We start from the raw sequence: 57671 nt of genomic DNA on the forward strand, positions 1-57671 counted from the left end.
ACGAAAAAAAGAAGAAAGTATATCTGAATGAAAAATTTGCATTAATAGACATTATTGATTCTAAGGAAGTAATTGATGATGAAGGGAACTCACTAGTAGAACTAACATGTAAATACAGTATATATTTAGATGAAAAATACTACTGTAAATCTCTTGATGATTATACTGGACAAGTCTTTCCCTTTTTAAGTGCTAAAATAGGAAAAGGGCTTCTCAGAAACTTAAATTATTACTTTTCTTACGTTGATGCCTATGATAAAAAACCACCCGTTAAAGAAATTAGACCACTTATGAAACAAGTAACGAACAGATAGTGAAAATACTAAAAAGAAAGCATCTCACTTCAGATGCTTTCTTTTTTATCTAGAACTCTTTAAATTCTATCCTTCTTCTAAAAATATGTATTAAGGCATACTTTAAATTAAAAACATTGGAGGATTAAAGTGAATGAAATACTCAGAAACGATAGTTAGTAAACGCCTTCGAACACTTAAAATATGTAGTATGTTTATCATGCTAGTTTTAATCGCATGGATTGGATATACAAAATTACTTTATGAAAACGGATTTCTTCAAGAAAAAAAGAATTCAATAGAAGTAATGAATACTAGCATTACAGGAGAAATAGAGCAGCTTTTTCATATAAACTTGCAAGGTTATCGAAAAACAAGCCTTGATGCTGTTATAGAAGCCAGTAAAACAGATCCAAGCGAACTATCCCTAATTGAACTAGTCAACAAATCCTGCTCGCGAGATTGCATAGGCGAACCAGTCACATATGTAAACTCAAACAATGGATATATCTTTTATAAGGAATCTAATGGAACTAATGTAGCTATAACGATTAAAAAGAAAGACACATGGTTAATTGTAAAGAAATCTGTTCAAGATGGAATATAATCACCCCAAAAAAGAGTACGTATCGTACTCCTTTTTATTATTAATACCTTTCCTCTTCATGCCTACAATGGCATTTCGCTTTTGTTTTACATAGAGTTAAAAGATTACATAAAAATAAAAAACCGTCACATGACGGCTTTTTATTTAGCAAACTACTCTTTTGTATAAAAATATTTAAGTCCTTTAGCATCTAACCACGCTGTCGCTCGATCTAATTCATTCCCTTGGCGATATGCTGTTTCAAATCTAACTAATCCTTGTTTATCTCCATATGAGATAATACGAGATTCATACCCCAGAGCATCCATCATTCCTAACATTTCTACTACTAACGCTGTACCAAATTCATACGTAACAACTTTACTAAATTTATTCACTATAATTCCAACTCCTTCTTGTTTTGTCGATTGTTCAACAGTTTGATTAGTAAACCAAACTAACGGCTTATTTCCCATTAACTTATTTAAATCACATTTTCCTATGCCAGCTACATTCCCTGTTTCTGTGTATTGCCAAATATCACATGGGTAGGCTGGTTTGTTACCACCATAACGAGGAATCCATACAAAATCACAATTGACATTTGCCATTCCAAATGGATCATACATATGATGAGCAATATATAAACCAACCTTCTTAGCTCCTAATCTGCGTAATTCATCAATAAAAGCTTGTGCACCCGCTCTCATATCGTTCATTGTTTTTACTTCTACGTCAGCTACCCAAACTGTTGCATTTTTATCACCACGGTTCCAAAAGTCTCTCGCCTCTATCCGTGCATCCTCTACTGAAACGAAACGACAGAACGCATAATTACCAAACGGAATATTTCTTGCTTTCATTGCTTGCACATAATTTTTATATAAAGGATCTACATAATTTGAACCATCTTGCACACGTGCAATTACAAAATCTAATTGTGGTGCTGCGATATCCCAGTTAATGTCGCCATTCCATTTCGAAATATCTACAATATAACCCATTATTTCACATCTCCTTTTTCATTATTATATTCAAAGCTTGTTTTTTTGCTATTATCAACTAATAAATAGTATGAAAGGTAGTGTATTATTGCGTAATATTTTAAAATTCGGCTTATGTATTGAGAAAATAAAATATTATTACAGGTTTAATAAGTAAAGACTTACAAAGCTCTAAACTATAATCAGTAGGAGGCCACAAGCAGTGCAATTCCCAGCTAATTTCTTAGCTTCATCCGAATTTTGAGGTATGAATTTTACTGCCATTAAAGCGTGATACACAAAACCACCTTTCTGACAGGTGGTTTTGTGTACTAATTTACATATACATTGTTCATATTTTTATAGTTACATAATTATTAGTTACTTAATATACTTGTTAACTAAAAATAAGACAATTTTTCGTTTTATCTCACGTACTCATAGTACCATTTACGTGCATCTAACCAAGCTGTAAATTTATCGATATTTCCGGACGGATAGCCATTCGTTATAGCATAACCAATGCCATCTTTCTGAACGACAATTTGTCCATCAATACCCGCATCTACCATAGCTTGAGCCAAATCTTGTAAATTACTAAATGCTACACCGCCAGTTTTTACTTTTAGCAAGTCCGTTGCACCTCCTCCAGTTTGTCCTGTAAGAGCAAATACAATAGAATTAGCGATTTTATCAACATTCCATTTTGCCATGTCGGATTCATTATCAATAAATCCTAATTCAATAAGAATAGCCGGTGCTTTCGTTCCATTTAATACTGCTAAATCTGTACGTTGTTTCGCACCTCGATCACGCCATCCAATATCTTTTGCTAGTTGAGCTGAGATTTTAGCCGCCAAATCTTTCTGATCATAATACAAAACCTCAACACCCTGTCCATTTCCATCACTTGCATTAAGATGAAAAGAAATAACTAAATCCACAGCATGGGAATTGCTATTCCGAATGATATTATTTAAATTTTGTGATTGAGTTGTCCCTACCTCGTCCGTATCGTCATAAACCGTGTGTCCTAGGGACCTTAACTTAGTCGCCACAGCATCTTTAACTTGCCTATCTAGAACATGTTCTTTCCGATTCCCGAAATTAGCACCTTGAACAATACTATTGTGTCCTCCGTGCAAACTATATCTGGCCATTATTTATCAACATCTCCTTTCTTAATATCATATTCAAAACTTGTCTTATTGCTATTCCCACTTACAATCTTAACTGTACCCATACATCCTACATTTTCTAAAAGTGAAGGCAATTCGTTTTCGTTATAAAAAGTGGTGACACGAACAAAAAGCATCACCTTTTTGGCGATGCTTAAAAACTCTATTTTACGTTTTAATTCCCTAAAAACAGTTTAAGCTCATAGTGACCGAAACTATACTTATATTTCCTCCTCTTCCTTCACTGCCTCTTTCAACCTCTGCAACATATATCCAATTCCTTTACATCCTTCTAACGGATATGTAATCATTTCTTCTGGATATAGCTTTGTTACTACTTTTTTATGCTTTTTCCCTGCAAGTAAGACGATTTCGTCAAACTGTAGTAAACTTTTATCTACCATCTGTTTTTGTAATTGCTCTATACTTATTACCTTATCGCTCTTTGAATCAAACGCAAGATCATAGTTTTCTAGTACAATATCATTTGGCCTTAAAAATCCATGCTTCGCTGATAATATAACCCAATTCTCGAAAAACATAGTTGCATACGATTGACATGCTTTTCCGAACGGGCTAATATATACATCTTTTGCTTCCATTGGTCCATAACCTGGATACTTATCCCAAATTTTCTTCTTTCCGCATGGAATTATGCATAACCTTCTCATATATTTCTTACCTCTTCTCCTGCATAAGTAAAGTTAATTATTTTATACATTTTGCCCTCAACATGCTATATAATGATATTAAATATAAAAATTACATCTTTTACCATATAGCCATCTTTTTTACTAATAATTCACTTTTTTAAGATTTGAACCCCCATTACCCTATTTAAACATAGTACCCCTTGTAAATATTATAATACTATAAACAATAGTATATTTACTTTTCAAAGCCCTTAATAATAATTAAAGTATATAAATAACCAAATAGGATATCTTTAGAAGGAGGTGAACAAATGAAAAATATACTCCCTGCACTAGTACTCTATATTATTGTTTGCGTAATCGCTATGATTGCTCCAGCATCTCAAAGTTATAATCATGCGGGCTGGAAGTTGTTTGTTGGGCAAGCGTATGCTATACCTATTTTTCTCATTACAGCTATTATTACATTTTATATAAACAAGAAAAAATCTACGAATAAACAGTTATAAGGATAGCGAATGCTATTCTTATTTTAATTCATTGATCACATCCAAAATAACACTTGCAGTACTTTCTATCCTTTCTTCCGAAAAATCAAACGTGACACCTGTTTTTTCATATATTTCTTGTATAGATAAATTCCAATCTGCACTCGCACCTTCTTTAAAGAAAGCAATCGCTTTTTCTGGGTCTTCCCAGTAAATTTGAAACAATTGCATTGCTCCTATTTGTGCAATTGCATATTCAATTTTATAAAAAGGAAACTGAACATAGTGAAATGACTCTATCCAGCTTGCACCGATTTCATCCTCTAATCCTGCAAGGTCGACTGTTGAATATTGATATCTTTTGCATAGTTCGGCGTGTTTCTTATCACGTTCTTCTGGTGTATGGTTTGGATTCGCATAGATCCAGTGCTGGAATACATCTCCTGCAATTGACGACATTAATAAAGACAAAGCACGATATATTTGTAGGCGTTGCACTTCTTTATATTCATCCTCTTGCTTATAAAAAACATTCAGCTTATCCATTACTAATAACTCAAGACTGAGGGAATAAAGTTCAGCCACCTCTTCGCGCAGATATCTTTCCTGCATACTACTATCGTTTTTAAATTGTTTATAAAAATGAAATGCATGCCCCACTTCATGTATAAGTGCATTAATTGCATAAAATGAAGGACTAAAATTAGAATACACAAAAACCTCTTTACTATGAGGCAAGGTAAAACAAATAGCTCCTGGTGCTTTATTTTCACGTTCTTCTACGTCAATGCATCCAGCTTTCCTTATATGAATAAATTTCTCATAAAAATATAAATCTGTCTTTCGAAATATTTCTTCCACACCATTTAATAAATCAATCACATTTTGGAATGGGACTTTTGGTAAATTACATGGAGAAAGATCCCAAGGGCGATACGTTTTTACACCGAGATTCTTTTTAGAAATACTTCCCAACTGTTTCCAAATTGGTACAACATACTTTTCTATAGATTCATGGAGCTTATAGCAATCATCAATACTGTAATCTCTGTTTTTTTGTTTAAAAGCATATTCACTATAATTATTAAACCCTGCATTTAAAGCTATCTCATTCCGCAATTGTATAAGTGCATTCATAATACGATCCACTTCTGGTTTCACTGCACTCCTTGCTTCACATAAAGCGTACCAAGCTTTTTCGCGAATAGCTCTATTTGGGTTATCTAGCTTTGCTTTAACGTGTGCATACGTCTTTTGCTCGCCTTCCCAATTAATTGTTATGTTAGACATTATTTCTCTATACTTCGTAATGCACTCTTGCTCTTTAATAGAAAGAGCAATGTTTTTTTCATTAAACATTTTACTCTTTACAAATCTTGCTTTTTTCATAAATGCATATTTTCGCTCGTCTAATAAGTTAGAAAACGGACACTCTATAAATTTTTGGTCAAACTTTGCATTGTATCTTTTTAAAAGTGGTTGAATTGTATTTTGATTATACATATGTAAATCATGCATATTTCTGTTACCTGTATCTCTATACGTGGCGATTAAACTACTTGTTATCTTCTCTTCTATTTCAGCGTTTACACGCAATTCATCGAAAAGCCAATTTTCTAATTCTAAAACAAAAGTAATATTTCGCTCTAAAAGTGACTGTAATTTACTCTCCAAATCATTAAACATACACAACTCTCCTTTTAAAAATCTAATTTTCTGTTTTTTAGAGAAAGAAAAAGACAAGTAGCCAATCTGACTACTTGTCTTTTTGTTAAATCATACTCAATAATATTACACTTGGAATGCTTCTGTTAATACTGGTACGATTTGTTTTTTACGAGATACTACACCTTTTAATGTAGCAGTATTGTTTTCTAGGGATACGTTGTATGCTTTCTCAACAACGTTTGCTGCTTTACCGATCGCAAGACCGACAGAATCGTTAGTTAAGATATCAGTTACAACGAATAAGAATAGGTCTAAACCTTTTTCTTCTACTACTGCAGAGATAACTTTTTCAAGTTCAGCTTGGTGTACAAGAACGTCATTTGTATCAACAGCGTTTACTTGTGCGATTTCAACTTTCGCATTACCCATTTGGAATTCTTTAGCGTCAAGAGAGATTAATTGCTCCATTGTTTTTCCGCTTAAGTCAGCACCAGCTTTTAACATTTCTAAGCCGTATTTGTCAGCATCTACACCAGCGATTTCCGCTAATTCACGAGCTGCTGCTACGTCTTGCTCTGTGCAAGTTGGAGATTTGAATAGTAAAGAATCTGAAATGATTGCAGATAACATTAAACCTGCAACTTCTTTACGAATTGTAATGCCGTTTTCTTTGTACATCTTGTTTAAAATTGTAGCTGTACAACCAACTGGCTCACAACGGTAGTAAATAGGATCGCTTGTTTCAAAGTTAGCAATACGGTGATGGTCAATAACTTCTAACACACGAACAGATTCGATATCGTTAGCACTTTGTTGACGCTCGTTATGGTCAACTAAAATAACGTTGTCCACTTCGTTTGCTACTGTCTCAACAAAACGCGGTCCTTCTACTTTAAAATAGTCTAACGCAAATTGAGTTTCACCGCTGATTTCGCCTAAACGTACAGGCTCAGCATTCATTCCTAATTCTTTTTTCAATTCTGCATAAGCAATTGCAGAACAAATTGCATCTGTATCTGGGTTTTTATGCCCGAAAACTAGTACTTTTTCCATGTTTTCCACCTCTTCATGAAAAGGATATCTTAAAGAAGCAAATATGACAATATTTAAAGCATAATTTTTTATAAATAATTGCACTTTCTTCTATATTTTTCATCGTTTTTCGTAAAAAAGATCATCTAAAATGAATTAGATGATCGAAATGTATACTTTATTTAAAATAAAGTAGGAACTTGCACTACATGATTTAGCACGTTATTTGATGCTAAACCGTTATTTACAAGGTTAACATCTATAACTTGATAAAATGCATTTCCAGTATCTGCGATTTCCCACACAGCTAAAATAAGGTGATATCCATTTCTATCAGTTGGCACATTTGCTTCATGTGTTACGGAAGTTCCAGGTCTAGCTCCTCCATCATTTTTTACATAGAAAGGCACTAAATCTAAATCAGACCTCGTTAAAGGCTTATTCGGATTCCAATCTTTCTTCGTAATATAATATTTCCACTCTTTCGTACTATGAGGAGCCGTTAGTTTCCACTTGAATGTATTCGTCCCACCGTTTAACGTAACTTTCTTCCACCTATCTACAGTCTGTACATCTAAAGCAGGGAAATGGCCAGCTCCTGCGATTTGACCATCCGAAGGTCCTAATTGCGGGAATCCACCTATTCCTTCTACACTTTGCGGCTCATATTGAATCGGACCGCAGTTTACATTTACCCCTTGCTTACATAAATAAGAACGGCTCGCTGGTGATTCTACGTATCCATGAGCTGAAGCTTTTTCTGAAAAACCGAAAGTTAACAATCCTGTAAGTAATATCCCACCACTTAATATAACTTTCTTCACCTTCTGTAAACCTTTCGTTTTCATCTCGTCATCCCCTTTCCCATAATAAAGCGAAAATAACTATAGTTGCCTAGTCATCTTCTCTACATCCATTATAAGTCGAGGAACATTACGAAAAGAACCCTCTAAAAACTTTCTCAAATTCAATTAGCACATTAATTAAATTCAAATAACACCGCTAGAGAAATATAGACGGTGTTAAAAATCAAACTTTATTATTTTAAGCATGACAGCATTTTAATCATCACTTATAAAAATTTATAATAAATAACTGTTGCATCTAAATTACCATTTGGAGAAATTGCGTATTCTGGTATTTTTCCAGCTTCTTGATAATCTAATGATTTATACAATTTATTCGAAGGATCTCCTTCTCTAGTATCTAGCACTAAAAGAGTCCTGTTTTCTTGCTTCGCTCGTTCCTCTGCTTTGCGCATAAGTGAACGTCCAATGCCATTACGTCTAAAGTTTGGATGAGTCATTAACTTACAAATTTCAGCTCTATGAATCCCATTAGGCTTTGTAACGAAATGTAATTGAATACTCCCTGCCACTTCATTATTTATTTTAGCAACATATAAGATCACTTCTGGTGCTAAAACAGTTTCCCAATACTTCGCTGATTCTTTTTGATCCAGTGGAGGTAAAAAACCAATTGACGCCCCATCATTTACAACCGTTTTCAAAAGTTCAGAAAGCTCTTCCATATCATCATTTATTTTCTTAATCTCTTCAATTACTAAATTTTGCATTACTAATCCCCCTTTTGTTTCATTGTACCAATTTTTAAAGGAGGAATAATGATATACTAAGATGAAATTCTTTAAAACATGATTTTTTAGGGAAAGGATAACGATATGAAATATATAGTAGATAGATCATATGCAAAAGAATTACTCGAATGGGCATATGAACAAAACCCCGGTCCTTGGTTTGAACATTCAATAAATGTTGCTCAGGCAACTGAAAACATAATTATAGAACTTATTAAAAATGGGTATAACCTAGATGCTGATATAGCATATAATGCTGCCCTTTTGCATGATATCGGAAGATACAAAGGTTTTACCAAATCGGTCATTCATTCCTACGATGGTTATATGTATATGAATGATTTAGGGTATACAGGAAACGCTGTTATTTGTGTTACACACTCATTCCCATGCAAAAATGAACATATAGATATCGCAGCGGAGTGGAGTCTCGTTCCTGATCATATGAGAATCCAGTTAGTTGAAATATTGAATGAACATTGTAACTACGATTTATACAATAAAGCAATTACTCTTTGTGATGCTCTTGCTGACGCGGATGGTTTTACTACGCTGGAAAGAAGATTGATTTCCGTTGGTTTACGTCACGGTACAACGTCTCATACATCATTACATTGGAAAGGGTTTTATGCAATTAAGAAAGAATTAGAAGCTTTAATCGGTAAAAGCATATACACAGTTCTTCCTGATGTAGAGAATTCGATTTATGAAGATATAAAATATTAAAGTGAATACAAATGTAATTTCACATAAAAAACGTTTTAAACATAAAGTTTAAAACGTTTTTTTCTATTCAATGCTTATGATTTTTCAGTTCTGTTAAACACTCTTGCACTAAAGTTACCGCTTGACTCATTGCAGCTCCACCAGCAAATGCTGCTGATACACCACACGCTTCCAGAATTTCTTTATCTGAACACCCTTGATCAAGACACCCTTTTGTATGATAAACGGTACAATATTCATCTTGCGTTGCTAGACTAATTCCTAATGCAATAAGTTGTTTTTCTCTTTTTGTTAAAGAACCCTCTTGAAAACAAGCTTGCGTGAATGCATTATATGTTTCAGCAATTTCAGGAATTTGGTTTGTAAAACTACCGATTCCTTCTTTATAATGATGTAGAACGTCATTTACTGAACTATGATGTTGTTCGTGTTCCATCTTATTATTACCCCCATTCAAATTATCTGTACCTACTGTAGTATGTGATGAAAAGAAGGCAATATACCTCGTTCAATAGAGTGAATGTTCAGTTTATTTAAACTACAGTTTCAGACTATCATCCACTACCTCTTGTTCTTTAACATTTTTTCTTTGAACCTCTTTACTTCTTTCTTCCCAAAATGTTAAACCTTCAATTCCTACATTTTTAGGATCAAATACTGGATCTTTCCCTTCTTTTTTCTGCGCTTCATAATCTTTTAACACTTTTAACGCGATTTTACTTAATAGTAGAATCGCAATTAAGTTTAACCATGCCATACTACCAATTCCTAAATCCCCAAGATTCCATAAAAGCGACGCTGATTCTATGCTACCGATGTAAACCATAATTAAAAATCCAATTTTCAAAACTGGTTTTAACCAGCTATATTTAAGCTCACGATCTAAATAAGTAAGTGTCGTTTCAGCGATATAGTAGTATGCGAGTAAAGTTGTAAATGCGAAGAAGAAGATTGCGATTGAAATGAATAATGGACCAAACCCAGTCATAACAGTTTCAACTGCTTGTTGTGTATAGATTGGACCAGCATCAACATTCCCTATATTTTTTACAATAGCGCTTTTCCCTTCCGGTATAACATTATACATACCTGTTATTAAAATCATAAGAGCTGTCGCTGTACATACGATAATTGTATCAATGTATACAGAAAAGGCTTGAACTAACCCTTGTTTTGCTGGGTGAGATACTTCAGCCGCAGCAGAGCTATACGTCGCTTCTCCAACGCCAGCTACATTTGAAAATACAGCGCGCTTTACGCCCCATGCAATTGCTGCACCGACGATTCCACCAAACATTTCATTTATACCGAAAGCACTAGAGAAAATTAAAGCGAACATACTTGGAATTTCCGTTATATTCGCAATTAATACGATACATGTAACAATTACATATCCAATTGCCATAAATGGAACGAGCATTTGTGAAACGCCTGCAATTCTCTTTACGCCACCAAAAATGATTGCCGCTAATAATATGACTAACAATATACCAGTTATATATTTGCTAATCCCATTAGAGTTTTCGAATCCAACTGCGATACTACTAGATTGAATACCTGGTAATAACACACCATATGAAAGTGTTACAACGACTGCTACAATGATTGCAAACCATTTCATGTTTAAGCCTTTTTCAATGAAATACGGTGTACCACCGCGATATTCATTTCCAACTTTACTTTTATATACTTGAGATAATGTTGATTCAACAAATGCACTAGCTGCTCCTAATAGAGCCATTACCCACATCCAAAATACAGCTCCCGGTCCGCCAAAAGCGATAGCTGTCGCGACCCCTGCAATATTACCTATTCCGACCCTACCTGATAAAGCTAAACAAAATGCTTGAAAGGATGATATTCCCGTTTCTGAGCTCTTCCCTTCAAATAATAGTTTAATCATCTCTTTAAAATAACGAATTTGAAGAAAACGAGTTGCAATTGTAAAATACACACCTGCTCCTAACGCGAAAACAACTAAACCAATACTCCACACTTGCCCTACTAACCACTCTACTAATTGCTCCATCCATATCCCCCTTATCATTCTTTAGAACACTATTTTATATATAAGAAAACGGACAACTATTATTAAAACTTCCAGTTGTCCGTCTATCTCATTATTTCATCTCTCTATTACTTTATATTTACCCAAACACTTTTCACTTCTGTGTAATTATCAAGCGCATATGAACCTAACTCACGGCCGATACCAGATTGTTTAAACCCACCAAATGGTGCCGCTGCATTTTCTAAGTTATAATCATTAATCCATACCGTTCCTGCCTTTAATTTATTGGCAACTTGATGTCCTGTTTTAATATTTTGTGTCCATACGCCTGCAGCGAGTCCGTAAGAAGAGCGATTTGCTCTTTCGATTACTTCTTCCGTTGAATCAAATGGAAGTACAACGACAACTGGACCGAAGATTTCTTCCTTAACTATCGTCATATCGTCAGTAACATCTATGAATACTGTTGGCTGTACAAAATAACCTTTTTCAAATGCACGTTCACCACCAGCAGCAACAGTCGCGCCTTCAGCTTTTCCTTGTTCAATGTAATGTAGTACACGCTCTTGTTGCTTTTTAGATACGAGAGGACCCATTTCCGTTTCCTTCTCCATACCTGCTCCAAGTTTCACGTTATTCGCCATTTTTACTAGTTCATTTACGACTGTTTCGTAATGTTTTCGGTGAACGAACACGCGAGATCCAGCACTACAATTTTGGCCGTGATTATACATAATACCTTGGAATGCACCGTTAATCGCTTCTTCTAAATCAGCATCTTCTAAAATGATATTTGGTGATTTACCACCAAGTTCTAACGTTACATGTTTAATTGTTTCTGCAGATTGACGCATAATATATTTTCCTGTAACTGTTGAACCTGTGAAGGCTACTTTATCAATATCATGATGGTTTACAATTGCAGCTCCCGCTTCAGGGCCGAAACCTGGCACAAAGTTTACAACACCATCTGGAAAACCTGCTTCTTTAAAAAGTTTCGCTGTATATAATAACGATAAAGGAGTTTGTTCTGCTGGTTTTAATACGATCGTACAACCTGTTGCTAGTGCAGCTCCCATTTTCCAAGAAGACATAACGAGCGGAAAATTCCAAGGAATAATTTGACCTACAACGCCAACAGGTTCATGGCGTGTGTAATTTAAATAATCTTTTGAAATCGGAATGGTTTGCCCGATAATTTTCGTAGCCCATCCCGCATAATAGCGATAATTTTCTACAGTCGCTGCAATATCATCATCCAGTGCTACTTGATATGGCTTCCCATTATCTAAAGCTTCTAACTGTGCTAATTCTTCTCCATGCTCTTCTATTAAGTCTGCTAATTTATAAATAAGATGTGCTCTTTCAGCAGTAGTCATTTCTGCCCAAGGTCCTGATTCAAATGCAGATCGTGCCGCTTTTACTGCGACATCGATATCCTCTTCTTGTGCTTCGTATACGACCGCTAAAACATCTTCTGTTGCTGGATTGTATGTTTCAAACGTCTTCCCGCTAATTGAAGGAACAAATTCACCATTAATAAACATTTTAATTTCTTCATTTAAAAACGCTTTCACTTTTGGTTTTAGTTCAATGTTTTTCGTTAACATTTATGCTCTCCTCCTTATTTAAACAGCTGCATGAGCTGCAATTTTTGAAATAATCGTTTGAAGTTTTTGATCTTCTTCTTCAGTTAATCCGAGTCTCGGATAACGTGAAGGTCCTCCAGCTTGCCCGTGTAATTCCATTGATCGTTTCACAATTTGCACATACTTTCCTGATCCTTCAAGAAACTCGCAAAGGGGTAAAATAGCGTCGTTTATTTCCCAAGCTTTTTCTAATTCACCATTTTGGAAATGCTCATACATTTTTGTAACAAGTCCCGGTACGATATTACCTGCTACTGAAACCCAGCCCGTCGCACCAACTAAATAAGATTCCATAACTAAATCTTCAGATCCACAGAACACTTGAAAAGCACCTTCGCCTTGTCTTACTAAATCTCTCGCTTTTCGAATATCTCCGCTAGATTCTTTAATATGTGTAACATTTTCACAGTCTTTTCCAATACGTAGCATGAGTTCTGTACTCATATCAACACCAGATGTAAACGGGTTATTGTATAACATAATTGGAATATTTACAGCGTTTGAGATTTCTTTAAAATGAAAATATATTTCCTCTTCTTTCGGTTTACAATAATACGAATTTATAATTAATGCACAATCCGCTCCATGCGCTTCTGCATGTTTCGTGTATTCAATCGTCTCTTTCGTCGTCTCCGCAGCAGTTCCAACAATAACTGGTATACGACCATCAACTTCTTTTAATACTGTTTCTACCATTTTAAATCGTTCTTCTTTTGATAAACTAACAAACTCTCCTGTGCTTCCATTAATAATAATGCCAGCCACTTTTTGCTCAATAAAGTAGTTTACGTTTTGTTTTACACCGTTCCAATTAATCTCTTGAAACTCATCCATCGGTGTGATTAATACTGGAAATGCCCCTTTAATATTTTTCATATTTATCTCTCCCTTTACTATTTTATTTTAATAAAAATCCTGTCGGAAACGGATCTGTAGGATCTAATAGAAACGTCTGCATCCCTGTAATAAATCCTCTACTTTCAAAACGGAAAATGTAACCTATTTCTTCCTTCTTCACTTTTTCAACAGTTATAAAGCTATTACATATACTTTCATTTATAAAAGGTTTATCCGCTATATAATTATTTTTAAATAACGCGTGAACATAAGACACAATAGTAGAAACAAAACCTGGCGATCGTACGATAAAGTTATCTTCATGAAATGTAATTGACTTTATATGGTTCTTTTCTTTTTGCGTGGAATCTACTAAAATAAGTCTTTTTATAAGTGACTGTTTTTGTATAGCTTGTAGTGTACTTTCTCCCCATTTTTTCAATTCAGAAATGTTTTCAATATGAATTTCTGGTGAATACGCATCTTTTTCTACAACTGCGTATACTTTATCTGCCTGTATGAGAGAGTAACTTATATGTTCAACTTGTAAATTTTTCTCAATCATATAACATACTTTACTTTCAAACGAAACAGATACAACTTCATCATGCTCTACATACGCATGAACTAAAAATATGCCAGATAACGTTTCGATTTTGTATTGATTCGTCTCTCTCTTTTTTAAATATCCGCTTTCTAGTAACATCGTTATGACTGCGACAATACCTCCGTAATGAAGAGGTATTGACCCTTCATGATTAAAAAATAATACAGCTGCATCGATTTCCGGATGAATAGAAGGAACGACGATACATCCATTTAAACCGATAAAACCACGCGGTTCATTTAATAAAAGCTGCATTTCTTCCGCTAATTCACCTGAAAATTGTTCGTTTAATTGTTCTAAATTGTAGTAGTACTTGCATGGTACATCTTTGATTACACGGAATACCTCGCCATTTACGTGTACGTCTACTGCTGTATACATTTTTTGAATGTTCATTTTACATCCTCCGTTTCATGTTCCATCGGCGGAATTAGCAAAAAGCCTTCTTTCAGTGGATCCTTTTCATTGTAAAAAAATCTATGCATCCCCATAAGCCAAGCTGAACCTGTAATTTTCGTTACGACAGCTTCCATATTTTCAACATTTGTCGTATTTATGACACAACCTTTAAATAAAGAGCCAACGATACTCTCGTGAACAAACTCTTCATCAATCTCAATTTTTTGGTTAGCATATAATACCGCTAACTTTGCTGATGTTCCTGTACCACATGGAGAACGATCAATTCCTCCAGGCGGAACGACAACTGTATTTTTCACATGCGCACTTTCATGTGTAGGATCTGTATAAAACTCCACATGGGTTAATCCTCTAATAAACGAATGCTCTGGATGAATGATTTCAAATTTCTCATTAATGATATTTCTTATATGAATTGCCTTATCTATGATTACAGATGCGTTTTCTGGTACTAACTCTAACCCTACTGATTTCGCATCGATAATGGCATAAAAATTCCCTCCATACGCAATATCCGCCTCTACAGTTCCAATGTCTTCGACGTCTACAGTAATGTGTTTCAGTAAAAAAGCTGGTATGTTACAAAAGGAGACTTCTTTCGCTTTTCCATCTTGAACAAAGATATCCACTTCAACTAACCCGGCTGGCGTGTCTAACTTTAACGAGGTAATCGGTTCAACTACCGGAATTAAACCTGATTCAATTAAAGCTGTACATACACCAATTGTATCGTGACCACACATCGGTAAATATCCACCTGTCTCTATGTAAATAACACCAATATCTGCTTCAGGATGACACGGATCTGTTAATAGTGCTCCTGACATTACATCATGACCACGCGGTTCATTCATTAACAATTTGCGAATCCAGTCATACTCCTTTTTCATATGTAACATCTTCTCTGCCATCGTCTCGCCTATTAACTTAGGCAGGCCGCTAATCAATGTTCTCGTTGGATTCCCGCCCGTATGTGTATCAATCGTCGTAAAGACTCTTTGTGACCTCATCCGTTTAACACCCTTTCTGTAAAACGACTCAAACGAAGTGGTTCAATAGGAATGATTGTTTCTTTTTCATTTAATAACTCTTCAATCACTTTTCCTGTAACTGCGGCAAGACTAATGCCATCCCCCTCATGCCCTGCTGCTATAAAGTAATTTGGGATATGTTCCACACGTGAAATAATCGGCAAATGATCTTCTGTCCACGGGCGTAATCCAGCATAGGAACGAATCACCATCATATCCGCCATTTTCGGATAAAAACGTATTGCTCTGTTCGCAATACATTTAATAACCTCGTTATTTATCCTCGTATGAAACCCTACAAACTCTCTACTACTACCAATTAAAAAATTTTGGCTTTCTGTCGGCTCAAACACAAGAGCTACCCCATATTTTTCAGTTAAAGCATCCACTTTTCGTTTTCCGCCAAATTTAGAAATTAAATAACCAAATTCCATTACTTTACGGCAACCAACGTGTTGTTGCCTTGAAGCTACAATAATATGCCCTTTTCTCGGTTCAATTGGGATATTTATATCCAACATTTGTCCGATTTTCGGAGCCCACACACCCGCTGCGTTCACCACTTGCTTCGCAGTAAACGTCCCATTTGTCGTTTCTACAATAAAGGAACCTTCTTTATCTCTTTTCATTTCTTTTACTTCCGTATGATTAAAAGCCTTCGTACCATATTTCTTCGATTCTGCAAGAAGTGAAAAAGCAAGAAGATATGGATTTACAGTCGAATCTGTTGCGCATTCTAACCCGCCTAATAAATCATCTGCAAAAAATGGCGATTCTGCTCTTATATCTTGCCTATCAAGCATTCGAAACGGTAAACCCGCTTCTTTTTGACGATTCACCCATTGCTGCGCTGCTTCCATCTCTTCATCCGACTCACATACAAGAATACTTCCTGGTGCCCTATATTCAAATGAGTGCTCTAACTCTTCACTTAAATCCGTTACTAATTTTTGACTTACTAACGACATTTGACTATCAAATCCTGGGTCTTTATCAATAGCCAAAATATTTCCGTCACACCGTGAAGACGTCCCGCTGACAAATTCTCCTTTTTCAATGATTGTTACGTCTCTTCCGTATTTTGAAGTGTAATAAGCGATCGAGCAGCCAATAATACCGCCGCCAATTATTAAAACGTCGCAGTGCCTCACAAAATACTCCTCCTTCCCCTAAAGCTCTCACTTTCTTTTATGCAATTGACGTGCCAACTGTACATATATACAATTTTTATAAATAATATTTTTATTTGTAAAAATATTTTAAATTCATCGCAAATAAGTGTATTATTTTTTTATCACTGTCAAAATTTTTATACATAATAGGAGGACAATATGGCATTCTCATTTCCCACAATAAAAGAATTTCTAAAAATTTTATCCATTAATCATACATACTGCTTGCAACATATTGAGCAAATTAACGGAAAGTATTATTACCGCCCTTCTACTACAGAAAAATATAACTGTGCAGTAATATATGAAGATGAATCATTCACCGCTTTAATTGACGCGTTTTCCAATGAAATAGTCGTTATCATAATGAACGAAAATAAAGAGCCTATATGCTGTATAACAGCTCAGCAAATCATCCCGTTTCTTGTTAAGTCATACAATGAACTCCATTCTTTTTATAACACCGTAATACAAACAACGGATTCTTCCGTTACAGTCATCGATGATAAAGAACGCGTTTGCACCTGGACAGATGGCGCCGAGAAGATCTTTTCAGTCAAGCATAATGAGATTATTGGGCAACCTATCACTCGTTTTTTTGACTATAAAGATTTGGAAATTTTGCAATCATTACATGACGGAAAAAGTATAATCGCTCAGTTCCATCAACCTCGTCCAGATTTGTTCGTATTAATTAACTCAAATCCAGTTTATTGTAACGATGAAATTATAGGAGCAGTCGTTTCAGAAACTGACGTTACAAATCAAGTCGCATTAAATGAAAAACTATTCAATATGTCACATGAAATGCACCGTTTAGAACAAGAAGTAGCAAAGTATAAAGATGAATCCGACCCTTTCCTTACGATGAATGGAAAGAGCCCCGTTATACAAAGAACGATACAATTAGCTAGAAAGGTTTGTTCGGTGAAATCAACTGTTTTAATACTCGGTGAAAGTGGTGTTGGAAAAGAAGTATTTGCGAAAGCAATTCATGATGCAAGTGAAGCAGCTAAAGCTCCATTCATTTCAATTAACTGCGGCGCAATTCCAGAAGCATTATTTGAAAGTGAATTATTCGGCTATGAGCGCGGGGCGTTTTCTGGTGCAAATAGTAAAGGTAAGAAAGGTAAAATAGAGCTCGCCCAAGGTGGCACATTATTTCTTGATGAAATAGGAGAAATGCCGCTCGATATGCAAGTGAAACTTTTACGTGTACTACAAGAACGAAAATATTACCGAGTTGGTGGAGAAAAAGAGATTCATATTGATTTCCGTATTATCGCTGCTACCAATCGTGATTTACAAGAAGAAATGAGAAAAGGCACGTTCCGAGAAGATTTATACTATCGTCTAAATGTAGTTAGTTTGCATATTCCACCGCTGCGCGAAAGACGCGAAGATATCATTGAATTAACCTACTCTTTCTTAAACGATTTTTCAATCAACTATAACAGACCCATTCGCGACTTACCGTCCAGCATTATGCATGAACTGCTTCATTACAATTGGCCAGGTAATATTCGCGAGCTCCGTAACGTTGTCGAAAGACTTGTCGTATTTGCGACTGACGGTATTATAAAACAAGAATATTTACCATTTCATACAACCGAAACTTTAGATAATCATGCGGCTCATTCCTTATTACTCAGCAACAATAATACAATCCTCTCTTTACAAGAAGAGATGGAGGAACATGAGAAAAAGGTCATTGAGAGGGCTTTACGCATTTTGAATGGAAATAAATTAGAATGTGCGAAACAACTTGGTGTTACGAGAGCCACTTTATATAACCGTTTAAAAAAGCTCGGGTTACAATAAACCTTACCTCCTCTATATTGGCATAGTTTTTGCATTATATAATTTGTGCAAACCGAACTAGAGGAGGAATACATATGACGAATAAAGACCACTTAATTGTTTGTCGATGTGAAGAAGTTACATACGGTCAACTTCAATCGACAATTGCTGAATATAAATGCTCGGCAAGAGAATTAAAACTAAGAACACGTGCTGGCATGGGATTTTGCGGTGGCCGCACATGTAGAATGATGATAGATCGAATGATTGAACATGCAAATCCAGGCGTAACTACAAATGATATTCCATTGAAATATCAACCACCGGTACGAGCAGTTACTTTTGGATCGGTAGGTGAAAGTAAATGAGTAGAATTACACATCACCCTATTTTAGGGAGTTTACATAATAGTAATCGCATTACTTTTCAATTTAACGGTCAACAATATGAAGCATATGAACATGAAACGATTGCGGCCGCTTTACTTGCAAACGGAATAAGAACATTAAGAGTGCACGAAGATAACGGGACGCCGCGAGGTATTTACTGTAATATCGGACATTGTTCTGAATGCCGCGTCACAGTAAACAATCAAGCAGACGTACGAGCATGCTTAACTGTCGTTGAAAAAGATATGGTTGTTGCTAGTGGTAAACAGCATCCAAATATCGTGAGAGAGATGGTGAAAAAGCGATGAATGATGTCATAATTATCGGAGCTGGCCCAGCGGGTTTATCAGCCTCTATCTCTTGCGCTCGATTTGGACTGAATGTACTTGTTATTGATGAATTTATGAAGCCTGGCGGAAGATTGTTAGGACAATTACATCAAGAACCTACTGGAGAATGGTGGAACGGGATAAAAGAATCAAAACGCCTTCACGAAGAAGCACAATCTCTTTCAGTTAATATTCAATGTGGCATTTCCGTCTATAATTTAGATAAAGATGAAAGTTCTTGGTACGTACATACGAATATCGGTACGTTAGAAGCACCGTTCGTTTTACTTGCTACTGGCGCTGCTGAGTACTCCATTCCCCTTCCCGGTTGGACACTTCCAGGAGTCATGTCAATCGGGGCAGCCCAAGTAATGACAAATGTTCATCGCGTTCAAGTTGGGGAAAAAGGAATCATTATTGGTGCTAACATTTTGTCATTCGCTATTTTGAATGAATTACAATTAGCAGGCATCAAAGTTGAACATATCGTACTTCCTGAAAAAAGTGAATTAAGTCAACAGGCTGGAGAACCAGAAGAAGTTTTAAACTCTCTTTTAAATGCGGCTCATCTCGCTCCTTCTGCTTTTCTACGCATAGGTAGCCATTTTATGAAATATGACTGGATTCGAAAAGCCGGATTAACCTTCTATCCAAACAGCGGAATGAAAATAAACGGTACACCTCTTCACCTTCGAAAAGCAGCTCTTGAAATTATCGGAACAAATCAAGTTGAAGGTGTACGCATTGCTAATATTGATACGAAAGGAAATATCGTAACCGGATCGGAACAAATATATGAAGCAGACTTCGTTTGTATTGCCGGTGGCTTATATCCTCTCGCTGAACTAGCCGCTGTAGCTGGCTGTCCGTTCCGTTACATTCCGGAATTAGGCGGGCATGTTCCTCTCCATTCCGAAGCAATGGAAACCCCTCTTTCTGGTTTATTTGTAGCCGGCAATATAACTGGCATTGAAAGCGGGAAAATTGCAATGGCACAAGGGACTGTTGCTGGATATTCAATTGTAAAACAGGCAAATAAAAAATCCCATTCTGTGGAACAACAATTGCAACAAGCAATCCAACATGTACATGCGGTACGTCAACAAGCTGCCATTCAATTTAACCAAGGTGTTGATGTCGGTAGACGGAAAATGAATGAAATTTGGCGTGATTATTCCCTTGCATATGCACATACTAAAAAGAGCTGCTGAGAATACTCTCAACAGCTCTTTTTCCTACTCATCTGAGTTATTAAATTTCGCTAACGCGTAAATACCTTCTTCATCATCTAATTCAAGTTGTAATCTCGCCGCAAATGAATTGACATTATATTCTCTGTCAAGTAATAAGCGTAGTGCTTCGATTAAGTTCGCTTGAATTAAAATTTGCTGGCGACCATTTACCTCTACTTCAGCAGAAAAACCATAGTCATCGTCGTACATAAGTTCAACTAAAACTTCTTCTGGACCAACTTGTCTTTTTTCAGCGATATATACGCAAAGGGCATTGATCAGTTCTTGTTCAGAAATTTTTATCGTTTCCATGCTACTTCATCTTCCTTTTTCTTACGTTGATCTTTGAAGTATTTAAATGCACGAATTGCTAACATTACGATACCAGCCATTACTAACATATTTACCATAAATGCTAATACAGAACCAAGAGCTCCCATATTTGCAAATAAGCTACCCATTAGTAAACCACCGAGACCACCTAGTAATAAACCTTTCATAAAGCTTCCTTTATTACTTTTTGGTGCTGTATTTGTTGCTTTTGTTTTTGAATCAGGAGTCGTTTTTTGAGAATTTACATTTGAGTCTTTTTTGTTTAAATCAACTTTTGACTTTTGACCTGAACTTGGTGTAAACGACTTTTTACCAGATTTGTAACTCTTCGCTGCTGCGTGATCTACAAACATGAAGCTACTAGCTCCAAAGATAACCATGAATGCTGTCATGACTGCTACAAGTTTTTTCAACATATTATATCCATTCTCCTTTTATATAGATATATGTGAAATCTACCTTTCTAGTAAATTCAGAATGATAGATTTATTTTTAAAAACATTTTAAAGGTTCTTATGAACTTATTATATGAACTTTTGTCGAAATATGCAAGTGTTATTTACTTCCGACAGTTTAGTGACAAAGGAAAAATTAAGCAAAACAGAATTGACTTTAAATGAAACAAAACATATTATAGGTTCATAAGAACTTTTTATTATTTATGGAGGTGAAAAGATGGAAACATTTCATCTCACACGAAACGAAATGGCTACCCTTCTTCTATCATTAAGAGGATGGAATACGAAAAAGCCTCTCGGTATTTTACAAGAAGCTTGGGCAAAGTCACATAAAAAAGATATTGAAAGCGGACAAAGCGTAACTGCTTTTATCACTACCGCACTTTCACCTATTTTTGAAAAACTGATAAAAATTGACGATACAGACGTCGGTTTCTCTTTAAATGAAATAGTCGCGCTTGGCAATCAGATCGAAAACACAAGTTTCTCTGTAACTGCCATGCAAAACTGGGTGAAACGAGATATAAAAGAAATGATTGGCTCTCCTCAAAAAGGAAAAAAATATTCAATTGAACAAGCAGCCTTACTATTCATTGTTGAAGATTTAAAAACAGCACTTGATTTTGAATCCATTCGTAAGCTATTACGCCTTATCGTAAACGACCCAGCCGATCGAAGTGATGACTTAATCAATCCTGTTCATTTATATGGAGCATACTCTTCTCTATTTGAAGAACTCAATCAAGGGAATTGCTTACAATTAAATGCAACAGATACAATCCATACAATTGAAAACATCGTAAAAGAAAGAGCTGATAAAATTGCAAGCAAGTTCGATCAGGTTAATAACGAACAACGTGAAGCAATCCGTAACGCCATTATTATCGCCACACTTTCTGTACATACCGCATATGTACAAATGTTAGCGAAACGTTACGTAACAGCAACTTTATTTTTACAGAACTTAGATGTGAAACCGTAAAAAAATAGAAGCAGAAATGCTTCTATTTTTTTATGAGAAATTTTTAATAATCTTTTCATTCTCTCTTCATAAAAATTGAACTTATATACTTTACTATAATACTTATAAAGGACATAAAAGAATTGAAATAGCAATCCCCTATACAAATAAGGTGTAATCTACACATAGTGAATCTTTTATATTATTAACTATAAGGTTCACCTATTCAAAAATACATAAACTAGAAGGTGCAACAATGGTAAGTAGTTTTATTCACTCAGTATTAGCATTTTTTGAAGGGCTAGGTTATTGGGGCATTATGCTTGGACTTATGATTGAGATTATTCTAAGTGAGATTGTCCTTGCTTATGCGGGATTCCTAGTATTCAATGGTAGTATCTCATTTTTAGGCGCAGTTGTGTTTGGTACAATTGGTGGTGTTATTGCTCAAATCTTTATTTATTGGATTGGCCGATACGGCGGACGCCCTATATTAGAACGTTATGGAAAATATATTTTCATACATAAAAAACAAATAGATGCTGCAGAAGATTGGTTTAATCGTTACGGAACTGGCGTCATTTTTACAGCACGCTTCATTCCAGTAGTGCGTCATGCGATTTCAATTCCTGCTGGTATTACAAAAATGTCATTCCTACGTTTCACTACGTTAACAGCACTCGCAATCATCCCTTGGTCTATCATTTTCATTTACTTAGGTGAAAAACTAGGTGAAAATTGGGAGAATATTAATGATATCGCCGGACCATATGTGAAATCATTCGCAATTGGTGGCGTCATACTTATTTTTTTATACTTCGTTATAAAAAAATGGACAAAAAAACGTAAAATTTTGCGTAAAAATATATAATAAAAACCGCTATACATTCATTACGAATGTTAGCGGTTTTTATTATAGGCTTGATTTTGTATTAGAAATTGTATTATTTCTTCTTTATGCTTTAAGTCATGTTGAATGAGTGATGAAAAGTAATGATTTAATTTCACTTTTTTAGTGCCAAATTGGTAGACATTATAAAAATATTTGGTGGGAATTCGCTCAATTTCATCCACTAACTGTTTACGAGTAACACTGAATTGATTTAATAGTCCTTCTTTTGAAATACCAGATCTCGCATATTTAATTGCTCCCTTATTCATTTCCTCAACATCTATTGGAACATTTGGTACAGATTGTCCACTTATAAAGTATGCAATTCTATCCTTTATTAAAAACACGTCCCAAACTATAAAATGTGAAATCACATCCGCAATTGCCCATGAACCTTCTCTTAATGCCTGAAACCATATATCATCAGGTACTTGCTGTAATGTTTGACACCATTCTATTATATTTAACTTTTCTTCTAAAATATTTTCTTTCTTCATTATGCATTCCTTTCTCGCACTTGTAATTCATTCATATGAATATCTTCTAGGAATTATATAAAAAGCCTCCATAATTATGTGGATAAGCAACAATTCACTCATTCATTTCGTATATTATCTCAAAAAGGAGTGATTCCCCTATGCATTGGCAACAAAAAATACAATACTTAATCGGACGCCCTATCGGTATTTCCTTCATAAATGGGCAAGGAACCTCTGGTGTATTATGTTCAGCACATGATGGTCAATTATATGTGTATGAATACCTTTATCAAGCGCAGTTCGCAATGAAGCATTATGATTTTAGCCAAATTCAAGATATACATGCCTTTCCGAATTGCCCACATCAAAATCCTCTATACTAAAAAAAGGAACAGCTTATAGCCGTTCCTTTTTCTCCACACTTATTTCTCAGTATAAAAGTTTTGCACTGCTTCATCAAAGTAAATCCAGCCTTTCCAACCTAAATGAATTGTATCTTTTAAGAAATACTTATCATATTCATGGCCAGAGAAATCGACTACTGGATACCCAGCTTTCTCAACTTGTTCCCTAACTTTTTTATAATACACTTCACGGCGCTCTTTAGGGAAACCAGCGTAATCATACCACGGTCCATTTACAGGTACAGAAATAAAGAGCGGCTTGACATTTTTCTCTTTAAAAATATTTAAAACAATTTGTAAGTCATCATATTCTGGTGATTCGTCATATGATTCATTTGCTCTAAAGTTTTTTAAACCTTTTAACTTTTTCTTCAAATTATGTTTATAGTAATATGGATTTTCAATTCCGAATGTGTTTGTAGTAGATTCCGCTTTCCCTTCTTCTTCCGCATGTTTACGTGCATCTACCCAAGAAATTGAACGTAGTCCCACATTTGTTTTTTCTTTCATCGGCTCAATCTTAAATATGGAGTTAAATAAATCTCTATGATCTAAAATATTTCGATGCATATAAGCAAGTGGTTTAACTAAACCCGCTTTTACGTTATGTTTCGTATCATTAAATACAATACCTTCTAAGGAATTTTTTAATATATCATCTTCTTGAACAACTTTATAATCTAAAAGTCGTTTCGCAATTTGCTTCTTCATTTCTACATTTATTTTATCATTAAAAATAAAATGATATGCTTGTTGTTTAGAGAAATTGTTCGTAAAATCCCCCTGCGATACACCAGTCTTTGTAAACCATTGTGGTGATAAAACAAAGACTACTTTTTTACCTTCTAACTCATCCATTGTAGATGTCATATTTAATATATGAGCTAAACTTTGTGTACCGCCAATCCCAATTAAATATGGCGTAAAACCAGCGGGATTTACTTTGAAATAATTAGACGGATGATATGCATCCATTCGTAAAAATTCAGATGAACCGTACATCGGTAAATACTGCGAATTCTCTAACATTTTCTGTTGCAAGAATACACTTTGTAATTTTTCTTTTTGTAAGGAAGTTGCCGCATCTGCTACCTTCTTATCACTAATCAGTGATACTAAACTTTTCGATGGGATGAGTATGATAATAAAAAAAAGCACACACGCTAAAATTATGGGACCAAAGGCATGCTTCATTTTCATTTTTTATTCCTCTTCCTATCGCAATTAAATTGTAACCCTTGTCTTTGACACGTCATCATTTCTCTCCTTTTTCTCTATACATGTTCCATTCTATTTATCTATTATATACATGTATGTATTTCTTTCCTTGTTCTATTAAGACCTATATATAGCGCAAGAAAATGTTTCCATAGAAACACGTTAATTATACAAGATTCTACATACATTTCACACTGAAATTTTAGTAATAATTTTATTTTTTAACAATGAAAAAACATATGAAATGTCTAGAATTCTTCGGATGATGTATTGAGTTCAAAATATGATAATAAGCGCCCGCTATAATCAACTTCATGAGTATATATAAACCCTAGATTTCGTAAAAGTTTTTTCGAGTTCTCATTTGCTACTTTTACTCTAGCAATTATTCTTTTTACATTCATCATCTCTTTTGCATATTGAATGGAAGCCTTTGCTGCTTCTGACGCATATCCATTTCCCCAATATTCCGGATCAAGTAAATACATAATTTCTATTTCACCTGTTTCATCTATTTTTCTTAAACCACAATGTCCTAAAAGCTCTCCTGTATTTCTATTAACTAACAACCATACCCCGAAACCATACTGTTCCCAATGTGATATTAGTTGCATAATATAGTCCTTTGCTTCTTCCTTTGACATTCCCTTTGATTTAGCAAGCCATTTGCCAACAGCCTCTTCTTTTACTATGCTATAAAATTGATCAACATCTTCTATAATGGGCTTTCTCATGAATAACCTTTTTGTATGTATTACTTTCTTTTCTTCAAACATAAAACTTCATTCCCCTCCAAAATTTTATACAGACTAGTAAATTATACCATGTACTATTTACCCGACTTTAACTAAAAAACAGACTACCACAAACGTGGAGTCTGTTTTCTCATCCTTTATTTTTGTACATCTGCCCACTTTAAACTTGTTGCTGGTCCAAATTGATGTACGTATAAATCTTTCACATACGGCTTTTGTAAGTAAGATAATCCGCGCTGGAATACTGGAGCAATAACTGCATCATCAAGTAGCATTTTTTCAGCATCTTGTAGTGCTTTCCAGCGAGCCTTTTCATCATTACCTAATTCTGTTTTAATCTTCTTAATTAACGCATCATATTCTGGATTCGCATATTCAGTATTGTTCACACTACTTCCAGAAAGGAATACTTCTAAGTATGTCATTGGATCTGGATAATCTGGTAGCCAACGTGATAATGACATTTCATATTCTTTCTTCTTCTCTAGCGCTAGCTTTTGCGTATGTGGTTGTAATTTTACATTTACCTTTAAGCCTGGTAAGTTTTTCTCTAGCTGTTCTTTAATGTATTCTCCTACTTTCTTAAAGTTTTCTAAATCATAGTTTAATAACTCAAGCGTTACTTCATTTGTACCAGTCTCTTGCTTCGCCTTTTCCCAATATTCTTTCGCCTGTTTTACATCCGTTTTATTAAACTCACCTGCTGTACTTCTAAAATCTTTTTTATCTGGACCTTTTAAAAATCCTTTTGGCACGTAATAGTTTGCAGCAACCGATCCATCATTTAAAAATGAAGTCGCAAGTCCTTTCTTATCAAACACTGTACTTAGTGCAAGACGTGCATTTTTATTTTTAAGAATCGGCACATTTTCATTAAATCGGAAGAAGTACATAACCGGATCTGTATATTGTTTAAGCTCTTTATTATTTTTATATTTATCTACGAATTCAGTTGAAATGACAGCTCGATCAACTTTATCTGTTTCATATAAATTTACCGCAGTTGAAATTTCTTTAACAATTTGATAGTTTACTTCATCTAACTTCACTGCTTTTTTATCCCAATACTTTTCGTTTTTCTTCATCGTAAAGCTCGCTTCATGCTTCCAATCAGATAGTGTAAAAGGCCCATTATATACCGCTTTATTTGCTTCTAATCCATATTTATCACCTTGTTCTTTCGCATATTTTTCGTTAATTGGATAGAACGATGGTAAAATAAGTAATTTCGTAAAATACGGTACAGGATGTTCTAACTCTACAACGAATGTTTTATCATCCGTCGCTTTTACTCCTAATTCCTCTAACCCTAGTTGTTTCTTATTTATTTTCTCCGCATTTTTCACATCGTATGCAATGTATGCATATTGAGAAGCAGTATCCGGATTGATAAGCTGTTTCCAAGCATATACGTAATCTTGCGCTGTTACTGGATCTCCGTTAGACCACTTCGCATCACGCAAGTGGAATGTATATGTTTTCCCATCTTTACTCACTTCATATTTTTGTGCTCCAGCCTCAATCACTTCATCGTTTTTCGATAAGCGGAATAATCCTTCCATGACGTTATTTAAAACGTTAAATGATACTGCATCTGTTACTTTCCCTGAATTTAATGACGGAATTTCACCCGTTTCTAGTAACTGTAATACTTTCTTCTCATCTTTCGGCTTTGTCGTTGTTTTTTCTTTTCCGCAGCCAACTAAAATTGAAGAAACGAATAAAGTACTAACTAATGAGTAACGAACAACTTTTTTCATTTGAAAACCCCCTCTATTTTTTAAGGTAAGTAACGACGGGCGCCAGCGTATTCTTCTATATATCCTGGTGTATTTAGCGGTATAATCTCTACCGATCTTTCAGCTCTCGGTGAGTGAATCATATTTCCATCACCAATGTACATCCCCACATGATGAACACTGCCTTTCCCTTGATCATGTGCAAAGAAGATTAAATCTCCTTTTTGTAAATGTTCTTTATCCACTGCAACTCCATTTCTCGATTGCGGACCAGAATCTCGTGGAATTGTAATACCGTGCGATTTATAAATCGTATGTGTAAATCCAGAGCAATCAAATCCGAAGCCACTTGTACCAGCCCAAATGTACGGTAATCCTAAAAACATTTTCCCTGTGTTTATTAAATCATCGGCCGTCGGGGTTGGAATATCATTTTGAGAACGGTAAACCGTTCCATCATGTTTTCGTAGCCAAGCTTTCTGCCCATTTGGTAGCAACACGCGGTATGAAATTGTATCTTCACTTAGGAGGGGCAGCCGCGTATTATAGCTCACTTCAAGCGATTTATGTTTTTCAGAAGGATTTATATATAAAATGGCTGTCGGTTTTGTTACTAATACGAAAGGTTCATTTGTTTTATCTGCAAATTCTTGATTATATGTTAACTGTTTTTCAGGCATCCATCCTGGGTAGCCTTCTTCATTTCGAGGTGTTGGCTGACCATGGACTAACACTTTCACCCAATCCCCTTTTTTATCTACAACTGTTACTTCTTGGCCTAATAACGCTTGCGTTTCTAATTTATTTGCACTTGTTAACCAAAGTTTCTCATCCAGCGTCATCGACTTCGTCCACTTCCACAAATCAACTGGATTTGTAGCACTTGGTGCATCAATTGGCCGTAATGAATCAGGCGTGGTCCAAAGTGTTGCGGCAGATATATCGATAAACGCCTTACTATCTTTCTTTTCTTCAGCATTTGCTGATGTAAACGATGAAAATATAAATAAAGTTGTTAAAAATGCAGTTCCTACTTTTTTCATACATATCCCCCTTAAAAGATAATTTACTAGTCTCTTCTCCTAAGATTTACTATTCACTGTCGATTGAAGGTTTACCTTTGATCCAAAATAAGTCATTCCTTCCGGTTCTTCCATTAACCAAAGTGGCGCATCAAGATCGAAGTAATGAATATTAGGATGTGCAGCAGCTAAATGTGCAACAGCGCTAACAGAAAGAGAAGATTCCATCATGCTTCCTACCATACATTTCACACCAGCTGCTTCTGCGATATCAGCAATACGCCACGCTTCACGTATGCCTCCACATTTCATTAATTTAATATTGATTAAGTCTGCATATCTTCCTTGCACAATTTTTAATGCATCACTCGCTGAAAATATACTTTCATCTGCCATAATAGGTGTTTGTACATGATCTTTGACGTACTTTAATCCATCCCAATCTTTCGCATGAACAGGTTGTTCAATAAATTCAATATTTAAATTGCGATTTTCCATCTCTTTAATGATAGAAACTGCCTCTTTTGGATTCCACCCTTGATTTGCATCTAATCGTAACGTCGTATTTTTTGGTACGCTATTTCGAATCGCTTCAATACGTTCTAAGTCTAAGTGTGCAGATTTCCCCACTTTAATTTTTAAAGTTTGAAATCCTTTTTCTACATGTTGCTTTGCCTCTTTCGCCATAATGAACGGTTCATCTACACTTACAGTAATATCTGTGTGAATTTCTTTTTTTCCACCTAATAATGCGTAAAGTGGAATGTTATGATATTGACAATACACATCATATAATGCGATATCTACCGCGGCTTTCGCACTTGGATTTCCAATGCAACTCATTTGGATGTGCTGTAGTAACTGCTGAAATTGAATGATATCTTGACCAATTAAATTGGAACGCATCGGCCCTAAAATTGCTTCTTCAATCCCATTAGCGAAATCCCCCGTAATAACTGGTGTTGCAGCTGCTGCACCCTTGCCAACAATTCCTTCATCTGTATGAATATATACATCTATACTTTCTATTTCGGTTACGGTACGAAGCGCGGTTTTAAACGGTGTATGAAGATTTACACGTCTACGATTTACTTTTACATCGGTAATTTTCATTTTGTTCATCCTTTCGTTGTCTGGCAAAACGGATCCTTAATTCTCAACTTTTTTGGAGCAAAAGATCTCCGTTTTCGCTTACTTTTCATATAGAAGGTAAATGTGAAATAAAAAAATCCAGCCATAAGAAGATTCTTACGGCTGGATTTTGTCTATGAATGGGTAGACAAAGCAGCGATTTGATTATATTTTTTCTGTGCATCTTTTAATGCTACAAGTAATGCTTTTTGAGACGAACCGAAATAACGATCTTTTATTTCCATTACTAATTCTGGGTCATTAATATTTTTATGTAGAAATAAATATTTAACGAATTGAGATGTTAATGCAATTGTCGCTGAGCAATCTGCATCTACAATTTCCCCAGTCTCCTTAACAAGTACAAACGCTACAAAATAGCTTTTAAACTTTTCGGTAATGGGATTATTTTGAGGTGCTTTCGCATCCCCTACGACATAAATTGTATTTGAAGCGTACACAGCTCTCTTCCTTTCTAATACGGGATAACGGTTTTCTTAATAGTCGTATGAGTGATAAACTCAACATGGATTAAAAAATGTATCCGCTTACCTTGTATTATAATACAATTGACAGAATTTTAACAACATTTATTTTCGTATATATTCCATAAGTATAAAAACAGCTCCAGCTCTTCATTTTTACAATATGTAATTGTTTCTTGTACCATGACATTCCTACATGAAAAAACAGCTAGCTATCGCTAACTGTTCTATTACACTATTTCGGCAACACAAATATAGTTTCATTTGACTTAGAAAATTGATATTCTTTTCTCGCAAACTTCAAAATTTCTTCATCATCATCTGTTAAATTTTCTATGTTAGTCTTTAAAGAAGCCTCATCTTTCTTTAAAGAAACCAATTGTTTTTTTTGATTCGTAATTGTATCTTTTTTTTCTACAATTATTTCTTGTTGTTTCGTTAAAATAAATTGAACGTACAAAGTAGCCGCCGCAATAAATATAAACATGAATATAAATCGTCTTAGTTTTTTCTTATTAATTGCTCGATTTTCATTAGACTGTGATAGTTGTTCTTGTATATTAGGAACATTTATTCGCTTGAGTTTCCTCATTATGAAATCCCCCTAACACATATATTTTCACTACCATCGGCATGATTTCTTATTAACTTTAATTCTATTCTTATAAAATAAGCTCCTTCACAAAAATATCTCACTAATTAACCAATTAAAGATAGCATTCGACGACATTTCCATATTTACATTGCATTTTTTTATGTATGCTGGCATAAAATAGTAGTTTCTGTTATTCTTTTTCTACTATTGTAGAAGAGTTTTTTTACATACAAAGTTCTCCTTGTTTTAACATGGTTACAAGGAGAAAAGAGATGCATTTTCGTACATTCGATAAACTAGAATGACTGTTTAAGAGCTTAAGTTTAGAGCATAGATCATACCTATATACACTCAAAATAAGAAAAAAGCCCAATTTGGGCTTTTTTAATTTTGTAAATCAATATCATATTCCATATTTTTGGCCGTTTCTTCAGCGATCTCCACACCTAGCAAATTTTTCACAATATGAAATGACATGTTAATACCAGCTGAAATACCTGCCGATGTAATAATATGTCCTTCATCTACAAATTTCACATTCTCCATTACTTCTACATTCGGAAAATCTTTTTTGAAAGTTTGAATACTAGCCCAATGTGTTGTTGCTTTTAACCCTTCCAGTAAACCAGCTTTCGCGAGTAATAACGCTCCGGTACAAACTGAAGTCATTAGCTTTACTTCTTTCATTTGCTGACGAACCCAATTTATTACAATATCATTTTTCACTTCATTTTCCCGTGCGCCTTTACCACCTGGAATGATTAATATATCAACTGGTGGTAAATCTTCAATACTATAATCAGGCTTTACCTTTAATCCGTTCCTTGCTGTAATCATTTCTCCATTTTGGCTAACTGTATAAACAGTAAATGGTTTCTCTTCATGTACTTTAGTGATAGAAAAAACTTCAAATGGCCCTGCAAAATCTAACACTTCCACCTCATTAAATAAAAATATCCCTACACTCCATTTATTCATCACACGTTCACTCCCTGTTGCAAATAATGTAAAAGGTGAGTATGACCTTTTTCTAAGGCTATATCATAGGCTGTTTTCTCATCATCACACTCTTCTATATGTTCTGTTGATTATTATATATTCCTTTTTTAATTATAGTTTACATAATAATATTATCTATTTAATATTTATCTTTTATTTTAAATATTAAAATTTTCTGCTAAAATAATGCTAATCATGTTTAGTATGGAGGAGAAATTATGTTACACGTAATACCTTTAAATAGTGAAGACTATGATTTAATTAAAGCTGCTGAAAAAGTAATCGAAAAAAACTATAAATATGGTCGTCATCATATCGGTTCAGCTGTACGAACTAAAACGGGTAATATTTATGCAGCAGTGCATGTTGAAGCGAATATTGGAAGAATAACAGTATGTGGTGAAGCTATGGCAATAGGAAAATCTATTTCCGAAGGTGATCATGAATTTGATACCATTGTAGCAGTTGCACACCCACACCCTCATGAAGATATAGAAAAATGTTGGGTTGTTGCTCCATGTGGGATGTGTCGAGAATTAATAAGTGATTACGGAAAAAATACGAATGTTATACTCTCTTATAATGGTGAACTTGTAAAATGTAACGTAATGGAATTATTACCTGAAAAGTATACAAGTGAAGTAGAATAATTATTCCTGTGTTCCATTCATCTTATAATATTATTCCAATAAAAAACAATCCGTTTTAAAAACGGATTGTTTTTTTATTTCTGTTTTATGCAGTTTATTTTATTTTTCTATTTTTTAAATAATTAAATTATCATTAACAAAAATGAAATTAAAAATATTTAAGTTTATTACATTTTTTCATTTAAAAACAAAAATGCGTTTTCTCCTTACATTCGATAAATATTAATATAAAATCTCTAAAATCAGCAGTCTTATCATACCAATCTATAACAATTCTGTCTTCTTCCCTTACCTGTTTCCTTTAACACATATGATTTTAATACAAGCGACGTTAATGAATCTGTTAATGTTTTATATGATAAATTAGATAATGCCAATAGATCGTTCGTATATAACATTCTATGCTTCTCTAATAATAATAGTACTAATCGTTCAGACGGTTTTAATGCCTCATCACTTTCTAGTATAAAGTCTATATTTTTCATTTCTCTAATTATTACTCCTTATATAAAAAAATACTTACGCAACTAATTTAATATAAAAATAATACATAACAAAATTTGAAATATATTAAAATAACATTGTTTTAAAACACTATTATACTATAACATAGAAAAAGCATTTCCCGAAATAGGAAATGCTTTTTTATTGCTTATAGAATTCTTTAAACCATACATTATATTTCAAATATTGATCCGTACAATTCCCTACAAACTTCTCTGATCATTCAAAAGTATTTGTAGTACATCAAGTTCTACTAAAATGAGTTAACCATTTTCCGGCATTTTGTTCTACCTTAAATATTTCTTGCGATATGCGGCTTACTGTAATGACTTGTTCCACCACCGCCTACTACTACTTTACCGCCTTGTTCGAAAATTAATAATTTACTTGAACCATCTGCAAGAAGTACTATTACTTCAGCATTATTACTTGTTGCTACATAAATTATATAACCACTTTTTGATATACAAGTTTCCCAATTCGCATCAAATTCTGATCTTACTACACGATTTGAATACACTTGATTTTCAATTCTATCTTGTTCTTCGTTTGCCAAATTTATCCCCTACCTCTCTAAAATATCATTTATAGAAACCTTACAGTTCTATTTAAAATAGTGACTGTCTTTAATATAAATAGTATATGTAGTTAGTAGAAGGATGCTTGGACAATGAAAACGTAATAGCATGTAAATAATATACAATTAAAACAAGACAATCGATATTGTATCAATTGCCTTGTTTTCTTACATACTTCTTTATTTTTCTTTTCGCACGGCTTCAAAAGTAAACATTTGATTAGCATTTGACGGTTCTTTTTCATAAACATAATCAGCAGAGCAAGTAATATTAGAGAAACCAATACTTTCTAAAAGAAGTTTAAACTCTTCTATTCCATACCAACACACCGCAAAGCGTTGCAATTCCGTTTGTACTAACTGCCCTTTACTCCATTTTTCATATTTTAAATAGGATAGAGTAACTTGGTTCAGCCAATCTATTTCAATTGATTTATTTTCTAATGTAATTCCGTCACCATTTGGTAAAGAAAAAGTCGATGTATGAATCTCCCCCGTCTTCCAGTCATACGGAAGCATAATATCTACGATTAATCGTCCACCTGGATTAAGGTGTTCATAAAAACATTTTAATGCATTTATAGAATCCTCTCGATTTTCAATTAAGCAAAAAGAACCAGTAGGAATAATAATTGCCTCATATTTATGCGGAAGTGAAAATTGTTGTAAGCTTCCTTCATATAAATTAGGGTGTAAGCCTCTCTCTTTGCATCTTATACGGCACGATTCTAGCATCTCAGGTGAATAGTCAATCCCATCTACTGTAAAACCAGCCTCAAGAAGCGGGATGATGACACGCCCTGATCCTACTGCTGCTTCGAGAATTCTACCTCTACAATTTTTCAAACGTTCTTCATAATACTCAATATCACCATTTAAAGAATAACCGACAGGCTTTGTGTAATCATAAAGTTCCGTGCAAAGTGTACTATAAAAACTAAACATTTATTTTCTCCCCCGTTTTTTACGTACGGAAGATTTAAATTCAATTAATCTCCCTGTACCTGTATTTTTAATGAAAATTCGAAAGAGCTGACTGTCATACTATATCACTCACTTTCCATAGAATATAATCATATTGTATAAGATTTCCTTTGAAATGCCAATGTAAATAATGAAAATTCAAACTCTTTACCAAAAGGAGGATATGATGAATTCATTCATTATATTTCTTTTACTTCTTATTGCTTTTAATGCTCTAATTTTCTTTATAGCAAAGAAATATAGGGGAATATGGAAAATTACCAGTTGCATTTTCATTCTTTCTTCCCCCATCGTTTTCTTCGCCACTTTGCACATAATTGGTGAAAAAGTAGGAGATGGATTCGCTGGAGGTTTTGCTGGGCTTACATTTAGTGGCCTATTGATCATAAATGCAATTTTTTTATTTATTGTAAGCCTTTTTGTATCTACCAATAAACATTCACATTAAACTCTCCCTTTCAAAATGTAAAGAGGTTGTCTCATAAGTCTCTTTCGAAGTAAAATCACATGAAATTGAAAAGGAAGAAACGTTATTAAATCAACGTTTCTTCCTTTCACTTTCTATTCGGTTTTGGCTAAAAAGCACCTTTTGGGACAGCCTCTTTATCCATAACTATTTATTTCACAATTGGCAATGTCACTTCACTTAATTTCACTGTAAGCTTCGTGCCCGCTTTCGGTCTAATTGTATAATCATAGTCGCTAGCAATTAAAACGACTCCTATTTGATGCCCAGCTTTAAAGACATAATCATCTGGCTGCATGTCCCATGTAAATGTATAATCTTTGCCTGGTTGAATCGCTGTTGAATTTTCTATACTTTTTACGTTTTGTGGATCCATCCAGCCTCGTGTTACGATTTCCGGCTTCGTTCCTCCGTAATCAACAAGTAATGCTGTTAAATTTGATACAGATCGATCAATATTTCCTGTAATTGAAATCTTTGGTGTACCACTTATACGCGTATCTTTTTGCAGTACAGGCATTGTATACACTAATCGATTGGCTACTTCTAATTCTGGATTTGCTACTAATTCGTTTGATTTCATTTTTGCATCATCTACGAATGAAAACATCTTATTAACAGAACCCATACTGAATGGTAAATTAACTGCTTTATTACTTAAATACATTCGCACTTTTGACGGTACAGCTGCTGAATCTGGCCAGTTTTTTAATTTTTCCCATGTTTTATTTTCACGTTGTACATCAACCATTGGCTCATTCATAATCCCATTTTCAATTCCATATAACCAATAATCGAACCATTTATTTTGTGTTCTTTGCCAGTCATTCGTTGATGTTCCACCGTGTCCACCTTGATGTAGCCACATTTTACGAGGAACATCATTCTCTCCAAGCGCTTCCCACCATTGCGCGAACTGCTTCGTTTTTACATTCCAATCATTTAAACCATGAACAACAAACACACTCGCTTTTATATTTTTAGCATCTTTTACATAATTTCGTTTATCCCAAAAATCATTATAATTACCAGTTTTCCGGTCCTGTCCGGCTGTTAGTTCTTTTATTACTTGTCCGCAAACTTCAGGGTTTTCCCTTGTTAATACTGCTTCTGCCATATTATCTGTATCTTCTCCTTGGTATCCACCTGGCGCAATCACTGCACCGTTTGCACGATAATAATCATACCAACTACTAATCGCTGCGATTGGAATAATTGTTTTCAACCCTTCAACACCAGTCGTCGCAACAGCATTTGGTAACGTACCATTATAAGAAACTCCTGTCATACCTACATTTCCCGTTGACCAATCGGCTTTAACTTCCTCACCATTTTCTGTATATGCTTTCGCACGTCCATTTACCCAATCAATAACAGATTTCGTCCCTAATATTTCTTGCTCATCCCCAGTCGTCGGACATCCATCTGATTTCCCAGTTCCAATACTTTCGCCTAAAATGACTGCATAACCTCTTGGTACATAATAATTTCCATACGAACCAAGATTAACAGCTCCATACGGTTTCCCTTCATACGCATACAATTCTTCATCTACGTTATATACAGGAACATCTTTTAAACCAGCTCGATATGGACTCATTTCATATATAACAGGAACTTTCACATTTGGATCAGTTTTTGGACGCATAACTTTTACTGATACTCGATCTTTTTTTCCATCTCGATCACTATCTACTTCCGTTTCTACAAATAAATTTTCAATAATTGCTTCATCAAGCGAATAAATCGGTTTTGTCATCCCATTTTCTAATTCAATTTTCGTACTTGAACGTAACGCATCTGAAACAATTCCATTTAACTTCACGTCATGCTCATTTATGTAGTTTGTTTCTTTATTGTCTGCATACGCAGTCATACTAGAAACTCCTGACGTAATTGATAAAGATAATATTGCTGATAATGTTGCTATTTTCTTTTTCCCCATATCCTTCCCTCCCCATTTATGTCTCCTTTTACTATACAATATAATTACTGAAAATTCAGTTTATTTTTTATACAGCAACTTGAGAAATTTGTAGAACACTCTTCCAACGGGCTTTCAAGGTTATATATTCTGATTTACTGCTCTCATATAATCAATAAAAAACATCACCTATTAATAGACGATGCTTCTAATTGTATTGAATTAGTCATTCTTCATAGTAATATAAAACCGTATTTCTCCCTCTTTAGTAGATACGCCATAGTCAAAACCATGCCTTTCTAAAATACTTTTCACTATCGCTAGTCCTAATCCTGTGCCTGATTTTTCTTTACTTCGTGAAGAGTCTAAGACATAAAAAGGTTCCCAAATTTTTTCGATATCTTGAATTTGTTCTGCATTAATCCCATTTTTAATTTGAAAATATACACTTTTATTTCTCTCTTCTAAAGTGATTATTATGTTTTGATTTGTTGTATATTTTATTGCGTTAGAAATTAAATTTTGAAACACCATTCCCATTTTATTTAAATCCGCATAAATGACCTGATTTTTAATATTACTGTTCGTCTGCAACTGTATTTCTTTCGACTCCAGTTCAATTTTATGCTTATCTATTATACTTCGGACTAATGGTTCAATAGGGAATTCTTCTTTTTGTAAAACATCTCTTTCTAACTTCGAAAATTGTAATAGTTCTTCAATTAAGTTTGATATTTGATCTGTTTGTTTAATAATTGTATCTACGTATGTCCCATCATCTAACCCATCCTTAATTCCCATAGAATATGCTTTTACTAATGCAATTGGTGTCTTTAATTCATGCGTCACATCACCCATAAATCGTTTTAAATGTTCATTACGATCTGTTAAATCTTGATGTGCTTCATGTAGTGTATCACTCATGATATTAATACTATCGGCTAACTCCCCTATTTCATCGTTCGTTTTCACTTTTGTTCTTTTAAACTTCAAATGTGAAATGTCCTGAGCTACATCACTTAGCTCTTTTAATGGAGTCGTTATTATTTTTGAAAGTATCCACACAAGTAAAATAATAAGAAGGAGTGAGAAACAAAGAATGTATAAATAAAATGTATTTAACGTTTTTATAATTTCGTTAGAATGTGCAATAGAAGTTCCCATTAAAATTATTGTATTATCTTTTGCAATATATTTAGCGAAAAAACTTGCTTTTAACTTCTCTTGATCATATAGTTTATTCGATTGCCCTTCCACTTTCACCTTCATGACTGCGTCTTTCGTAATCCACAGTTTATTTAAAACTACTTTCTTTTTCGTAAGTTGCATGCGTAACGATTCGTTCATATCATCTTCTGACTGATTGATTGACGTATATGCAAACGTAACGTTATTTTCGCTTTCAATTGTACGAATTACATCTTCTAACTCATTTACAGGTGTATTTTGTATTTGCACTGTAAATTCATTCAAGTTCTCTCTCGTTTTGTAAATATTATATTTCGGTAAAAGATAGTTAATTATTAATAAAGAGATCGTAAAAATAAGAATAACAGTTAAAGAAATGCTGAGAAATAGTTTTTTTCCAAGTTTATTCACTCTGCTCCTCCAAACTATACCCTAAACCACGATGCGTCTTTATAATATTTTCTCCTACTTTTTTACGTAACCTTCTTACATGTGTATCAACAGTTCGCTCTTCTCCAAAATAGTCAAATCCCCATACGATATCTAACAATTTTTTACGAGTCAAAATCATGCCTTTATGACTTAAAAAACACTTTATTAATTCTAGCTCTGTTTTTGTAATATCTAACTCTTTGTCATTTTTATAAACTTTATTTTTCGTAAAATCTATTTTCAAATCTTGAACTTGAATGACATCATCGTGCTGTATAAGCTTTTTCGCTCTAGTGATTAATACACCTGGATGAAATGGTTTTTTTACGTACTCATCTGCCCCGCTTTGAAGCGCTGCTAATTCATCTTCGCTTTCACTTTTCGCCGTAAGCATTAATACTTTTACGCTTGAGTTTTTCTTTATTTCCTTACAAACAGTAATACCACTATGTTTCGGCATCATCCAATCTAAAATAGCTAAATCAATTTTTTCATCATAAAATATTTGAAGTGCTTCTTCTCCATCTTTCGCTAAGAAAACTTCGAAGCCTTCTTTCTCAAAATAAGCTTTTAAAATCCTTAGCATATCTTGTTCATCATCTGCGATTAATACTTTCATACATTATCCTCCATTGCTTTTAAACAAAAATTAATTGTATCATACAACTTCTTTGTTACATGTATGTGACAGAAAAATATTTGAACTAGTTAAGGGTATAGTAAAAACGAGGTGTTGTACTATGATGAAAAAAATCGGGGTCATTACTCTTCTTTTCTTCTTATTATCAACAAATGCGTTCGCAAATACAAATCAACAAATTGAAGTATTTGATTGTCAAAAAGAAATGGTCGTTCAAAAACAATCTTTAGATCCAGCTATTCAAAAAAAAGCTGTTCAATATGCTAAATCCATTACTGGCCCCTTCAAAAACTTAAATGTCGTTCCAAAAGATGGTCACATGATAAAAATCCCTTTATCTAAACCAGTTTCTATTACAAATCAATGGCTACAAACAACAATTGATGAAGTACTTATTCTTCTCCCTCTTAATCAAAAACCTTATATTATGCTTTACGACGATGAAAATAATCCACATTTTTATTATGTAAAAGGTGATCCGAAGGGACTATTGAAAGAAATGAATGTTAAACATAATTGACTAGAAAAAAGAGACTTCATAAGCTTATTTTTCGAAGCAGAGGTCTCTTTTTTTACAAACATAATACTTTATAGTGACTAGAGCCTTTATATACCTGCCCCTTCACAAATCCATTTGCACTATAAAATGCATCACCTTGTTTTGTATCTGTATGTAAAACAACCACTTTAAAATACTTTTCCGCATGATATAATAGTCGCTTTAATAACAAGTTCCCTAGCCCTATACGACGATAGTCCTTTGTAATATAAAATCGCCTTAATCGGCCAATCTTATTATTTTCTGTATATGGATCCTCATTTAACCCTCCTATTCCGATTAACTTTTCCCCATGAAAAATCCCATATAAGCATTCACCAGTTTTATTAAATGTGTTTATTTTATTTTCATATTCACTTATTAATTTTATTAGGAAATAAAATCCTTCGTCTTTGCTTTCCTGAACAAGATATTCGTGTTCGTATATCATTAAATCTTCAATTTGTTGAATATGTATATCTTTCAAGTAAATCCCCCCTTAATATAGAAACACATAAAAATGCTCTAGAATCATTTATTCTGAGCATTTTTATGATTGTTATCTTATTCAATTCGTAGTATGTGTATTCTTCACTTCAGTTTTAAATCGATAATATAGTTGTTTAAGTCTTATTGAACTAAAGTAGCTGTTTGCTTAAATGAATAGATTTACATTTATAATGTCTCTCAAATATAATATCAGTTTATAAATTCATCATTCTACTCTAACATTGTTCAAGTTAAGTTATAATTTGTTAATCTATAAGCTTGTGTAACCACAGTTCAAATATCTTTAACTGTTCTTCAGTATGAAAATAATGTTCACCTGTCTCCATGACTTCTAATGCACAACGATGTTTTTTTGTAAAATCGTTAATAATTTCAAATTCACACAGTTCATCCTTAGCTCCGTACATAATATATGTATCTATATTCCATGTATTAATAGGATGTTCTTTTACATAGCATAAATAATCCCAATATAACTTTTGACCAATTGGTGTCTCTATAGTCATTTCTTTTTGCAAAAGTTCTGGTGTTACATTAAACCATTTCATCATATTTTCGATAATTCGTTCCATATTAACTACTGGTGATAAAAATAATGCCTTTTCAATCACATCATTTTGATAGGCTAAAAGGCTAAAATAAGCTCCTATACTACATGCAAACACACTTACTTCTTTCCAATGCTCTTTTGCGTAATTCATAATTATAGATAATTCACTAACACAAAGCTGTACTTTGCAAGGAGTATTATCATTTGTTCTTTCTCCATGCTCAGGTAAATCAAAGCTTAATACTTGATAACCTTTTTGATTAGCTTCTTCAGCTAATATTTGAATAACTGCATCTTCCTTATTTGACATATTTCCATGTACTGCAATAAAAACTTTTTCACTTTTATCTCCCCACAAAACCGTGGGAATATTATTAATGTTAAAATTATCTTTAAGCATATTTCCTCCATAGAATAAGTCATATAGTACTTGGCAAAAAACGCACACACTTTATAATCCAAATCAAACCATTACTAATCCATCACAAATGAATACCACTATCTCTACCTCTGTATAACAGAGTCTACTTTGTATTTAACATCTTTCTTTTTCCATTTCTTCAGAAGCCACAAGTACTTATTTTAATTCCCCACTAAGCAATTTACTCCGTTAATGGAAGAAAGATTTTTAAACGACTTTATTATTTTTAGAATGATTATATTGTAATTTAAACAACTTCATTATCTCTGTATAGCAGGCAATATCCCCTTCAACTCCAGTAAATCATCTATTACTATATCAGCTTGGGCAAGTTCATCTTCTTGTGCAAAATCAAAATTACATCCAATCGCAATCAAGCCATTATCTTTAGCTGCGTTTATATCAGATAAACGATCCCCGACTACAGCTGCTTCTTTTATATCATATTTGTTCAAAATACTTTTTACTAAGTCGCTTTTATTAAGTGAGTTTATTTGTTCAATACTAAACGTTTCAGTAACCCATTGATCTAACTCATAATAAGATACGATTGCTTGTAAATATTCAGTTAAACCATTACTAGCAATATAAATTGAACAATTATTTTCTTTTATATATGTAAAAATTTCTTTTACATTCGGATATAAAGCACCTTTTCCGCTCTTAATGTTTTCAATTAATCTTTCTAAAAAATATGCATCTGTTTGTTCTCTTATTTCAAGAGAATGATCCGGTAATAAAGCTTCCCAAACTTTCGGTAAAGGTACACCCATTATTTCACGGTATTTATCAATAGGCGTTACCGTATCCCATAATTGAAGGGATCTTAAGTGATCAAATGTATCATCTAACGATAATTCTAAAATTTTATCTGTTTGAAATAACGTTCCGTCCATATCAAAAATTAATGCTTGTAACATTTCATTCTCTCCTTTTGAATTATAATACAGTTTTACTTGATATATTTTTCAGCATCTCAACGATAATTTCTGAACAATAGTTTGCGGCCGTTTTCGCGAAGTCATCATAAGAAATTTGTGCTTCATCGTCTGCACTGTCAGAAATACATCGCATTACGAGAAACGGTACTTCATTTATGTAGGCAACATGTCCAATTGCTGCACCTTCCATTTCTGTACAATGCGGTGCATATTCATCTATTAATTTCGCTTTTAGGTTTGAATCTTCAACAAAACATTCACCGCTTACGATTCTCCCTTCATGAACTCCAATATGTAAACTACTACTATTGCATGCAGTACGTGCTAACTCCATTAATTTCTTACTTGCGTAAAACTCCTCTTGGAACGGGAATAAGTTTTTCATTTGAGTCTTACTTACATCATGATGAGTTACATTCGTTGAAATAACTATATCGCCAACTTTTACATCTGGATGTAGCCCGCCAGCAACACCGGTATTGATGATAGCATCTACATCAAATTTATGAATTAACGTTTGCGTACATGCGGCTGCATTAACTTTCCCTACACCACATCTTGTAACAATTATTTCTGTTCCCATGAATTCCCCAACGTAAAAAGGCATTCCTGCGATTGTTTGTTCTTCTTGTAAAACTAATTTTTCTAAAAGTAAGTCTATTTCAATTTGCATTGCTCCGATAATGCTGATTCTGTTCATGAATGTACTCTCCTTTATTAATTACTCCCTTTAATTCTTTCAGACATAACCGACAATAAAAATTTCGGAAGTACGATTTGTCTCTTTAATCTTTTGGGCTGTGAAAGTAACCTATACAGCCATTCAGTTCCAGTATCCCTCATAATTTTTGGTGCTCTTTTTACAGTACCAGATAATATATCGATCATACCTCCAATACCAATAGATAGTGGAATGTTTAATGTTTGTATGTTTTCATAGATGAATTCTTCTTGTTTTGGTGAACCTAGTCCTACTAGCAGTAAGTGCGGCTTGAATTGCTTTATTTTCATTTTTACTTCTTCTATTTCCTCACCATTTACAAATCCATGCTGTCCTTTAAACTGTGCTCCCGGGAACTGCTCATTTAATTTTTCTAATGCCTTTTTATTACTTTCTGGAGCAGCTCCAAAAAGAAAGACGCGGTATCTATTATCGTTACAATATTTTATTAAATCGTGAGTGATATCTGCCCCAGTGACGCGTTCTTTCAGCGTTCCTTTTAATATTTTCGAGCCAATTATGACACCAATTCCATCCGCTGTTATTAAATCCGCAGATAGTAACATCTTTTTAAACTGTTTAGATTTAGCCGTACTTTCCTTTGCAGACATAACAATTTCAGGATTTGCAGTTACTACAAATCTTGGTTTCTCTTGTTTTTCATGTAGCCAACCTTTTAATAAACTTATAACTTGTGCATATTCTAAAGTTGAAAAAGGTATTCCCTTTATAAGTTGGTGATTCACTTTACTCTCCCCTTACATAAGTTGCAAATATTCATCAATATCTTTAGAAATTTGTTTAAAAGCTTTATCCCAAAATTCATAGCTTGTTATATTTATTTCAAAATGTTTTTTCATAAGTTCTTCCACTGAATTTTTTCCTGTTTCTCGTAAAAACTCTTTATATTTCAAGTGAAAAGTACTTTTCCTTTCTTTAGCTATTTCTAATAAACTAAAACTAGCTAAATACCCAAATGTGTATGGATAATTATAAAAAGGAACATCTGCTAAATAAAACTGAACATATTTCATCCAAACAAACGGCTGATATTCTGATAATGAATTTCCATATGCTTTTTCTTGCGCTACTATAGATAATTTCTCGATTTGATCAGCACTTAAAGGACTTACTTTACATTTTTCATAAAAGTTCTTCTCAAATTCGAACGATGCTCGAATTGCCATTATATAATTAAAACAGTTTCTTATTTTCCAGCTAAGCAATGACTTTTTTATATCTATACTATCTGTTGTTTGAATTAGATAATTTATAAGCAATGTTTCAAAGAAAATAGACGCTGATTCAGCTGTACTCATTGGCAAATAATCATCTAAAAAAGAAGAGGATTGCTCAAAACTCATATTATAAAAATGCCAAGCATGTCCTAGTTCGTGGGCAAGTATCCTTACACTATCGATACTTCCGTCATAACGCATAGAGATTCGAGATTCTTTTTCACTGAAAAAAGGAGCACAAAATCCACCTGGGGGTTTATTCTCTCTCGGTTCTGCATCTACCCAACCACTTTCTATCGCATGACGTGCAAATTCTGCTAATTCTTCATCTATATTTTTTAATGCATCGTATATGTTTTGTACTGCTACTGAAAAAGGAATACTAACCTCATTATTCTCCTTTACTGTCATAAGTTCATGCCATGTAATCGAAGCTCTACCTTTCTTATACACGTTTAAAGCACTTACTAATTTATCTAGGTTTTCTTCTGTCGCATTCCATATTTGTAATAATACAGTTTCTGAAATACCATTCGCATAAAGGGACCTTGCTAAAATCTCTCTATCTTCTAAGTCATTGCCCTTTGTATTACGCAATCTTCCTATTTGATTTAATACAGTAGCAAAAATTTCTTTCTCCTTATGTAAAGCACATATTAATGACTCGAATACTTCTAGTCTTTCCTTTTCATTATCACTATTCATTGCAACATGATTTGCTTGTCCAAATGATAATTGCTTATTATTGTGCTCTATTTCTATCCTATTCCTTAATTGTATGTACATATTTTCCCACGCATGTAGTTCATCTTTTATTAGCCTAGTATTATCAGTAATTTCCACTTCACTTTGCTGTATGACTTGCTGCACTTCACTTTTTAGTTCCTTTACTTTCATAGTCAATCTAGTAATGTCAGATGAAACACTTTCTTCAGCTGATCGGCAGTACAAATAGTATTCTGCTTTTTCAATAGATTGTATAAGATTTGAAAGAATCCCTATATCTTTTGTTACAAAAAATTGTTCTTTTAACTCCAATATTGGAGATAGGATATCTTCATTCGAATACAATGAATCTAAATCCCACTTAGCAATTTCATGCATTTTTATAGCCTCCTCCTATTTTTACAAATAGTTACAGATATTTCTCCCTACACAATTATATATGAAATGAAAAAATTTTAATATCTTTAAATATTTAGATTTTTATAAGCGACATGAATTCAAAAAAATATGATTCTGCTCATGACAGAATCATATTTTTAACATCTTATATTTAGCATTTTCATAAAAAACTTATTTATATATTTAGTAACTGCTTTTTCTTTGCATTAAATTCATCTTCTGTAATAACACCCATATCTAGTAATTCCTTAAATTTTTTCAGCTCATCTGCCACAGAAATAGTAGCATTTGTTACTGGTCTTTCCTCAACTTTTTCTTTTTTTAATGAATCTAGGACTTGATGAACATTGTTATTTATAGCTGTTGCTGACTCTTTATCTAAAGAAATATTAAATTTTTCTTGTGGAGTATCAATCGTTAATACCCCAAATAGTAATCCTTTTTCAAATGTTATATCATTTATTTTTTCGTAAGCTACAGATTTGAATTTCTCACCAGTTAAAGATTTTTGTCCAAACATAATTCTTTTATTCGTAATAGCATACGCGAAATTACGATCATGCTTTGTTGCAGATTCATAATTATGTAAACCAATAAATGTCATTAAAACTTCTTCGTCTTGTATCAAGTTTGTTTCAAGTACTCCAAAATGTTTTAAGCCCCACTTTTCATTATGTCCAGAACCAAATTTATTATCAACACTGTATTGATACATTCCTTCAGCAGTAGACATCGGATTTTTAGCAATTTTTTCTGCTCTGGCATTCATTACATCTTTCTTCTCTTCAATCATTTCTTTAATTTCTTCAATACTAATTTTATTTACAGGCACAACAGTCATTCCACCCGCTTCTTTCAAACAATCTGGACAAATCCAAGCATTTGATTTTTTTACTTTGTATCGATTCAATCCAACTTTATTCTCACAAACACCACATACTACTTTTAAACTAAAAAACCCCATAATTAACCTCCAAATTTCTATAACATCATTCTATTATTTTCAATAATATTTAGTCCCCTACTTTATAATTCATACTAAAAAGTTATTTAATATGTATAGATTCTATTTATTCATAGAGAAACAAATAATTTAACACTAATCATTTTAAGAATCAATAGCACTTTATTATTTGGAAATAATTACATCACAAAAAAAGGATTGATCAAAAGATCAATCCTTTACTCTACTTCATTTAAGAAAAACAACGTTATAACGCCAGGTCCTGTATGTGCTCCGATTGCTGCACCAATTGTATTTACGATAAATACTTCACAGCCAAATCTTTCTGTAATTAATGCTTTTAATGCTTCAGCTGTTTCTAAATCGTCACCGTGAGTTATACCGATTGTTTGACCTTTAAGTTCTTTTCCACGCTCTTCCATTATATCGACAATTCGGCCAAGTACTTTCTTTTTCCCTCTTACCTTTTCAAGTGGTACAAGTTTTCCTTCTTCCACGTTTAAGATCGGTTTAATGTTTAGTAAACCACCGATAAATCCTGCGACTTTACTTAAACGTCCACCTCTCACTAAGTACTGTAAGTCAGCTACAGTGAAGATATGTTCCATATGGTTCATTAGAAAATCAACACGTTTTAAAATATCTTCTTTTGATGCACCGTCTTTCGCCATTTTAGCAGCTTCTAAAACAACAAGACCTTGACCAAGCGAAGCACATTTCGTATCAATAATTTCTAAATCTAAGTTAGCATATGTTTCTTTTACTTCCTCTTTAATGAGAACTGATGATTGATATGTACCAGACAGTTCAGATGAAAAAGCTAAATATATACAAGGATTACCTTCTTTTGCATAAGAAACAAATTTTTCTTGGAAAGTTTCAAGTGAGGGCAATGACGTTCTATAAACAGCGCCTTCTCTCATTTTTTGCAATAATGTAACTGACTCTAATGTTACTCCATCTAAATACTCTGTTTCTGATTCATCATAAACACGGAGTGGAATTAAATCAATATCATATGCTTGCAGCAATTCTACCGGTAAATCCGCCGCACTATCCGTAATGATTTTAACACCCATTTTTAAACCTCTATTCTGTTATAAATATAAAAAATATAAAATAAAAATAATACTTTTAAATTATATACGTAAAACTTAAATGAAGAAAGGAAAACACTTTATATTGTATGCACTATTCTTCAAAACTTGAACTGTTAATACAAATGATTCTATTTTAAACACCTTTTTCTTATTATTTTTCTAAAACACGACTAATTTTATAAGTATTTTGTATCATTATATTTTAATTCTTTATTTTAATATAATCTTTTCAAATTCATACTGTTTAAAATTTAAAAGCCAAATCCAATAAAGGAAATGGCTTTTAAATTTTCATAAAATAACCAAACTTCATTTTCCATCACATTGCTCTCATTATTATTTTAGCGATGTTAAATATTAGTCCAGTTATGATTAATATTTATAGCCTGTACTATAATTAAAACAGTAAAAGAATCACTAGATAAAAAACAAGTTAAACACTTTATAAAATATTCAATTTAACTAGTAACGCTAATAAAATTTGGAGAAGAATTTGAACATTTACTGCTATGTCTGTATCAGTAGTCGTAACTGTAACATTTCTAGAATTTCTAATAACAGTTTCTTGTTTATTAATTTGTTTAATAGATGATTTTTGAAACAATTCTTGTGCAACACGATCAGCTTTTTCACTATCTGCTATAGAAATACTTATTATAACCACGATAGCTGCTTGTAATGCCGCTTGAATAGATAACGCAGCTTTTGTATCTGTAGTAGTAACTTCTACATCTGCTGAATCGACAATTGTAATTGATTCTTCAGAAATTTGGTAAGTTTTACTTTCTTGCGCAGCTGCTTCTGAAACACTAGCATTCTTAAAAGATGGATGAGGATTTGAGTAATCTAATGCACTCCATTTTTTATTTTCATCTGAATGACATGTTTTGTCCATACGTTCACCCCCTTTCAATCTAAATAATTATTAACTTGTGATTGTATTTCAGAAACAATACTTTTAATTTGCTGCTTTTTTTCTGGCGATAAATTTTTTAGTTTTTCTTCATTTATCCCATGCCTATTAAAAATATCTGAGAGTAAAAGGTCTATAATTATATTCTTTTGATCCTTATCAAACTTAAAGGAAGAAAATTTGTTTAAATCATCCATTTACAATATTCACTCCAATCAATTTTCTATAAAAATTTCAAATAACTAAGAGCATTATATGTAATTTAATAAAAATTGCTTGGACAAGTAACTTAATCTTCTATTTTCCACTTCTTTTTACTAATAACTTCAAAAAGCTGGCTTCTAATAAGAAGTCAGCTTTCTTTCCTTCACTTCACATAAATATAAGTTTCATTTACTGTTAAATAATGTATTTCAACTTTATTTGTAGTTTTCCACACTTGCTTTTTCATTTATCTTGAATATTAATTCAGTCATAATAAGAAGTCCAAGCTTGTACCATATGTTACAACAAAAAACGTTTACTTAGAGTGAAAACTTATAGCTAAATATCAATAGGATAGACACTTTATAAAATGTTTAGTTTAACTAATAAAGCTAATAAAATTTGAAGGAGAATTTGAATATTCACTGCAATATCTGTATCAGTAGTTGTTACGGTTACGTTTCTGGAATTTTTAATAAATGTTTTTTGTCTATTAATTTGTTTAATAGCTGATTTTTGAAATAATTCTTGTGTTATTTTATCTGCCTTTTCACTATCTGCTATAGAAATACTTACTACAACCACAATAGCTGCTTGTAATGCCGCTTGGATAGATAGCGCAGCTTTTGTATCTGTAGTAGTAACTTGTACATCTGCTGAATCAACTATTTCAATATATTCCTCAGAAATTTGATCGATTTTATCTGTTTGTATAGCTTCCTCTAAAAAATTTGTATTTTTACTAAACGAATAATAATTTAATGATTCGCAATCTTCTTTTTTTGGCTCACAATCCTCTTTTTTTGGCTCACAATCCTCTTTTTTTGGTTCACAATCCTCTTTTTTTGGTTCACAATCCTCTTTTTTTGGTTCACAATCCTCTTTTTTTGGTTCACAATCCTCTTTTTTTAGCTTAGGAGCTCGTTTTTTCGGCTCACAATCCCGATTTAATGGATCTCGGTTTTTCTTTCTTCTACAAACTTCACATTCACACATAAAATCACCCCTTTTAGTCTTAAAAGTTAGCAATATTAAAATATTGACTAACTATTAGCATTTTATGTATTTTTTAAAGATTTGTTTGGACAAGTAACTTAATCTTTTATTTTACTTCTACTTCTTTTTCTAATAAAAGAAAGCTGCCTTCAAATAAGAAGACAGCTTTCTTTGCGACTACTCTGGAATAGATTTCATACAATATAATTGTTCCTTTCTTATAACCTGAACTCGTCACTTTAGTTATAAAAATGTGAGTATATCCTATAACCTTTTTTAGGGATCATCCATAATTTATTTCATAAAAAGTGCTTTATTTTACTGAAAGGTGGTTGCGGAAACAACCGCCTTTTTATTCGGAACAAAATACAAAATAAAACTTTTATATAAAAGGCCCATAATTAAATACACTTAACTTCATATGATATATTGCATCCTTTCTTTTTAGAATGAGTAGTCGTTACTGAAGGGCACTTTTCGAAGTGCTCTTATTTTTAAATCCCTTTTCTTTTTCAGGAGGTTTTTTTTGCTAAATCCTAATACGATTTTTATCACTCAGGCTGGGGATTATTATATTTCCTTACTAGTTCCAATAATATAGTAGCTACACCAATTAAAATAAGCCTATAAACTCTATACGCTTAAATAATAATGCGTTACCAAACACAAGAACTAGTTTTACACTAAATTCACAAGGTTCTTATCCTCTTTTAGTTGAAATTATCATTTCAATACCAGCAAATCTACAACTTCAACTAATAAATTTTGCAAATGTGCTATATCAAGGTTCTTTTGATATAGCATCTTATGTTTTATATAATAAAGATAGTGCTAGTATTCCGAAGGAGGATGTCTATGAGTATCCAAATGGCTACATCTAATGATTTAGAATGGATTAATAATCAATATGACTCAATAGGATTTGTACGAAGTGATTTAAAAAGAGACAAAGTTGCAATTATTACATACAACAATGAGTATGCAGGTGTTGGACGATTAGTCCAAATAGATGAAGATACTTTAGAAATGGGTGGAATTTATATTCTTCCTCAATTTAGAGGGCTACAATTAGCTGGGGATCTTGTTTCATTTTTAGTAGAAACTGCGAAGAAATTACAAGTTCCAAATGTATATTGTCTTCCTTTTGAGGAATTAAAAAACTTTTATAAGAAATATGGCTATACTGAGGTCGATACTCCGAAAGAAGTTGTTCATCCAATTATTCTAGAAAAATATAATTGGTGTTTGGATCATTATGAAAATCATGTTTTATTATTTAAGTTGTAAAGGTACCTAAAGTGAGTATACATATTAATTATACTTGCCGCATAGATAATAACCCTACTTTATTTGGTCTACATCAGCTTCTACAAGATATACTATTACTTCTTACGCTGTCTTTTTTCTTAACCTTACTTTTGTATAAAAGATTAGTTTGTTTAAAATTACCTTAAATCGTATTCAAATAAACTAATCGAAAGGCCAATTCCTATATAATACAATTAAGTAATTAAAAGGAGCGTTATTTATGATAGATGTAATAAGACTCGTTATCTTTACTGTAGTTGCAATTGGTGCCATTATTAACATATACATAGAATTTAAAAAACCTAAAAAAAGTATATTCTCAATCGTTTTTTTATCAGTACTCTTAATTGGATCCTCAGGGTTAATTAAAAATATTTTATCTCAACTTTTATAGAAGATTGATTAAAAATCAACCTCCCGTCAATAATGTAAATAACATGATTGTATCTCTCCATTCCCCCTTTGGAGAGGAGCAGTTAGCTTTGGCTAACTCCTCTTTTATTTGAACTATTATCCACAAAATAAGTATCATACGCCTTATCAAAAACATATCCTAGTTTTTCAGCTAGTTTTGCAGATGTAGTATTCGCTGCATCCCAGTTTGGATATATCCCTTTTTCTAAACAGTCCAAGATGAGTGCTGCACTAACTATAGTCGCCAATCCTTTTCTTCTATAATTGTGATCAGTCGCAACTTCAATTTCAATGCCATTATCATAAATGCTATATGATGATGCACCGCATACAACTTCTCCTTTATACAAAATACAATACCCTATACCTCGGTTTATATAATCTTCTACTGATTGAAATTGACTTGTAAAATCTTTAGAGACTTTATGTAATGTAGGGTTATTTACGATATTTTCATCTATTCTTCTTAACTCGTATCCTTTTGGAAGCGCTGATATAAGAGATTGTAATTTTGAATGATCAAAAACTTCTGCATTACGTTTAAATTTATAGCGTAAAAACTTATCTATTTTTCTTTCGTAAAATGTTTCTAAACGCTTTTTCCATTCTACACTATTTACGATGACTAACATTCTATCAGGAATGTTTCGAAGCAATTCTTCTGTTTCTTTCACCTTTGAATCCCCAGCATAAAATGTAAAGATCCCTACCGTAATTTGCGCTACTGTCGGATTTTCAAAATCATTTACCCAAGCGGTACCCATATGTCCTTGTAAATAAGAAAGTAAAACAACGTTATTGAAATCTTCGAACATAGTAACTAATTTTTCTCTTGTATGTATATTCGCTTCATATATCATTACATTCCTGCTTTCTTTAGAATTAATGTACTTCTACTCTTTTCTACATATAAGCAAACGTCTACTACATTCCATATAATTATAAATTATTCATAAATATAAAATTATTATAACATTTAATCAAAAAGTAAATGACTTTCTAGTGTATAGGTTTACAGATAATATACTTAATAAAAATTCACAATCTATAATCTTTTATTATGTAAAAACCCTTAACATTAGTTTAAGGGTTCATTTAAAAATATATGTTATAACTCATTCTTATAAACAAATGATTCTGTTCCTCCGTTTTTATATACTTTAGTCACTTTAACAACTGATGTGTACGTATTATCGTCATTCGATATTATCTTTTTCATCTCTTCTATTTCAACATTACCAGCTCCACTCTTAATTTTCAAACAGTTCGAAATATTGAGGTATCCACTCGATGCGAAAAGAATAATAAACGTAAGATCAGGGAAATTAATGAACAGTATTCCAAACTTTAAAGGATTCGTAGCCGTATCAGATAATACTAGTCGGAAACTTAATAATTCAGGCACTTGAACAAAATCTTTAGAAACAATTGCTTCACCTATTATAGTAATTTGTTTTACTACATTTCCCATCTCATCTATAAACTCAGTACAACTAGGTGCATCAATTGTTTTTGCTTGAAGTGATAAATTCAATTCTGAATTGTGAAAGTCAAAAAAGAGTGTGCTTCCCTCTGTTAAACATTGCGGACAAACGTTTCCAAGTAGACTGAAATCTTCTTCAATAAATTTGACTTTCGTTTTACAACTACAAACTTTTCCTATTCGAATTGCATCAATCTTAGAGCAATCTACAAAAATAACCTCATCGTCCTCTTGTACGAAGGATACGACACCATTCTTCTTATTAAATGAAAGAAAATAAGATACAACAATTTCATTTCCGGCAATTACAATACTCTCAACTTTTGTAAAAGGCTCTAGACTTCGCAAAAATTCACAAATACTATTTTGGCAACATCGATCATTTCGTTTCGGCTCACAACCCACTTACACTTCATCCCTTCTCTATATGTTTTATCTCATACACATAATATGAGCGGGATATGAGAAAAGCTTGGACAATATAACTTTAACGCAGGAATATATTTGCCTACTTATCGCATTAAAAATAAATACTAACACATAAATTTCCCTATAAATACATATAACAATTTCATCTTTCATGAAAAAAACGTTATAATGAAGTGTAGCCTCTACGATTACGTTATAAAGGAGATTAAAACAATGGCTAAAATTAAAGTATACCAAGCAAAAGAAGAAAATATGGAAGCAGTTAAAAACATCATTGATGTTGAAGAACAAAATCCAACTGCTGAAAACTTACAAAATCTATACGCATGTGTATTAGATACTGAAGATATGGCATTGCCTGAATCATACATTGAAGAAGATATCTTAATTGATTCTATTGAAGTTATGGTTAACGCTTCTCAAAGCAAAATAAGAGACCTAGGTGCTTACGATGTAATCGAAGTTCAAAACAAAGGTAAGAAAACACAAATTTTATTATTAGCAGACGAAGAATACGAAATCATCGAAGGCTAATCTAAATCCGTACATACGAAAAAGCTCCTTTCCAATTGGAAGGGAGCTTTTTCATTACGCTTTTGATGTTTCGCTCTTTTTATTCTTTTGTTGTTTTTTAATTACCATGCGCTCATTTCCCATAAAGAAAATAAATATGAATGCTAAACCAGCTGGTACCAATGCCCACATAAATGTTTGGACAATTGAGCTAGAAAGAGCATCAATAATTTTATCTAATATTTGCGGTGAAATTTGAGATCTTGCCGATTCTGATAAAATAGCTCTTGAATCTCCTAAAGCGTTTGTATTCATTCCCCCGTTCATACCTTTAAATGCTTCTTCTAATTGATCTTGAAAACCTGTTCTTTGGATCATTCCGAAGATTGTAATACCAAGCGTCATGCCTAATGAACGAATGAAGTTACTCGTTGAAGTCGCAGACCCTCGCTGTTCCATACCAAAGTTGTGGATAGCCGCCATACTTAGTACAGAGAATGAGAAACCAACTCCAAATCCAATAATAATCATATACACTGTTAATAATACACGACTTGTTTCTGGCGTTAATGTGCTTAATAAAAATAGTCCAATTAGCATAATAACAGCAGAAATAATCATAATGTTTCGATAGCTAAGCTTCGTCGTTAAAAACCCACCTAATTGCGCTGTTACAACTGATCCTAACATCATCGGTAATAGTAATAACCCTGAGTTTGTTGCGGTACCTCCGTATACACCTTGAATGAATAACGGAATGTATACAGTTGCTGACATAAACGCAGCACCATAACATAAAGCAATAATGGTACTCATTCCGAATAAGCGCTGCTTAAACATCTCAAATGATATGATTGGCTCTTCTACTTTTCGTTCAATAAAAATAAATGCAATAATTAAAATAGCGAATCCACCAAATAAACTTAAAATAAAGCTAGAATCCCAGTCATACTTTTGTCCGCCAAGTTCAAGTGCAAACATTAAAGAAACTACTGCACCAACTAAAGTAATTGCGCCAAACCAATCAATTTTTTGTTTTCTATGAACTCGTGATTCTTTATAAAAGAATGTAATAAAAATAAGTGCTAAAATGCCAAGCGGTAAGTTAATGTAAAATACCCAGTGCCAGCTAATATAATCTGTAATATATGCGCCAAGTAACGGCCCGAAAATACTTGACAATCCAAATACCGCTCCGAATAAACCACCCATTTTCCCGCGCTTTTCAGGAGGGAAAATATCAAAAACAATAGTAAATGCAATCGGTACTAATGCCCCGCCGCCAATACCTTGAATGGCACGATAAATGCCTAACTGTGTAATGTTTTCAGCAGTACCACAAAGTGCCGAACCAATCATAAAGACGATTAAACCAAAAATAAAGAATCTCTTTCTTCCATACATATCTGATAGTTTACCGAAAATCGGCATACCTGCCATTTCTGCGACCATATAGGCAGAAACGACCCATACAAAGTTTTCAAGACCTCCTAAGTCACCAACAATCGTTCCCATCGCTGTTACGACAATGGTATTATCCATTGATGCCATTAAAATACCTAGCAATAAGCCCGCCACAATAAAGCCGAGCTTATTATTCTTCTCAACCATAACCTTGCTCTCCCTCATACTACTTATATTTGTTTATGTTCTTTTACGACTGTATTACCCTTTTGATTAAAACTAGTATGATATTCTACAACACTAATTTCACACCCAGGGCCAATTGTAACGTTGTTTCCTCTCACTATGTCAGCAATCGTATGTTCTAAATAAATATCATCTCCTTCAACAATTGAAGTTTGAAGGTTTCCAACATGACTAATAAAAGGAAGAAATCTCGCTTTTTTACGAATCGTAATTTTTTTACCACCAATTTCTCTTACCTTACTTCCTTCATAACGAAGTGAGATTTGAATATTTTCACCATTAAGTAATCCATCACTTTCAAGACCACCAGTTAATGATAAATTTTCTACTTCAATATTTCCCCTCACATTTAAAGCACCTTTTACTTCGACAAAATCACCTGAAAACTTCCCAGCAATATCTATCATACCTCTAACTTTTGTTTTTTCAATATGTGCATCACCATGCATTTGTGTATTACCATATACTTTTACATATTCTGCATCGACATTTCCTTGTACTTCACTATCTCCATACACAACATAATTTTTTACTTTCATATTCCCCCGTACATCACTCGTGCCGTACGTTTTAAATTCATTACAGCTCATATCATTAGAAATCGTTCCTTCACCGCGAATCTTCACTTTATTATAATCTCCGCCTGCTGAATTACCAGTACCATTTACTGTGAGACTATGTGGATGTTCCATATTACTTTCTCCTTCCCATTAAACCTGCTTAATTTCTTTTACATTTGCGCTTTTATCAACAGTAAGAACACCTGTATATTCAATGAGTTCAATCTCACAGTTCGGTCCTACTGTAATATTGTTTCCTCTTACCGTTCTTATGTGAGCATAATCAATATCGATATTGTCACCTTCTAATAGTTCAGCTTCTAACTGCAAGCCAAATACTGTTTTAAATAGCCTACTTAATGTACCTGATCTATGTCTTACTTTAATCGTTTGACCACCAATTTCTTTCGCGCGACATGTACCGTGAATATTAATATTTATTTCATCAGCGCTTAATAATCCGCCAATTGTAAATTGTCCTTCTGAAGAAAAAGTATCCACTTCACAATTACCGTCAATTGTTGCTTGACCATTGACTTTAAATTCTTCACCTGTGACATTTCCGCCTATCGTACCTTTTCCTGCAATTTTCAAACTGTTTGCCTTTACATTTTGCGTAATTGTAGCTTTCCCATCAATTCGCATCGTTTCAGCATGAACTGTGCCATCGACTTTACCAGATCCGCTAATTCGTGCACTGTTACTTTTCAAATCGCCAGTAACTGCTCCGTAACCGTTACATTCAAATTGCTCACATTCGACATTTCCATTCACAGTTCCTTTTCCGTTTAATTGCACTTTATGAAACTCACCGCCATTCGATGAACCGTAACCATTTATAATCAAATTATCTGTACGCATACTTTCTCCTCCATTACAACAATTTAGTTTTTAATGCTTCGGTATATTTCATAATCGCTTCGCGTAAAACGATTTTGGTGCCTTTTTCAAAAATTAAGTCGTCCACGTTTGAAACTAAGAAACATGTAGAAATCCCTAACTTTCGGATAATGATTAAGTCACACGTTTTATGTTTCATTGCTTCATAATTTTCACATAAAACTTGCAAGACCATTTTTCCTTCTTCTAAACTAATCTCTCCCGATTGTAGTAATTCTTCTAACATGTACACATAAAGAATATCTACAAATTGAAACTCCGCTGTTTTATTCGTTTGTTCTATGAAAAATTGTAAAACTGGTTCTGATGCAATCCCTTTACGTAAAATGTCTTCCTTCGTTAAAAGAATTTCCCTCACACTCGGTGAAAACATATTCGCTAGTTCATCAAGTGATAGATCCTCTTTCATCGTTTGGATTTTATCAATTCGCTCTAAAATCTTTTCTTTCGGAAAAAATGTCTCCTGACCCGTGAATGTAGACTTTCGTACAAACCAATCTTCCGGTATTAAATTTTTTCTTTTCCACCTATATAACTGTCCATATGAAATACCAGTAAGTTCTAATAAATCTTTTTTTGAAATTAAATCTGTACTCAACTGTATAACACTCCTTCCTGATAACAATGTAACATAACACTGTTACGCTGTAAATAGACTTTTATCACAAGTAGCGTA

At 33.4% G+C, this 57671-nt stretch carries 62 protein-coding genes and 2 pseudogenes (1 of these 64 only partly in view); 16 read left to right on the forward strand and 48 right to left on the reverse strand.

All coding sequences use genetic code 11. The annotated features are described in order from the left end of the window. Positions 1–314 carry the 3' portion of a hypothetical protein gene (locus PSR14_RS14400; protein ID WP_000606238.1) on the forward strand. The gene continues 43 nt to the left of window position 1, outside the view, so only the last 314 of its 357 coding nucleotides appear in the window; its start codon lies off the left edge, out of view; it ends in the stop codon at positions 312–314. 133 nt (positions 315–447) lie between these two features. After that, positions 448–900 carry a hypothetical protein gene (locus tag PSR14_RS14405; protein ID WP_000877581.1) on the forward strand — a complete coding sequence of 151 codons (453 nt, stop codon included), beginning with the start codon at positions 448–450 and terminating at the stop codon, positions 898–900. Between the two features lie 152 nt (positions 901–1052). Here the strand turns inward: PSR14_RS14405 and PSR14_RS14410 are convergent, their stop codons facing one another. From PSR14_RS14410 to PSR14_RS14420, 3 genes are all read right to left on the reverse strand, one after another. Further along, positions 1053–1883, reverse strand: a complete 831-nt coding sequence (locus tag PSR14_RS14410; protein ID WP_000540610.1) for a GH25 family lysozyme — start codon at positions 1881–1883, stop codon at positions 1053–1055. Positions 1884–2287: 404 nt separating this feature from the next. Next, positions 2288–3022, reverse strand: a complete 735-nt coding sequence (locus tag PSR14_RS14415) for an N-acetylmuramoyl-L-alanine amidase (protein ID WP_000135297.1) — start codon at positions 3020–3022, stop codon at positions 2288–2290. Positions 3023–3261: 239 nt separating this feature from the next. Further along, positions 3262–3711 carry a DUF6884 domain-containing protein gene (locus PSR14_RS14420; RefSeq protein WP_001253260.1) on the reverse strand — a complete coding sequence of 150 codons (450 nt, stop codon included), beginning with the start codon at positions 3709–3711 and terminating at the stop codon, positions 3262–3264. 293 nt (positions 3712–4004) lie between these two features. Between PSR14_RS14420 and PSR14_RS14425 the strand changes: the two genes are divergently transcribed. Further along, positions 4005–4202, forward strand: coding sequence for a DUF4017 family protein (locus PSR14_RS14425; RefSeq protein ID WP_000789869.1), 198 nt, complete (start codon positions 4005–4007; stop codon positions 4200–4202). A gap of 18 nt (positions 4203–4220) precedes the next feature. Here PSR14_RS14425 and PSR14_RS14430 read toward each other — a convergent pair whose 3' ends face one another. The 4 genes from PSR14_RS14430 to PSR14_RS14445 form a co-directional block, all read right to left on the reverse strand. Further along, complete coding sequence (locus tag PSR14_RS14430) at positions 4221–5867, reverse strand: M3 family oligoendopeptidase (protein ID WP_073541735.1); 1647 nt, start codon at positions 5865–5867, stop codon at positions 4221–4223. Between the two features lie 105 nt (positions 5868–5972). Further along, positions 5973–6902 (reverse strand): manganese-dependent inorganic pyrophosphatase, encoded by a 930-nt coding sequence (gene ppaC, locus PSR14_RS14435; RefSeq protein ID WP_098487560.1) that lies wholly within the window; start codon positions 6900–6902, stop codon positions 5973–5975. 161 nt (positions 6903–7063) lie between these two features. Next, the gene (locus PSR14_RS14440; RefSeq protein WP_000850064.1) at positions 7064–7729 is read right to left on the reverse strand and encodes a lytic polysaccharide monooxygenase; all 666 of its coding nucleotides are present in this window, start codon (positions 7727–7729) and stop codon (positions 7064–7066) included. Between the two features lie 224 nt (positions 7730–7953). After that, positions 7954–8457 (reverse strand): GNAT family N-acetyltransferase, encoded by a 504-nt coding sequence (locus PSR14_RS14445; protein ID WP_001180575.1) that lies wholly within the window; start codon positions 8455–8457, stop codon positions 7954–7956. Positions 8458–8562: 105 nt separating this feature from the next. On the opposite strand from PSR14_RS14445, the gene PSR14_RS14450 reads away from it, so the two are divergent. Next, on the forward strand, positions 8563–9204 hold the full coding sequence (locus PSR14_RS14450) for an HD domain-containing protein (protein ID WP_098487561.1): 642 nt from the start codon (positions 8563–8565) through the stop codon (positions 9202–9204). Positions 9205–9271: 67 nt separating this feature from the next. Here PSR14_RS14450 and PSR14_RS14455 read toward each other — a convergent pair whose 3' ends face one another. The 7 genes from PSR14_RS14455 to PSR14_RS14485 all read right to left on the reverse strand — a co-directional run bounded on the left by PSR14_RS14455 (position 9272) and on the right by PSR14_RS14485 (position 16910). Beyond that, complete coding sequence (locus tag PSR14_RS14455; RefSeq protein WP_000399705.1) at positions 9272–9640, reverse strand: carboxymuconolactone decarboxylase family protein; 369 nt, start codon at positions 9638–9640, stop codon at positions 9272–9274. A gap of 102 nt (positions 9641–9742) precedes the next feature. Continuing rightward, positions 9743–11233 carry a sodium:alanine symporter family protein gene (locus tag PSR14_RS14460; RefSeq protein ID WP_073541738.1) on the reverse strand — a complete coding sequence of 497 codons (1491 nt, stop codon included), beginning with the start codon at positions 11231–11233 and terminating at the stop codon, positions 9743–9745. 107 nt (positions 11234–11340) lie between these two features. Continuing rightward, on the reverse strand, positions 11341–12825 hold the full coding sequence (locus PSR14_RS14465; protein ID WP_000956381.1) for an aldehyde dehydrogenase family protein: 1485 nt from the start codon (positions 12823–12825) through the stop codon (positions 11341–11343). A gap of 18 nt (positions 12826–12843) precedes the next feature. Continuing rightward, complete coding sequence (gene dapA / locus PSR14_RS14470; RefSeq protein ID WP_073541739.1) at positions 12844–13740, reverse strand: 4-hydroxy-tetrahydrodipicolinate synthase; 897 nt, start codon at positions 13738–13740, stop codon at positions 12844–12846. 22 nt (positions 13741–13762) lie between these two features. Next, on the reverse strand, positions 13763–14704 hold the full coding sequence (locus PSR14_RS14475; protein WP_073541740.1) for a proline racemase family protein: 942 nt from the start codon (positions 14702–14704) through the stop codon (positions 13763–13765). After that, complete coding sequence (locus PSR14_RS14480; RefSeq protein ID WP_073541741.1) at positions 14701–15738, reverse strand: proline racemase family protein; 1038 nt, start codon at positions 15736–15738, stop codon at positions 14701–14703. Before PSR14_RS14480 ends, PSR14_RS14475 begins: the two co-directional genes overlap by 4 nt. Further along, a complete protein-coding gene (locus PSR14_RS14485) occupies positions 15735–16910 on the reverse strand; it encodes an FAD-binding oxidoreductase (protein ID WP_073541742.1) in 1176 nt (391 codons plus the stop codon). Before PSR14_RS14485 ends, PSR14_RS14480 begins: the two co-directional genes overlap by 4 nt. A gap of 180 nt (positions 16911–17090) precedes the next feature. Here PSR14_RS14485 and PSR14_RS14490 point away from each other — a divergent pair, with 180 nt between their 5' ends. From PSR14_RS14490 to PSR14_RS14505, 4 genes are all read left to right on the forward strand, one after another. Then, positions 17091–18752: a sigma-54-dependent Fis family transcriptional regulator gene (locus PSR14_RS14490; protein WP_073541743.1), complete on the forward strand. Its 1662-nt coding sequence runs from the start codon at positions 17091–17093 to the stop codon at positions 18750–18752. A 74-nt stretch (positions 18753–18826) separates the two neighbouring features. Further along, a complete protein-coding gene (locus PSR14_RS14495) occupies positions 18827–19099 on the forward strand; it encodes a (2Fe-2S)-binding protein (RefSeq protein ID WP_000182238.1) in 273 nt (90 codons plus the stop codon). Beyond that, the gene (locus tag PSR14_RS14500) at positions 19096–19428 is read left to right on the forward strand and encodes a (2Fe-2S)-binding protein (RefSeq protein ID WP_073541744.1); all 333 of its coding nucleotides are present in this window, start codon (positions 19096–19098) and stop codon (positions 19426–19428) included. The genes PSR14_RS14495 and PSR14_RS14500 overlap by 4 nt, the downstream gene beginning before the upstream one ends. Beyond that, positions 19425–20660 (forward strand): NAD(P)/FAD-dependent oxidoreductase, encoded by a 1236-nt coding sequence (locus PSR14_RS14505; protein ID WP_001000598.1) that lies wholly within the window; start codon positions 19425–19427, stop codon positions 20658–20660. The genes PSR14_RS14500 and PSR14_RS14505 overlap by 4 nt, the downstream gene beginning before the upstream one ends. A 24-nt stretch (positions 20661–20684) precedes the next feature. Here PSR14_RS14505 and PSR14_RS14510 read toward each other — a convergent pair whose 3' ends face one another. Together PSR14_RS14510 and PSR14_RS14515 are read right to left on the reverse strand one after the other, a co-directional pair. Continuing rightward, positions 20685–20993 (reverse strand): YxcD family protein, encoded by a 309-nt coding sequence (locus tag PSR14_RS14510; RefSeq protein WP_000447759.1) that lies wholly within the window; start codon positions 20991–20993, stop codon positions 20685–20687. Further along, the gene (locus PSR14_RS14515) at positions 20981–21430 is read right to left on the reverse strand and encodes a hypothetical protein (RefSeq protein ID WP_000914477.1); all 450 of its coding nucleotides are present in this window, start codon (positions 21428–21430) and stop codon (positions 20981–20983) included. The genes PSR14_RS14510 and PSR14_RS14515 overlap by 13 nt, the downstream gene beginning before the upstream one ends. 259 nt (positions 21431–21689) lie before the next feature. Between PSR14_RS14515 and PSR14_RS14520 the strand changes: the two genes are divergently transcribed. Then, the gene (locus PSR14_RS14520) at positions 21690–22454 is read left to right on the forward strand and encodes a DUF1836 domain-containing protein (RefSeq protein WP_000447224.1); all 765 of its coding nucleotides are present in this window, start codon (positions 21690–21692) and stop codon (positions 22452–22454) included. A 235-nt stretch (positions 22455–22689) separates the two neighbouring features. Further along, positions 22690–23304 carry a DedA family protein gene (locus tag PSR14_RS14525; RefSeq protein WP_098487562.1) on the forward strand — a complete coding sequence of 205 codons (615 nt, stop codon included), beginning with the start codon at positions 22690–22692 and terminating at the stop codon, positions 23302–23304. Between the two features lie 29 nt (positions 23305–23333). Here PSR14_RS14525 and PSR14_RS14530 read toward each other — a convergent pair whose 3' ends face one another. Further along, positions 23334–23822, reverse strand: coding sequence for a DinB family protein (locus tag PSR14_RS14530; protein ID WP_073541746.1), 489 nt, complete (start codon positions 23820–23822; stop codon positions 23334–23336). 140 nt (positions 23823–23962) lie between these two features. On the opposite strand from PSR14_RS14530, the gene PSR14_RS14535 reads away from it, so the two are divergent. Next, positions 23963–24187 (forward strand): hypothetical protein, encoded by a 225-nt coding sequence (locus PSR14_RS14535; RefSeq protein ID WP_000558707.1) that lies wholly within the window; start codon positions 23963–23965, stop codon positions 24185–24187. A 39-nt stretch (positions 24188–24226) separates the two neighbouring features. On the opposite strand, the gene dltD is transcribed toward PSR14_RS14535, so the two are convergent. From dltD to PSR14_RS14580, 9 genes and pseudogenes are all read right to left on the reverse strand, one after another. Continuing rightward, positions 24227–25408 carry a D-alanyl-lipoteichoic acid biosynthesis protein DltD gene (gene dltD / locus PSR14_RS14540; protein ID WP_000782289.1) on the reverse strand — a complete coding sequence of 394 codons (1182 nt, stop codon included), beginning with the start codon at positions 25406–25408 and terminating at the stop codon, positions 24227–24229. Positions 25409–25674: 266 nt separating this feature from the next. After that, positions 25675–26202, reverse strand: a complete 528-nt coding sequence (locus PSR14_RS14545; RefSeq protein WP_000461339.1) for a GNAT family N-acetyltransferase — start codon at positions 26200–26202, stop codon at positions 25675–25677. Positions 26203–26318: 116 nt separating this feature from the next. Continuing rightward, entirely contained in the window at positions 26319–27941 is a 1623-nt protein-coding gene (locus PSR14_RS14550) for a peptide ABC transporter substrate-binding protein (RefSeq protein ID WP_073541747.1), read from the reverse strand. A gap of 20 nt (positions 27942–27961) precedes the next feature. Further along, positions 27962–28963, reverse strand: a complete 1002-nt coding sequence (locus tag PSR14_RS14555) for a C40 family peptidase (protein WP_073541748.1) — start codon at positions 28961–28963, stop codon at positions 27962–27964. Positions 28964–29002: 39 nt separating this feature from the next. Continuing rightward, on the reverse strand, positions 29003–30064 hold the full coding sequence (locus tag PSR14_RS14560) for a dipeptide epimerase (protein WP_113732499.1): 1062 nt from the start codon (positions 30062–30064) through the stop codon (positions 29003–29005). A gap of 143 nt (positions 30065–30207) precedes the next feature. After that, entirely contained in the window at positions 30208–30534 is a 327-nt protein-coding gene (locus PSR14_RS14565) for a DUF3870 domain-containing protein (RefSeq protein ID WP_000271328.1), read from the reverse strand. Between the two features lie 259 nt (positions 30535–30793). Continuing rightward, positions 30794–31150, reverse strand: coding sequence for a septum formation initiator family protein (locus PSR14_RS14570; protein WP_001228720.1), 357 nt, complete (start codon positions 31148–31150; stop codon positions 30794–30796). Between the two features lie 387 nt (positions 31151–31537). Beyond that, positions 31538–32134 (reverse strand): DJ-1/PfpI family protein, encoded by a 597-nt coding sequence (locus PSR14_RS14575; RefSeq protein ID WP_000981417.1) that lies wholly within the window; start codon positions 32132–32134, stop codon positions 31538–31540. Further along, positions 32131–32217 (reverse strand): annotated as a pseudogene (locus PSR14_RS14580) (ankyrin repeat domain-containing protein); the annotation flags it as partial. The pseudogene PSR14_RS14580 and the gene PSR14_RS14575, both read right to left, overlap by 4 nt. 153 nt (positions 32218–32370) lie before the next feature. Between PSR14_RS14580 and PSR14_RS14585 the strand changes: the two are divergent. Next, positions 32371–32802 carry a cytidine deaminase gene (locus PSR14_RS14585; protein ID WP_073541750.1) on the forward strand — a complete coding sequence of 144 codons (432 nt, stop codon included), beginning with the start codon at positions 32371–32373 and terminating at the stop codon, positions 32800–32802. A gap of 254 nt (positions 32803–33056) precedes the next feature. Here the strand turns inward: PSR14_RS14585 and PSR14_RS14590 are convergent, their stop codons facing one another. From PSR14_RS14590 to PSR14_RS14600, 3 genes are all read right to left on the reverse strand, one after another. After that, on the reverse strand, positions 33057–33287 hold the full coding sequence (locus PSR14_RS14590) for a hypothetical protein (RefSeq protein ID WP_000789033.1): 231 nt from the start codon (positions 33285–33287) through the stop codon (positions 33057–33059). A 311-nt stretch (positions 33288–33598) separates the two neighbouring features. Beyond that, on the reverse strand, positions 33599–33862 hold the full coding sequence (locus PSR14_RS14595) for a hypothetical protein (protein WP_001262613.1): 264 nt from the start codon (positions 33860–33862) through the stop codon (positions 33599–33601). A 201-nt stretch (positions 33863–34063) separates the two neighbouring features. Next, on the reverse strand, positions 34064–34828 hold the full coding sequence (locus PSR14_RS14600; protein ID WP_000490898.1) for a bifunctional 2-polyprenyl-6-hydroxyphenol methylase/3-demethylubiquinol 3-O-methyltransferase UbiG: 765 nt from the start codon (positions 34826–34828) through the stop codon (positions 34064–34066). Between the two features lie 205 nt (positions 34829–35033). On the opposite strand from PSR14_RS14600, the gene PSR14_RS14605 reads away from it, so the two are divergent. Beyond that, positions 35034–35315: a hypothetical protein gene (locus tag PSR14_RS14605; RefSeq protein ID WP_113732500.1), complete on the forward strand. Its 282-nt coding sequence runs from the start codon at positions 35034–35036 to the stop codon at positions 35313–35315. Positions 35316–35484: 169 nt separating this feature from the next. Here PSR14_RS14605 and PSR14_RS14610 read toward each other — a convergent pair whose 3' ends face one another. From PSR14_RS14610 to PSR14_RS14620, 3 genes are all read right to left on the reverse strand, one after another. Continuing rightward, the gene (locus tag PSR14_RS14610) at positions 35485–37278 is read right to left on the reverse strand and encodes a Xaa-Pro dipeptidyl-peptidase (RefSeq protein ID WP_073541752.1); all 1794 of its coding nucleotides are present in this window, start codon (positions 37276–37278) and stop codon (positions 35485–35487) included. 201 nt (positions 37279–37479) lie between these two features. Next, positions 37480–38856: a cell wall metabolism sensor histidine kinase WalK gene (locus PSR14_RS14615; protein ID WP_073541753.1), complete on the reverse strand. Its 1377-nt coding sequence runs from the start codon at positions 38854–38856 to the stop codon at positions 37480–37482. Then, complete coding sequence (locus PSR14_RS14620) at positions 38849–39496, reverse strand: response regulator transcription factor (RefSeq protein ID WP_000865966.1); 648 nt, start codon at positions 39494–39496, stop codon at positions 38849–38851. The genes PSR14_RS14615 and PSR14_RS14620 overlap by 8 nt, the downstream gene beginning before the upstream one ends. Before the next feature lie 121 nt (positions 39497–39617). Between PSR14_RS14620 and PSR14_RS14625 the strand changes: the two genes are divergently transcribed. Continuing rightward, entirely contained in the window at positions 39618–40037 is a 420-nt protein-coding gene (locus PSR14_RS14625; protein ID WP_000976094.1) for a hypothetical protein, read from the forward strand. Positions 40038–40089: 52 nt separating this feature from the next. Here PSR14_RS14625 and PSR14_RS14630 read toward each other — a convergent pair whose 3' ends face one another. The 10 genes and pseudogenes from PSR14_RS14630 to PSR14_RS14675 form a co-directional block, all read right to left on the reverse strand. Next, entirely contained in the window at positions 40090–40542 is a 453-nt protein-coding gene (locus tag PSR14_RS14630; protein WP_103102496.1) for a GNAT family N-acetyltransferase, read from the reverse strand. Positions 40543–40810: 268 nt separating this feature from the next. Then, positions 40811–41515 (reverse strand): carboxylesterase, encoded by a 705-nt coding sequence (locus PSR14_RS14635; RefSeq protein ID WP_113732503.1) that lies wholly within the window; start codon positions 41513–41515, stop codon positions 40811–40813. A 281-nt stretch (positions 41516–41796) separates the two neighbouring features. Continuing rightward, a pseudogene (locus PSR14_RS14640) lies at positions 41797–43177 on the reverse strand (5'-methylthioadenosine/adenosylhomocysteine nucleosidase). Positions 43178–43194: 17 nt separating this feature from the next. Further along, positions 43195–43944 carry a WecB/TagA/CpsF family glycosyltransferase gene (locus PSR14_RS14645; protein WP_073541756.1) on the reverse strand — a complete coding sequence of 250 codons (750 nt, stop codon included), beginning with the start codon at positions 43942–43944 and terminating at the stop codon, positions 43195–43197. Between the two features lie 12 nt (positions 43945–43956). After that, positions 43957–45540: a M3 family metallopeptidase gene (locus tag PSR14_RS14650; RefSeq protein WP_098487564.1), complete on the reverse strand. Its 1584-nt coding sequence runs from the start codon at positions 45538–45540 to the stop codon at positions 43957–43959. Between the two features lie 196 nt (positions 45541–45736). After that, positions 45737–46525: a PH domain-containing protein gene (locus PSR14_RS14655; RefSeq protein WP_076855827.1), complete on the reverse strand. Its 789-nt coding sequence runs from the start codon at positions 46523–46525 to the stop codon at positions 45737–45739. Positions 46526–46743: 218 nt separating this feature from the next. Beyond that, entirely contained in the window at positions 46744–47604 is an 861-nt protein-coding gene (locus PSR14_RS14660; RefSeq protein WP_000538295.1) for a DegV family protein, read from the reverse strand. A gap of 463 nt (positions 47605–48067) precedes the next feature. After that, a complete protein-coding gene (locus PSR14_RS14665; RefSeq protein ID WP_000361679.1) occupies positions 48068–48520 on the reverse strand; it encodes a spore coat protein in 453 nt (150 codons plus the stop codon). 14 nt (positions 48521–48534) lie between these two features. After that, entirely contained in the window at positions 48535–48735 is a 201-nt protein-coding gene (locus PSR14_RS14670; RefSeq protein ID WP_000342253.1) for a spore coat protein W, read from the reverse strand. Between the two features lie 370 nt (positions 48736–49105). After that, positions 49106–49738: a spore coat protein gene (locus tag PSR14_RS14675; protein ID WP_076874362.1), complete on the reverse strand. Its 633-nt coding sequence runs from the start codon at positions 49736–49738 to the stop codon at positions 49106–49108. 855 nt (positions 49739–50593) lie between these two features. Between PSR14_RS14675 and PSR14_RS14680 the strand changes: the two genes are divergently transcribed. Beyond that, the gene (locus PSR14_RS14680) at positions 50594–51025 is read left to right on the forward strand and encodes a GNAT family N-acetyltransferase (protein WP_000027226.1); all 432 of its coding nucleotides are present in this window, start codon (positions 50594–50596) and stop codon (positions 51023–51025) included. A 497-nt stretch (positions 51026–51522) separates the two neighbouring features. Here PSR14_RS14680 and PSR14_RS14685 read toward each other — a convergent pair whose 3' ends face one another. Further along, positions 51523–52320: a GNAT family N-acetyltransferase gene (locus PSR14_RS14685; protein WP_098487565.1), complete on the reverse strand. Its 798-nt coding sequence runs from the start codon at positions 52318–52320 to the stop codon at positions 51523–51525. A gap of 248 nt (positions 52321–52568) precedes the next feature. Beyond that, the gene (locus PSR14_RS14690; protein ID WP_048557949.1) at positions 52569–53348 is read right to left on the reverse strand and encodes a BC_2878 family exosporium-associated protein; all 780 of its coding nucleotides are present in this window, start codon (positions 53346–53348) and stop codon (positions 52569–52571) included. A 237-nt stretch (positions 53349–53585) separates the two neighbouring features. Here PSR14_RS14690 and PSR14_RS14695 point away from each other — a divergent pair, with 237 nt between their 5' ends. Beyond that, entirely contained in the window at positions 53586–53906 is a 321-nt protein-coding gene (locus PSR14_RS14695) for a hypothetical protein (RefSeq protein ID WP_001062732.1), read from the forward strand. 54 nt (positions 53907–53960) lie between these two features. Here the strand turns inward: PSR14_RS14695 and PSR14_RS14700 are convergent, their stop codons facing one another. The 4 genes from PSR14_RS14700 to PSR14_RS14715 are packed head-to-tail and all read right to left on the reverse strand — an operon-like array spanning position 53961 to position 57593. After that, complete coding sequence (locus PSR14_RS14700) at positions 53961–55496, reverse strand: MDR family MFS transporter (protein WP_000229603.1); 1536 nt, start codon at positions 55494–55496, stop codon at positions 53961–53963. Positions 55497–55519: 23 nt separating this feature from the next. After that, entirely contained in the window at positions 55520–56227 is a 708-nt protein-coding gene (locus PSR14_RS14705; RefSeq protein ID WP_098487567.1) for a polymer-forming cytoskeletal protein, read from the reverse strand. An 18-nt stretch (positions 56228–56245) separates the two neighbouring features. Then, entirely contained in the window at positions 56246–56956 is a 711-nt protein-coding gene (locus PSR14_RS14710; RefSeq protein ID WP_001258377.1) for a polymer-forming cytoskeletal protein, read from the reverse strand. 13 nt (positions 56957–56969) lie between these two features. After that, positions 56970–57593, reverse strand: a complete 624-nt coding sequence (locus PSR14_RS14715) for a YhbD family protein (protein WP_000102247.1) — start codon at positions 57591–57593, stop codon at positions 56970–56972. Between the last annotated feature and the right edge of the window lie 78 nt (positions 57594–57671).

Source organism: Bacillus sp. A01H, assembly GCF_045277205.1.
GTDB lineage: Bacteria > Bacillota > Bacilli > Bacillales > Bacillaceae_G > Bacillus_A > Bacillus_A paranthracis.

Excerpts from the sequence above, each read along its gene's own strand:
- PSR14_RS14405 (WP_000877581.1), top strand. The coding sequence starts at position 448 with ATGAAATACTCAGAAACGATAGTTAGTAAACGCCTTCGAACACTTAAA.
- PSR14_RS14410 (WP_000540610.1), bottom strand. The coding sequence starts at position 1,883 with ATGGGTTATATTGTAGATATTTCGAAATGGAATGGCGACATTAACTGG.
- PSR14_RS14415 (WP_000135297.1), bottom strand. The coding sequence starts at position 3,022 with ATGGCCAGATATAGTTTGCACGGAGGACACAATAGTATTGTTCAAGGT.
- PSR14_RS14420 (WP_001253260.1), bottom strand. The coding sequence starts at position 3,711 with ATGAGAAGGTTATGCATAATTCCATGCGGAAAGAAGAAAATTTGGGAT.
- PSR14_RS14425 (WP_000789869.1), top strand. The coding sequence starts at position 4,005 with ATGAAAAATATACTCCCTGCACTAGTACTCTATATTATTGTTTGCGTA.
- PSR14_RS14430 (WP_073541735.1), bottom strand. The coding sequence starts at position 5,867 with ATGTTTAATGATTTGGAGAGTAAATTACAGTCACTTTTAGAGCGAAAT.
- ppaC (WP_098487560.1), bottom strand. The coding sequence starts at position 6,902 with ATGGAAAAAGTACTAGTTTTCGGGCATAAAAACCCAGATACAGATGCA.
- PSR14_RS14440 (WP_000850064.1), bottom strand. The coding sequence starts at position 7,729 with ATGAAAACGAAAGGTTTACAGAAGGTGAAGAAAGTTATATTAAGTGGT.
- PSR14_RS14445 (WP_001180575.1), bottom strand. The coding sequence starts at position 8,457 with ATGCAAAATTTAGTAATTGAAGAGATTAAGAAAATAAATGATGATATG.
- PSR14_RS14450 (WP_098487561.1), top strand. The coding sequence starts at position 8,563 with ATGAAATATATAGTAGATAGATCATATGCAAAAGAATTACTCGAATGG.
- PSR14_RS14455 (WP_000399705.1), bottom strand. The coding sequence starts at position 9,640 with ATGGAACACGAACAACATCATAGTTCAGTAAATGACGTTCTACATCAT.
- PSR14_RS14460 (WP_073541738.1), bottom strand. The coding sequence starts at position 11,233 with ATGGAGCAATTAGTAGAGTGGTTAGTAGGGCAAGTGTGGAGTATTGGT.
- PSR14_RS14465 (WP_000956381.1), bottom strand. The coding sequence starts at position 12,825 with ATGTTAACGAAAAACATTGAACTAAAACCAAAAGTGAAAGCGTTTTTA.
- dapA (WP_073541739.1), bottom strand. The coding sequence starts at position 13,740 with ATGAAAAATATTAAAGGGGCATTTCCAGTATTAATCACACCGATGGAT.
- PSR14_RS14475 (WP_073541740.1), bottom strand. The coding sequence starts at position 14,704 with ATGAACATTCAAAAAATGTATACAGCAGTAGACGTACACGTAAATGGC.
- PSR14_RS14480 (WP_073541741.1), bottom strand. The coding sequence starts at position 15,738 with ATGAGGTCACAAAGAGTCTTTACGACGATTGATACACATACGGGCGGG.
- PSR14_RS14490 (WP_073541743.1), top strand. The coding sequence starts at position 17,091 with ATGGCATTCTCATTTCCCACAATAAAAGAATTTCTAAAAATTTTATCC.
- PSR14_RS14495 (WP_000182238.1), top strand. The coding sequence starts at position 18,827 with ATGACGAATAAAGACCACTTAATTGTTTGTCGATGTGAAGAAGTTACA.
- PSR14_RS14500 (WP_073541744.1), top strand. The coding sequence starts at position 19,096 with ATGAGTAGAATTACACATCACCCTATTTTAGGGAGTTTACATAATAGT.
- PSR14_RS14505 (WP_001000598.1), top strand. The coding sequence starts at position 19,425 with ATGAATGATGTCATAATTATCGGAGCTGGCCCAGCGGGTTTATCAGCC.
- PSR14_RS14510 (WP_000447759.1), bottom strand. The coding sequence starts at position 20,993 with ATGGAAACGATAAAAATTTCTGAACAAGAACTGATCAATGCCCTTTGC.
- PSR14_RS14515 (WP_000914477.1), bottom strand. The coding sequence starts at position 21,430 with ATGTTGAAAAAACTTGTAGCAGTCATGACAGCATTCATGGTTATCTTT.
- PSR14_RS14520 (WP_000447224.1), top strand. The coding sequence starts at position 21,690 with ATGGAAACATTTCATCTCACACGAAACGAAATGGCTACCCTTCTTCTA.
- PSR14_RS14525 (WP_098487562.1), top strand. The coding sequence starts at position 22,690 with ATGGTAAGTAGTTTTATTCACTCAGTATTAGCATTTTTTGAAGGGCTA.
- PSR14_RS14530 (WP_073541746.1), bottom strand. The coding sequence starts at position 23,822 with ATGAAGAAAGAAAATATTTTAGAAGAAAAGTTAAATATAATAGAATGG.
- PSR14_RS14535 (WP_000558707.1), top strand. The coding sequence starts at position 23,963 with ATGCATTGGCAACAAAAAATACAATACTTAATCGGACGCCCTATCGGT.
- dltD (WP_000782289.1), bottom strand. The coding sequence starts at position 25,408 with ATGAAAATGAAGCATGCCTTTGGTCCCATAATTTTAGCGTGTGTGCTT.
- PSR14_RS14545 (WP_000461339.1), bottom strand. The coding sequence starts at position 26,202 with ATGTTTGAAGAAAAGAAAGTAATACATACAAAAAGGTTATTCATGAGA.
- PSR14_RS14550 (WP_073541747.1), bottom strand. The coding sequence starts at position 27,941 with ATGAAAAAAGTTGTTCGTTACTCATTAGTTAGTACTTTATTCGTTTCT.
- PSR14_RS14555 (WP_073541748.1), bottom strand. The coding sequence starts at position 28,963 with ATGAAAAAAGTAGGAACTGCATTTTTAACAACTTTATTTATATTTTCA.
- PSR14_RS14560 (WP_113732499.1), bottom strand. The coding sequence starts at position 30,064 with ATGAACAAAATGAAAATTACCGATGTAAAAGTAAATCGTAGACGTGTA.
- PSR14_RS14570 (WP_001228720.1), bottom strand. The coding sequence starts at position 31,150 with ATGAGGAAACTCAAGCGAATAAATGTTCCTAATATACAAGAACAACTA.
- PSR14_RS14585 (WP_073541750.1), top strand. The coding sequence starts at position 32,371 with ATGTTACACGTAATACCTTTAAATAGTGAAGACTATGATTTAATTAAA.
- PSR14_RS14590 (WP_000789033.1), bottom strand. The coding sequence starts at position 33,287 with ATGAAAAATATAGACTTTATACTAGAAAGTGATGAGGCATTAAAACCG.
- PSR14_RS14600 (WP_000490898.1), bottom strand. The coding sequence starts at position 34,828 with ATGTTTAGTTTTTATAGTACACTTTGCACGGAACTTTATGATTACACA.
- PSR14_RS14605 (WP_113732500.1), top strand. The coding sequence starts at position 35,034 with ATGAATTCATTCATTATATTTCTTTTACTTCTTATTGCTTTTAATGCT.
- PSR14_RS14610 (WP_073541752.1), bottom strand. The coding sequence starts at position 37,278 with ATGGGGAAAAAGAAAATAGCAACATTATCAGCAATATTATCTTTATCA.
- PSR14_RS14620 (WP_000865966.1), bottom strand. The coding sequence starts at position 39,496 with ATGAAAGTATTAATCGCAGATGATGAACAAGATATGCTAAGGATTTTA.
- PSR14_RS14625 (WP_000976094.1), top strand. The coding sequence starts at position 39,618 with ATGATGAAAAAAATCGGGGTCATTACTCTTCTTTTCTTCTTATTATCA.
- PSR14_RS14635 (WP_113732503.1), bottom strand. The coding sequence starts at position 41,515 with ATGCTTAAAGATAATTTTAACATTAATAATATTCCCACGGTTTTGTGG.
- PSR14_RS14650 (WP_098487564.1), bottom strand. The coding sequence starts at position 45,540 with ATGCATGAAATTGCTAAGTGGGATTTAGATTCATTGTATTCGAATGAA.
- PSR14_RS14655 (WP_076855827.1), bottom strand. The coding sequence starts at position 46,525 with ATGGGGTTTTTTAGTTTAAAAGTAGTATGTGGTGTTTGTGAGAATAAA.
- PSR14_RS14660 (WP_000538295.1), bottom strand. The coding sequence starts at position 47,604 with ATGGGTGTTAAAATCATTACGGATAGTGCGGCGGATTTACCGGTAGAA.
- PSR14_RS14665 (WP_000361679.1), bottom strand. The coding sequence starts at position 48,520 with ATGGACAAAACATGTCATTCAGATGAAAATAAAAAATGGAGTGCATTA.
- PSR14_RS14670 (WP_000342253.1), bottom strand. The coding sequence starts at position 48,735 with ATGGATGATTTAAACAAATTTTCTTCCTTTAAGTTTGATAAGGATCAA.
- PSR14_RS14675 (WP_076874362.1), bottom strand. The coding sequence starts at position 49,738 with ATGTGTGAATGTGAAGTTTGTAGAAGAAAGAAAAACCGAGATCCATTA.
- PSR14_RS14680 (WP_000027226.1), top strand. The coding sequence starts at position 50,594 with ATGAGTATCCAAATGGCTACATCTAATGATTTAGAATGGATTAATAAT.
- PSR14_RS14685 (WP_098487565.1), bottom strand. The coding sequence starts at position 52,320 with ATGATATATGAAGCGAATATACATACAAGAGAAAAATTAGTTACTATG.
- PSR14_RS14695 (WP_001062732.1), top strand. The coding sequence starts at position 53,586 with ATGGCTAAAATTAAAGTATACCAAGCAAAAGAAGAAAATATGGAAGCA.
- PSR14_RS14700 (WP_000229603.1), bottom strand. The coding sequence starts at position 55,496 with ATGGTTGAGAAGAATAATAAGCTCGGCTTTATTGTGGCGGGCTTATTG.
- PSR14_RS14705 (WP_098487567.1), bottom strand. The coding sequence starts at position 56,227 with ATGGAACATCCACATAGTCTCACAGTAAATGGTACTGGTAATTCAGCA.
- PSR14_RS14710 (WP_001258377.1), bottom strand. The coding sequence starts at position 56,956 with ATGCGTACAGATAATTTGATTATAAATGGTTACGGTTCATCGAATGGC.